Source organism: Roseimaritima sediminicola, assembly GCF_009618275.1.
In the GTDB taxonomy this organism is placed as follows: Bacteria; Planctomycetota; Planctomycetia; order Pirellulales; family Pirellulaceae; genus Roseimaritima; species Roseimaritima sediminicola.
In genome coordinates this window covers 1-54,820 of the sequence record NZ_WIAD01000014.1, presented here as the reverse complement: position 1 = coordinate 54,820, position 54,820 = coordinate 1, and the positions used below count along the sequence as shown (strand labels likewise).

Below are 54,820 nucleotides of genomic sequence, written 5' to 3'. Positions count from 1 at the left end.
CGATTCGGTTTTGCCTCGCCACGGCAGTCCTCGCAGGCCTGTCGGTGTTGGTTCCCGGCGCGGCTGCGGCCGCCGACTGGCTGACCCTGCCCTCTACCTACACGCACGACGCCTACGGCCAGCGAGTCGAACAGTACGCCCAGCCCGCGGCCGCCTACGCGCCTCAGGTGTCGAACTTTCGCACCAGCGGATACACGCACGCTCGCAGCTCGCTGCAGTTCGGCCCCTCGGCAGACAATTACCATCGTGTCGAAAAATGGGGCGACCCAGTGCGTCCCTATGGTGAATGGCGGTTCCCGTATCGGCCCTATTCCCAGCCCTACGCCGCTTGGGGAGCCCCCCTGGCAGGCCTCGGTCCGCTGGGCGGTTACGGCCCCTTTCCCTACCCGGGCGTCGGCTACGGTGGCTATCGGGGAGACGGTGATTCCGGCGGCGAGGTTCCGCCGGGCTATGGAAACCCACCGGGCTATGGAAACCCACCGGGCTATGGAAGCGGGATCCCCAACCCGTATCCCAGCATTCCGGGCAGCGGTTATGAGGTGCCGCCTTACTACGAGGGGCATTATCCATCGACGCCGCACCGGCCGCGTTTGAACGACCGCCAATTCTTCCGCGATCCGCGTCTGCCCCCAGCGGCGGGCGAGCCGCCGGGCGCATCGCCTTGATCAGCAAAGCAGCTCGGCTGTCCCAGCAAAGCAGCTCGGCTGTCCCAGCCGAGATGGCAACAGCGTCCAAAGTCTGGCGACTTCAGCTACGGCTTTGCGGTTTCTACAGATGGACGCGGCAGGCGTCGCCGTCGCAGGTCTTGCCGGCCAGGCGATAGCGCCGCTTGGCGACTTGACCGTACAGCCACCGCCACACGCCGGCCGATCCCGGCAGGTGCAGCACGGGCACGGCCCACCACAGCAACGGCAAGCGGCGAGACAAATAACGCACCGCCACGGCGCCGCCGTAGGCCGTGCCCTCGGCCGAAACGACGTACATCTGCTGCATCAGCGCTTCATGGCTCAGCTGCGGATACCGCTGGGCCACCCGCGGATCGTGCAACGAGAGGTAGGCCAGCGGCTTTGCACCGGCGCTCCAGCGATGCAATCTCCGCACCTGGGACTGACAAAACGCGCAGTGCCCATCGAAGATAACGACATCGACATCGTCGCAAGGAAACGCGTCCGGATCGGGCAGCGACATTGAGTTTTGCACGTGTCCGCTTTCTGAAAGAGCCGTTTGGAAGGTGGCGAGTGTCGTAAAAACCAGCAAAAACCAACGCGGGCGGCGTTTTCCTACCCCCCCGAGCCCTACTCAGGCCTTTATACTAACAGGGCTGGGCGGCCGGAATTAACCGCGCCGGGGTGATTTTCCGATCCCTTTCTTTTGCGAGCGGCAGGAGCATGAACCAAATCGAAACTCAGGTATCTCGAGCGCGACGCCGGTTATTGCTGCAGCACTTCGGCCGAGTGGTTTCGTGGTCGCTGTTCGTCTCGCTGATGGTGGCCATGCTGGCCTTTGCTGTTCCCAAGATCTGGGCCTTGTCGATCGATTCGGTCCACTGGTACTGGGGCTGGACGGCCGCGGCGGTGGCGGCCGGGGTGTTGGCCGCGGCGGTTTGGACCTGGTGGCGGGGGCCTTCGTTGACCGAAGCTGCCACCGAGGTGGATCGTCGATTTCAGCTTCGCGAACGGCTCAGCAGTTCGCTTTCGTTGACCGCCGGCGACCGCGACAGCAAAGCCGGTCAGGCGTTGATCGCCGATGCCCAGCGGCGAGCGGCCCAGTTGGAAATCGGCCAGCGGTTTCGTCTGCAGCCCGCTCGTCTGGGCCTGTTGCCGCTGATCCCCGTGGCCATGCTGGCCATCCTGGTGTTCATTCCCAACGCCACGCGGGAAAACGAAGTCGACGCCAGCGCCGCTCTGGCGGCCAAACAGGAAGCCGAACAGGTGAAACGCTCGGCTAAGATCCTCAAACGCAAGATCCAGAACGCCCGCGATCAAGCCAAGGAAAAGGGCTTGGCTGATGCCGAAGACCTGTTCAATAAACTGGAACGCAAAGTCGACGACGTGATCAAGAAGGAAAACGTCGATCGCAAAGACGCCATGATCGCCCTGAACGACCTGAAGAAGTCGCTGGAAGAACGCCGCGAACGCTTGGGGTCGCCCGACCAGATGCGCAAGAGCCTCTCGGACCTGAGCGGCGACATGCGCAAAGGACCGGCCGAGAAAGTCGCTAAATCGCTGGAAAAAGGCGATTTTTCGACTGCCCAGAAAGCGATCAACGAGCTGGCCGAAAAAATGCGGCGCGGTGAGCTGAGCGAAGCGGAAAAGAAACAGCTGGGCGAACAGGTCCAGCAGATGAAGGAAAAAATGGAAGACATGGTCCGCAAACACGAGCAGGCCAAGCAGGAGCTGCAGCGGCAAATCGAAAAGGCCAAACGCGAAGGACGCAATGGCGACGCCGACGAGCTGCAGAAGAAACTGAACCAGATGCAGGCCAAGCAGGAGCAGATGGATCGCATGAAGCAGATGGCCGAAAGCATGGGACAGGCGGCCGACGCGATGCAGAACGGCGACTCGCAATCCGCCGCCGAAGCCATGGAAAGCCTGGCTGATGAGCTGGGCGAGATGCAGCAGGAACTCGAAGAGCTGGAAGAATTGGACGCGGCCATGGAAGAACTGGGGCAGGCCAAGGACCAGATGCGGTGCCAGCAGTGTCAGGGCGGCGGCTGTCCCAGTTGCCAAGGTGGCGGCATGGGGAACCAGTTCGGCGAGCAACCCGGTAACGGCCTGGGCCGCGGTGCCGGACAGGGCGAACGCCCCGAAGCCGAAGACGACACCAACACCTACGAATCTCAGGTTCGCGGCCAGGCCCAGAAGGGCCGAGCCATCATCGCCGGCGTGGCCGGGGGCCGCAACAAGAAGGGAGTCTCACGCGAGGAGCTGCAAGAGACCGTTCGCGGAGCCTTGTCCGAAGAAAGCGATCCGGTGGAAAACGCTTCGCTGCCGCGGACCGAACGAGAACACGCCCAGCAGTATCTGGATCTGCTGCGCGAAGGCAGCTGAGGCAGTTCCCGCACCATGGACGAATCGCGCCGACGACAAATGCGACGCCAGGAACGGCAGACGTTCCTGCTGATCCTGGCCGCAGTTGCCATCTACCTTGCCTACAAAATGGTCTTCGGAAGCTAGGGCTGCGTCAGCATCAGATTTCAGGGTCTGGCCGTCGCTGAAGTCGCCAGTTGTTTGGGCTTTTTCGCCGCTTTCATCCATTCTCTGGCGAGATCGGCGACAGCCCAGCACCGACGGCAGGTACCGACAACCCGGTACGGTGATCGCAGCCCCCCACATGTGGAAAGTGCCAAAGATTTTGTTGCTGCTCCAGGTAGGCAAGCTCGTTTGCCGAAGTACAATTAAGGGGGAATGACCGGGCGCTAGAGGCGCGTTAACGGCGTGCTATCCATGCAAACGGCCATTTCCGGCGGCACTTTGGCAGTCAGTGATGGCAGAATGAGACAACGCTGTCGCGTTCACGCATCGCTTGTCGTCAAAGCAAAAAAAGCGTGTTTTATTTCTAACCCTTTTCCTGCAAGCGACTTAGGAGCTTTTTCCGGACGTGTCGTCGCGGTGCGGCGCACCGATTGCATTGAACCTGAATCAAGCGAAATGGGTCTTCGGGGTGTGAAGACCAAATCTGGCCGCAATCGGCTTTTGTTTATCAACCTGCAATGGAGTGCTAGCGGAGTCTCTCCCATGACTACATCATCTGATAATCGGACCCCTGCGGTGCCTCGGCCCGATGGCCAGCACTGGGAAGAACTGACTCGTCGTTTGCCTGAGTCGATCCAGCATCTGGACGCTTGGTTTGATGGCCAGTTGGCGGTATTGGAAAAGAAACAGGCTCGCTTTATTACGCAACGCTCATTGAAGAAAAGCCTGCGGCGCTAATGCCTCGCGGTGGGGACGCGGCGCAGCACTGGTGGCAGCAGCAGCACTGGCTGCAGCAGCGGGACCGGTTGCGGCAGGCTGCCTGCCGGCTGCAGCGGGTTGGGCACTGGACGCTTGCGGCGATCCTGCCCATGTCCTGTGTGTTTTGCGGAGCGGAAACGCCTCCGCCGGCTCGAGCGTTGTGTTCTCGCTGTCGCACGCGTCTGGCGGCTTGCCAGCCGGCTCGCACTTGTCCTCGCTGTGCGATGCCGCTGCCGGTGGTCAGCAACGGCATGCAGGCCGATGACGGCTCGCAGCCTCGATGCGTACACTGCCGCAAACAGCCGCTGCGGTTCGCCAGAACCTTTGCTCTCGGGGCTTATCGAGGCGTCTTGAAAGAGGCGGTGATTCTTGCCAAGCAGCCGTCGCGTCGGGTCGTTGCCAAGACGCTGGCCGCCCTGTTGGCCCAGCATCACGGGGCCGCTCTCGGGCAGTTGGGGATCGACTGTGTCTGCCCCGTCCCCTCGCATTGGCGGCGCCGGCTGAAGCGTCGCGGCACGCCTTCTCAGGTGATCGCCGAAACCCTGGGCCGGTCGCTAGCGGTCGCCACTCGCCCCCTGCTTCGCCGCATCCGGCACACCCGCAAGCAGGGCATGCTCAGCCCCGCACAGCGACGCGAGAACGTGGATGGTTCCTTTGCGGTAAATACGGGCTATGTTTTCTCGTTGACGGGCTTTTCACCCCGGGGCAAACACGTATTGTTGGTAGACGATGTCCTGACGACCGGGGCCACGGCCAATGCCGCGGCCGGCGCCTTGCGACAAGCCGGCGCCACCGAAGTGACCATGGTCGTGCTCGCCCGAGCAACCGGCTCCCGCTCCCCCGCATAACCAGAATGATCCAAAAGCGATGACTCCAGTGCATAGCGCCACGCCGCCCGAGCCCAAGCCGGACGCGAGCCCTGTTCGGCGTGCCATCCTGCGCGGTTTGGGTGTCGTCATGCCCCCGTTGCTGACATTGGTGCTGTTCATCTGGGCTTGGAACGCGATCGAAAGCTACATCCTGCGGCCCATGGAGGCCGGGATCCGTTACGCGGTGGTGCTGGCGATGAGCGAGTCGCTGACCGTGCCGCCCGAGGGCTACGAGCCGGTCCAGCCCGGGGATCTGTCGGCCGGGTTTTATGCCGACGGCCAAAAGTACATTCCGGATCCGACCGGCAAGCGTTTCTTGCCCTCGGAGGTCGTTCAGTATGTGAACAGCAATCTCGAACGATTGGGGCCCTACCAGCCGGCGCCGGCGACCGCCAACGCCTACTGGCACCGCTACGTCGAATTGCGTTACCTGCCGCGGTACATGGTGGTGCCGATCTTTCTGATCGTCTTCCTGGTCGTGCTGTACTTCCTCGGGCGGCTATTCACCCACGGCATCGGCCGCTGGCTGGTGAATATGTTCGACGGCTTTATTAGTCGCCTGCCGGTGATCAGCAACGTCTACGGATCGGTCAAACAGGTCACCGATTTTGTGTTCAGCGATCGAGACATCGAATTCAACCGAGTGGTGGCGGTGGAGTATCCGCGCAAGGGCATGTGGTCGGTCGGCTTCGTGACCGGTAATTCCATGGCCGACATCACGGCCGCGGCCAACGAACCGGTCCTGAGCGTGTTGATGCCCACCTCGCCGATGCCGATGACCGGGTTCACGATCACGGTGCGAAAAAGCGAGGCGGTCGATCTGGACCTGACGATCGACCAGGCAATCCAGTTCGTGGTCAGCTGTGGTGTGGTCGTGCCCAGCAACCAGCAGGTCGGCGGGCAGGGACGGCTGCAGCTGAACCTGCCCACGACGCCGCCGGATGAGGGTTAGTGGTTGCGATGGGGCGTAGCTGAATTCGCCAGCGCTTGGAACGCTGAGAGTCGAGATCAGCGGACGCGCCGGTTGCTGTTGCGAAAACTCAGGCGACGCCTGGGGGGTAGCAGGTTCAAGCGGCCGGTCCTAAGTCAGCTCAGGGCAACGCCCTGGGCTGACATAGGGTTACCCCCTTGGGGCGGACCAGTCGTCGCGGTACGCGCCGATGTGTTGACGCGTGGTGAATTTGGTGTTGGACGAGGATGCACACCGCGTACAACGCGGCGACGACGCCCAACGGCCACGACGCCCAACGGTCCCGGCGTCGCCGACGGTCATGGCGTCGCCGACGGTCATGGCGTCGCCGACGGTCGCGGCATCGCCGACGGTCGCGGCATCGCCGACGGTCGCGGTATCCAGGCCCAACGGGCCGGCCGTACGTCAGCCCAGGGCAACGCCCTGGAGGTTGGTATGTCGTTCATCGCAAGCCCCAAGGGGGCGGCCCTAGTTGCGTGTGGGGTCAGGGCCGGGGTTGTTTGGACGTTTTCGTGGTGAATGTTTGGGGGGGGTGGTGCGGTGTGCCGGCGGTCTGATGCTAGGACCTCCCCCCTGGGGCTGGAGATCAATGTTGTGCCGGATTACCCAGGGCGTTGCCCTGGACTGACATAAGGTTGCCCCCTTGGGGCGGACCGGTCGGCGCGGTACGCGTCGATGTGTTGACGTGTGGTGAATTTGGTGTTGGACGAGGGTGCACACCGCGTACAACGCGGCGACGACGCCCAACGGTCCCGGCGTCGCCAACGGCCACGCGGCCCAACGGTTTCGGCGTCGCCGACGGTCGCGGTATCCAGGCCCAACGGGCCGGCCGTACGTCAGCCCAGGGCAACGCCCTGGGTTTTGGTATGTCGTTCACCGCAAGCCCCAAGGGGGCGGCCCTAGTTGCGTGTGGGGTCAGGGCCGGGGTTGTTTGGACGTTTTCGTGGTGAATGTTTGGGGGTGTTTGGTGCGGTGTGCCGGCGGTCTGGTGTTAGGGCCGCCCCCTTGGGGCTGGAGATCGGTGTTGTGCGGGATTACCCAGGGCGTTGCCCTGGGCTGACATAGGGTTGCCCCCTTGGGGCGAAGTCTCTCTCGTCCAAAGTCCACCGCCTTCGGCTACGGAGGCTACTTTCGGCGGAGCGAAAGGCGACACTGTCTACCGCCTTCGGCTACGGAGGGCTACTTTCGGCGGAGCGAAAGGCGACACTGTCTGGCGCCTTCGGTTACGGGGGGCGGTCAGCGGTCGATTTCGTATTCGGCAATCTTGCGATAGGCCGTCGCTCGGCTGATCCCCAGCAGCTTCGCCGCTTCGGGAATGCTGCCCTGCGTCCGCTTGATGGCTTTGCGGATCAGCCGTTTCTCCCAGAGGTCGATCCGCAGGGTGTCCAGTGCGCTGACGCCGGCGTCGCGGAGCCCGAGGTCCTCGAGCTCGATCATCGGATCTTCGGCCATGACGACCGCGCTGTCGATGACGTTGCGCAGCTGCCGGACGTTGCCCGGCCAGGGGTACTGCAGCAGATGCTCGCGGGCGACGCTGTCCAGCTGGAGATTGGGGCGACCGTGCTGGCGGCGAAAATGCTCCAGGAAGTGGTCCAGCAGCATCGCGATATCATCGCCCCGATCGCGCAGTGGCGGCACGATCAACTCAAACACGCTCAGCCGGTAGTACAGGTCTTCGCGGAACTTGCGTTCCCGTACGAACTCGGCCAAGTCGCGGTTGGTGGCCGCGATCACACGGACGTCGACGTTCACTTCCTTGACCCCGCCGACCGGCAGGAACGGGTGGCCTTCCAGAATCCGCAACAGCTTGGCTTGGCCGTCCAGGGTCAGCTCGCCGATCTCGTCAAGAAACAGCGTTCCGGTGTGCGCTTGCTCGAACCAGCCGGTGTGATCGGCGTCCGCGCCGGTGAAGGCTCCTTTGCGATGGCCGAACAATTGGCTCTCCATCAAGTCCCGCGGGATCGCCGCGCAGTTCACGCTCAGCAGCGGGCGTTCGCTGCGGGGACTGGCCCGGTGTAGGGCCCGTGCAACCAGTTCCTTGCCCGAGCCGCTCTCGCCGCGAACCAAAATCGAACCGCTGGCACGGCCGATGCGGGTGATCTTCTCCTTCAGCTTGATCATCGGGCGGCTGTTGCCGATCAGTTCGTCGCTGTGGGCGTTGCGATCGGCCAAACGACGGTGTTCGGTCTGCAGGGCGTGGGTCTTGCGGACGCTGGCCAACGCGGCCGCGATCAGGCGTCCCGAAGCCACGGCGAACTCGAAATCCGCCGTCTGAAAACGACTCTGTTCACGGTACAGGTGCAGCACGCCCATCGACGTGTCCTGGGACATCATGGGGACACAGATCGCATCGGACCATTGATCGCTGGAGGTGGAGCCTTCGAGCGCTTCGGGACGTTCTTTGATCCAGATCGCCTCGCCGTCCTGGACGACGCGCTGCGTGAGGTTGCGGCTGAGCCGTACGCGGCCGACAGCGCCGGGCGGGAAAACACGCTCCGGAGTCAGCCGGCCATTGCCGCTGTCCCACAGGAATCCCACCACGTCCGAACCCGTGCGATCGCGCAGCAGTTCGACCGCCAGGTTGGATACCGCTTCGGGGTCGGCGCTTTGCAGCAGGCTGAGGCTCAACTGGTACAGGTCCATCAGGTGACCGGTCTCGGTCCGCAGCATCGCCGCGGTGGCCGTATGGACGTCGGCTCCCACCAGCGTCAGGTCCGACATCGGACGATCCAACTGGACGGTCTGCGACAGCACCTGCTCGTCACTGGATTCGTCTTCGGGGGCGTGCAGTTGCAGTTCCGTGCCACCGACCTGGACGACCGATTGATCCAGCAGCATGGCGTGATCGGTTTTCTGACCGTTGACCAGCATGCCGTTGCGACTGCGCGTATCGCGGACCTGCCAGCGGTCGTCCTCGAAATAGACCACCGCGTGGAAGCGCGAAGCGATCGGATCCGATAGCACGATTTCGCAATTGCTACCGCGTCCGACGTGCATGGTGCGGCTCGGATCCAGCGGGTACTGCCTGCCGGCTTCGGGACCGCTGCGAACCTTCAAATAAGCTACCATCTCGTCTCACAATGAAACTCAGCCAATGAACCCGTTTATCCTAGCGAATCGCCGAGATTCTGAGGATAGCTGATCGAAGGCCTCGATCGGCCGCTCCCCCCCGGAGCGGCAGCTCGATTGTTTCGGTGGCGGACGCTGCCCATCCCAAGGCCATTGGCCTGTAGTATGGACTGTGTGTCCCGTAATCTCTGTCGCTGCAACTCAAGGAACGACCCTCATGCCGCATGTTGCCCCTCTGCAGACAAACGATGCCCCGGAAAAATCGCAACCCATCCTCAAGGCGATCGAAAAGAAATTCGGGCAGTCGCTGAACATCTTTTCGACCGCTGCCCACCAGCCCGATGTTCTCGGCGGTCTGACCCAGATCAATGATGGCCTGCAGAACGACTTGCCAGCCAAATATCGCGAATTGGCCTATTTCAAAGCCTCGCAGATCAATCGCTGCGATTACTGCTCGCACTACCACCAACAGGCGGCCAAGCAGGCCGGCATCAGCGACGAGCAGCTGGCGGCGATCGACAACTTTGCCGACAGCGACGTTTTCGACGACCAAGAGAAGGCCGTGCTGCGCTATACCGAGCAACTGACGCGCACCGCGCAGGTGGACACGCAGGTGGTCGAGCAACTGAAAGCGTTTCTCGACGAGCCGCAATTGGTCACGCTGGCCGCCGCCGTCGCCCTGGCCAACTTTACCAACCGCTTCAATCACGGGCTGGATATCGAACTGCCGTGAGCGAGAAGGTGGCGGCTCTCGTCCTCAGGGGCAGCAGTCCTCGTACTCGTACTCGTACTCGTACTCGTACTCGTACTCAGCGCAGCGGTACTCGTACTCAGCGCAGCGGTGCTCGTACTCAGCGCAGCGGTGCTCGTACTCGACCTGCTTTGAGCGGGATGGTTACTGGGAAACGCCGAATTTCGAGCACGAGCACGAGCACGAGCACGAGTACGAGCACGAGTAGGAGTAGGAGTAGGAGTAGGAGTAGGAGTAGGAGTAGGAGTAGGAGTAGGAGTAGGAGTACGGTTTACCACAGGCTGGAAGCCTATGCTACTGTTCACAGGCTGGAAGCCTATGCCACTGGGCGGATCGCTACTCGCGGATGCCTTCGATGACGCGGAAGAAATCATCGACGTTGGCGAAGTCGCGGTAGACGCTGGCAAAGCGGACGTAGGCCACTTCGTCGACGGCGTACAGACGCTTCATGACCAGCTCGCCGATCGCCTGACAAGCGATCTCCATCGCACCGTCAACGTACAGTTCGGTTTCGATTTCCTGGACCAGTAACTGGATCCGTTCGGTACTGACCGGACGCTTCCAGCAGGCGCGTTCGATTCCTCTGCGGATCTTTTCGGGATCGAACGGTTGCCGGGACTGGTCGCGTTTGATGACGCGAATATCGAATTCTTCCAGCCGTTCGTAGGTGGTGAACCGGCGGTGGCAGGTTCCGCAGCTGCGGCGACGGCGGATCAGGAAGCCGTCTTCCATGGCCCGGGTGTCGACGACGCGGTCGTTATCGTGTTTGCAAAACGGGCATCTCATCGCCGTCCTCTCAATCAACTGGCCTGGCGTGAGGCCACATGGTCGGCGATCTGCTGGGCGACCTCTTCGGGCGACTGCATGCCATCGACATCGCACAGAACGCCTCGCTCACGATAGTACTCCAGCAGCGGCTCGGTCGAAGTGCGGAAGATGCGCAGCCGCGAGGCGATGGTTTCGGCCGTGTCGTCGGCTCGGAACTCGATCATCGCTCGCCGCAGCATACGCTTGACCAGTTCCTCCTGCGGGCAGTGCAGGTGCAGCACGAGATCCAGTCGGCATCCGAGGTTGCTGAGAAACTCGTCCAGCAACTGAGCCTGCGGGATGGTGCGGGGGAAGCCGTCCAGGAGGCAGCCGCGTTGGCAATCCTGTTCCAGCAACCGTTTTTTGGCGATTCGCATCACCAGGTAATCAGGGGCCAGCATACCCTGATTGATGAACGAGGCGATCTGCCGCCCGAGGGCGGATTGCTGCTGGAGCGTCGCTCGCAGCATATCGCCCGTGGACAGATGAGGGATCCGCAGTCGCTCGGTCAGCCGTTTGCACTGCGTGCCCTTGCCGGCTCCGGGCGGTCCGATAAAGACGATCCGCATGACGCTCTCTTGCAGCCTGAGGGGACAGCGACCGGATCGCCCAAGCCTAGGCTTCCAGCATTCCTCGGTAGTTTCGCATCACCAGGTGGCTGTCGATCTTTTGGATCAAATCAAAGGCCACACTCACGGCAATCAGCAATCCCGTCCCACCGTAGAAACCTGCGATGGAGTAGGGCACGTTCAGCGAAGCATACACGATTGTCGGGACGATTGCGACAATCGCCAGGAAGGCGGCTCCGACGTAGGTGATGCGGACCATGACGCGTTCCAGGTGATCGGTCGTCCGTTTGCCGGGACGGTAACCCGGGATGAACGTGCCGCTCTCCTTCAACTGGTCGGACATCTCTTTGGGATTAAAAGTGATCGCCGTCCAGAAGTAGCAGAAGAAGAAGATCAACAGCACGTACATCATGTTGTAGATGTACGAGGTTCCGTCACCGAGCGTGATACTGGTTGCGTTCAGCACTTCGCTGGTCCGCCCTTCGAACCGTCCGGCCAAGAAACCCAACAGCACACCGGGGATCATCAACAGACTGCTGGCGAAAATGATCGGCATCACGCCGGCCTGGTTGATTCGCAGCGGCAGGAACTGACGCGTGCCGCCGTAGACGCGTCGCCCACGGGTAAATTTGGCACTCTGGGTCGGGATCCGGCGTTGGCCCAGCGTGATGAACACCACGCCAAACACGACGCTGACGAACAACAGCACCAGGATGATCAAGGTCTCCACCCCGATCGTGCCGCTGCCCAGTCCAACCAGGTTGTATTCCATGTTGTTGATCAACTCAAACAGAGCCGAAGGCATCTGGGCCAAAATCCCGGCCATGATCAACAAACTGATCCCGTTACCGATGCCGTACTCGTCGATCTGCTCGCCCAGCCACATCAGGAACACCGTGCCGCAGGTCATCACCAATACGGCAGCGATTTGCCAGCCGATGCCCAACGATCCGTCGATCAAAAAGTCGGGGTCGATACGGTCGCCACCGACCAGCATCAGGCTGAGGTACAGGTAGCTCTGCACCAGGCAGATCAAGACGGTCAGATACCGCGTGTATTCGTTTAATTTCTTGCGGCCTGCCTCGCCCTCCTTCTTCAGTTCTTCCAGCGGCTTCCAGACGCTGCCGAGCAACTGAAAAATAATCGACGCGGAGATGTAGGGCATGATGCCCAGACCGAAGATCGTGGCGTTGCGCAGGTCACTGGCGGCAAAGATGCTGACCTTTTCGAAGAAGTCGGCGGCACCGCCCTGGGGGCCACTCTCGTCGGGGGCCGCGATCATCGGCAACGGAATATGGAAACCGATGCGGTAAATCGCCAACAGACCCAGCGTCAGCAAAATCTTGCGACGCAGTTCCGGGATCGAGAATATGATGCGAATCTTTTCTAACATCGCGGGGTGTCCATTCGTCCGACGGAGGACAAGCGCAGCAAACGGGCGGCGCTGGAAGTAACAACAAAACGGCGGCCGAAGTGGACGGCCGCCGACAATCTAGCGATTCCCGCTGACCGATGCGAGACGGGAATCCGCGATGCCCACATCCTTGCGGTCGTGCTAGCCGTTCTTTTCAGACTTCAGTGCGGCAACGCGTTCTTTGGGCGTTCGCTTGGGAGCAATACGATTGACGGTACCGCCGGCCTTGGTGATCTTCTCTTCGGCTTGCTTGCTGAAGCGATGAGCCGTGACGGTCAGTTTCTTGGTCAGCTCGCCGTCGCCCAGGATTTTGACTTCGTCGAAGGTTCCGGTGGCGACGTGCTTGGCGGCCAACGCCTCGAGGGTGACCTCGTCACCGTCCTCGAAAGCCTTGTCCAGCGCAGCCACGTTAACGGCGAACACCTCGACGCCCCATTTGTTGTTGAAGCCGCGTTTGGGGATGCGGCGAATCATGGGCATCGCACCGCCTTGGAAGACGGGTTTACGCGAGTAACCACTACGGCTCTTGTGACCCTTGTGGCCTCGACCGGACGTCTTGCCAGTACCCGAGCCGGGGCCGCGGCCGATCCGCTTGCGGGCCTTGTGCTTGTGTATTCCGCGATGGACGTCTTCGAGATTCATGGCTTTGTCTTCTGACTTGCAAAATTTGGACGGAGGATTTATTCGGCGCTCTCGGTCGTGGCACTCGCTGCCTGCTCGGCGCTCTCTGCCTTGACCGGGGCCGGGGCGGTGGCGCCCATCAGTTCGGCGGGGTCGAGTCCACGCAGGGCGGCGACCTGTTCGCGGGTCCGCAGCTTGCTGAGGGCATCGATGGTGGCTTTGACCAGCGTGACCGGATTGTTGGTGCCGTAGCTCTTGGTCAGGATATCGTGCAAACCAACTGCTTCACAGACCGCACGCACGGCTTGTCCGGCGATGACACCGGTACCCGCACCGGCGGGGATCAGCAGCACTTTGGCAGCGCCAAAATGGCCCCAGACCTGGTGGGGGATCGTTCCGTCGACAACCGGAACTTCGATCATATTGCGGCTGGCCTGTTTCTGGCCCTTGCTGACGCTGGGCGGAACCTCGTTGGCTTTGCCGTAACCCCAGCCGACTTTACCTTTCCCGTCACCGACGACCACCATGGCTGCGAAGCTGAAGCGGCGACCGCCTTTGACCACGGCAGCACAGCGTTTAATTTTGACGACGCGATCGAGCAATTCGCCGGGTTGAGTTGATTGAGACACGTTCGACTCGAATGTTTAGTTGGTTTCGGGGAACAGGAGCACAGCGACCGGGCACCTAATCGACAACGGCGGTCGCGCTTCGTGGGGTCTTCAGCCAGCCGGCTTAGAACTGCAATCCGCCTTCGCGAGCCGAATCGGCGAAGGCTTTGACGCGACCGTGGTAGCGGTTGTGTCCACGATCCAAACGCACGCGAGTGATGCCCGCGGCGGCAGCCTTTTCGGCGATTCGTTTGCCGACCGCAGCGGCCGCGTCGCAGTTGCCACCGTACTGGATCGAATCGCGGGCGTCCTTGTCGCGGGTGCTGGCGCTGGCCAACGTCTTGCCCGCGGTGTCGTCGATCAGCTGGCAGGCGAAGTGTTTTAAGCTGCGCTGGACCGACAGCCGAGGCGCTTCAGCGGTGCCACGCAGTTTGTTGCGGACGTGCTGGCGACGACGCAGCCGTTTGACATTCAGTTTCTTGTTCTTATCCATCGTCTTACTCTATGCGGACCAACGAGCGTGGTCGGTTGATTGCCAAGTGGGTTTACTTACCGGCCGCTTTACCAGGTTTCAGTTTGACCTGTTCACCCTGATAACGCACGCCCTTGCCCTTGTAGGGTTCGGGTTTACGCAGGGCGCGGACTTCCGCGGCGAACTGGCCAACCTTCTGTTTGTCACAGCCCTTGACCACCACGTGGGTTTGGTCGGGGCAGGTGACGTCCAGCTCGGCCGGGATCTTTTTGTGCAGTTCATTGGCATAACCCACCCGCAACTGCAGGGTGTCGCCGGAGATCGCCGCCAGGTAACCCACGCCCACGACCTCGAGCCGTTTCTCGTAACCTTCGGTCACGCCGACGACCATGTTCTGGATCAGGGTCCGCGTCAGGCCATGGTAGGCGCCGGCATCGCGGGAGTCTTCTTCCCGGGTGACGGTAACCTGGCCGGCATCGCTATCGACGCTGACCGAGACCTCTGGCCGGTGCATGTATTCCAGCTTGCCCTTGGGGCCTTCAACGCTGATTGTACGGCCGTCGACCGCGACGGTTGCACCGCCCGGGATGGTGACCGGTTTCTTGCCTAGACGACTCATGACAACTGCAAAGGTTTAAAAGGTGATCTGATTGGATTGGAACCTGCGGCAGGGCCGCGACGACCCGTGTCGAGGTGTAGCCCCGGTGGTTTAGGCGACTTCGGCCAGCACTTCACCGCCGACCTTGTCGCGGCGTGCTTCGCGGTCGCTCATCACGCCCCGGCTGGTGCTGATGATACGGATGCCCAGTCCACCGAGGACGGGTTTCAGTTCGCGGCTGCCGCTGTACTGGCGGCGTCCCGGTTTGCTGACGCGGCGGATGCTCTGGATCACGCGTTCGCCATTGGGGCCGTACTTGAGTTCGATTCGCAGCACCGCAGCGGGCTGGGCTTCGACCTCTTTCCAGTCCCAGATGAAGCCTTCGCGTTTGAGCACGTCGGCGACGCCGCGTTTGACGCGGCTGGCGGGAATATCCACGAAGCGTCGTTCCACTCGAACGGCGTTGCGGATGCGGGTCAACATATCTGCGATTGGGTCGGTCATCATGGTATCGGTCCCCTACCAGCTGCTCTTACGGACGCCAGGAATCAAGCCTTTATCCGCCAACTGGCGGAAACAAATTCGGCACAGGCCAAACTTGCGGTACACCGAACGCGGGCGTCCACAGATATTGCAACGGTTCTCACGGCGGGTAGAAAATTTGGGTTCTCGATTCGCCTTGGCGACTTTTGATTTGCTGGCCACTGGGCGGCTACCTATCGGTTTTGCGATTCATTGTATGGACGAAGAACGGACTAATTACGCTGCGGAGCCCTTGGGCTTGCTCTCGCGGAAGGGCATGCCCAACAGCCGCAGCAGCTCACGACCCTGATCGTTGTTCTCGGCCGTGGTCACGACCGTGATGTTCATGCCCTGGGGGCGGGTGTATTTGTCCGGGTTCAGTTCCGGAAACACCAACTGTTCGACCAGGCCCATGCTGTAGTTGCCCCGGCCGTCGAAACTCTTGGGACTGATCCCGCGAAAGTCACGAACACGCGGCAACACGACCGAGATCAAGCGGTCCATGAACTCGTACATCCGAGCCCGACGCAGCGTCGCCATGCATCCGATCGGCATCCCTTCCCGCAGGCGGAAGTTCGAGATCGAGGTGCGAGCGAGGGTGTAGACAGGTTTCTGGCCAGCGATTTCCGTCAAGGCATCGAAGGCGATGTCCAGGTGCTTCTTGTCACCGACCGCCGAACCGACGCCCATGTTGATGGTGACTTTTTCCAGACGCGGGATCTGATGCACGTTGGCGAAGTTGAACTTCTCCTGCAGTGCGGAGCGAACCTGCTCTTGATACTTCTGTTGTAACCGTGGTACGGATGCCATGGTCTGGGGTTCTCGTTGTAGCGCTCGGCGAAAGTGGTCGAGCTGGTGTGAAAACGGTTGTGCGAATGGGGGCTACGACTGGGTGGCGTAGCGCGGCTTGGCGGGGCTCATCTTGCCCAGGCTGTTGCCGGACTTTTTGGCGTATCGTTCTTTGCTGCCGTCGTCCAGGTAACGGACGCCGATCCGGGTCGGTTCGCCGGTCTTGGGGTCGACCAACATCACGTTGCTGACGTCGATCGGCATCTCTTTGCTCAAGCGGCCGCCCTGGGGGTTCTTCTGGCTGCGGCGGACGTGTTTATACACCTTCGCCACGCCTTCGACGAGCACCTTGCGGTTCTGACGATCGACCTTCAGGATCTTGCCCTTGACGCCTTTGTCGGCTCCGGTAATCACGACTACTTGGTCATCGACGCGAAACAACATTGCGGTACTGCGATCTATAAGTGTGTAATGGATTGGGTTGCGGAAGATGGTCTGGCATTCGCCCGCGGCTCAAACGACTTCGTTGGCCAGGCTGACGATCTTCATGAAGTTCTGCTCGCGCAGCTCGCGGGCGACCGCACCAAAGATACGGGTACCGCGGGGGGCTTTATCTTTATCGATCAAGACCACGGCGTTGCTGTCAAAACGGATGTAGCTGCCGTCACCGCGCCGCGTGGGCTGCTTGGCCCGCACGATGACCGCTCGCACAATGGCTTTCTTCTTGACTTCGCTGCCCGGGATCGTGCTCTTGACGCTGCAGACGATCACATCGCCAATCGTGGCGAAGCGACGTCGGGAACCACCCAGCACCTTGATGCACATTACTTCCCGAGCACCGGTGTTGTCGGCAACATCCAGTCGTGTTTCTTGCTGAATCATGAAACTAAGCCGATTCCCGGCAGGTTCGTTTTGTGTGGTTGGGCCTTCGCCGCGAAGGGGCCGCGGCGAAGCGGTTAATAGGGGATCAGGGCCGAAAGGACGTTCAGGGTTACTGAGCGTTCTCGGTGTTGTTGTCGGTCGTGTCGCTGTCGGCGGCCGGTTGGGCTTCGTCTTCGTCACCGATGTGCGCCGCTTCGATGGCTTCGGTTTCGGCGGCGTGCTTGCGAGCGGCCCTCAGGGCTGCCAGGTCGACGGCGGTGCTCTTCTCGATCACCCGCGTCAACTCCCAACGCTTCAGCTTGCTCATCGGCCGCGACTCGATCAATTCCACCAAGTCGCCGGCACCGGAGGTGTTTTCCTCGTCGTGGGCGTAACAGATCGTACGCCGCTTGACGTACTTGCCGTACTTGGGGTGCTTGACCCGGCGAGCGATTTCGACGCGCCGCGTCTTGCTCATTTTGTCGCTGGTGACGATCCCGGTTACAACGCGCTTTGGCATGATGGATTGACTGAAACGTAGGCTTTAATCGGTTACAAAATTCAATGGACCACCGGACTCATACAACACGGGTCTCGGCAGTGCTCGGCTGGCCCGAAGGCGGGCCGCGGCGGTGTCCCTAGGACTTGGCCCGCTCGGTCTGGATGGTCTTGATCCGCGCGATCAAACGGCGGTTCTTCTTCAGTTCACTGGGAACGTCCAGCCGTTCCGACTGCGACTGGAACCGCAAGCGGAACAGTTTTTCGGCCGTTTCCTTGCAGGTCAGTTCCAACTGCTCGTCGCTCATTTCGCGAAGTTCAGCGGCTTTGCTCATGGGACATCTCGTAGGCGTTGCCGACCGTTCGTTTCGGCCGAACGGCCCGGTCACGGAATGTATGAATCAGTTAAACCGGTCGTCGGGCGACGAACCGGACCTTGACAGGCATTTTGCTGGCCAGACGTGCAAAGCACACCTTGGCTTGTTGTTCGGTCACACCGCTCAACTCATACAGCACGGTCCCCGGTTTGACCGAGGCCGCCCAAAAGTCGGGCTCACCTTTCCCCTTACCCATCCGGGTTTCCAGCGGCGTGCTGGAGACGGATTTGTCGGGGAAGATGCGGATGTACAGTTTGCCTTCACCACGGACGTATTGCTGGGCAGCGATACGACCCGCTTCAATCGTGGCGGCTTTGATCCAACCAGGCTCCAGGGACTGGATACCGTAGTCACCAAAGACCACGCGATTGCCGCGCGTCGCGTTACCTTTTATACGTCCTCTTTGGCTTTTTCGATGTTTGACCCGTCGCGGCATCAGAGCCATCGGCGTCGTCTCCGTAAGTACCTTGGTTGACCCACACTTGAATACCGATGTGCCCCTGTGGCGTCATCGCTTCGGTGAATCCGTAATCAATTTTTGCGTTTAACGTGCTGAGCGGAATCGAGCCGCTTTGCTGCTTCTCACGGCGAGCCATTTCGGCACCGCCCAGACGCCCGGCCAACTGGATCTTGATCCCTTTGGCACCGGCATCCATGGTCTGTTCCATCGAACGTTTCATGGTTCGGCGGAAACTCGACCGCTTGCTCAGTTGTTGGGCGATGTCCTCGGCCACCAACTGCGCCATCAGTTCCGGACGCCCAACCTCTTCGACTTTCAGGTTGACACGGCGGCCGATCAAATTCTGCAGTTCACCCTGCAGGATCTCCACTTCCTGACCCTTCTTGCCGATGATCAGACCCGGACGAGCCACGTACAGGATGACGCGAACCTCATCCCGGGTACGTTCGATTTCGATGCGGTCGATTCCGGCATTGCGGTACTGCGTTTTCTTGGGATGGTTCTTGATGAATTCGCGAACCTTCTTGTCTTCCAACAGCAGTTCAGGAAAGTCTTTCTTCGACGCATACCAACGACTGGACCATCCACGGGTGACGCCCGTTCGGAATGCGATTGGATTGACTTTTTGTCCCATAACCTTGCTCGTTCGTTCTGGCCACTCGGGGCAGGATCAAATGTTTTCTAACGGGTCTCGGTACGACTACAGTTCATCGATCGGCGTCAGGCCGACGGTGATGTGACTGGTGCGTTTCTTGATCATAAAGGCCATGCCGCGGGCCCGGGGACGGATCCGCTTGAACATCGGCCCGCCGTCGACGCGCACCTCGGTCAACACCAGGTCTTCGACGCGAAAGGCTTGGCCGCCATTCTGTTCCGGGTCCGCCGCGTTACCGACGGCACTCTTGATAACCTTCTCCAGCAGGCGAGCCCCGCGTTGGGGCTGGAACTGCAGGATGTTGAGGGCGTCGTCGGCATACTTGCCACGCACCATATCGGCAACCAAACGCACCTTGCGGGCGCTCATGCGGGCATTCTTGTGACGGGCAGTGATGGTGGTCATAGCAGTGGCCGCTGTCTCGCGGATCGTTCCGTATGTTTAACGCTTAACTATCTGATTAACGCTTGTTGCCTTTGCCGCCGTGACCCCGGAAGGTGCGCGACGGTGCGAACTCGCCCAGCTTGTGTCCGACCATGTCTTCGGTGACCAGCACTTTGACGTGCTTGCGGCCATCGTGAACCATGAAGGTCACATTCACAAACTCGGGAACGATCGTGCAGGACCGAGCCCAAGTCTTGATCGGTTCAGCTTTGCCGCCTTCGGCTTGCTTCTGAACCTTGAAATACAGCTTGGGGTCGACGTGCGGACCTTTTTTCGAGCTGCGACTCATAGCATTCGGGGGTACAGGTGGAAGGATCTAGTGAATTGGTTGTCAAGCTCACGGCCGACCGGCTGGCTAGGGCCAACCGGCGGGCTGAGCTCCGCGGAGGCTGGCTGCCGCGGGCCGTTTAGTTGTGCAGTTTCAACTGGCCGTAACGCCGGCTCTTGCGACGCCGGACGATCGACGTGTTGCTGGGCTTGCGACGCTGACGCGTGGCGCCGCCCTTGGCGCTCTTGCCCTGCGGGCTGACCGGGTGACGACCGCCCTTGGTCCGGCCTTCACCACCACCGTGCGGGTGGTCGATCGGGTTCATGGCCGTTCCGCGAACGTGCGGACGACGTCCCAACCAGCGGGCTCGTCCGGCTTTGCCCAACCGCACTTTGCTGTGATCGGTGTTGCCGACCTGTCCGATCGTGGCTCGGCATACCGCAGGCACGCGGCGGACTTCGCCGCTGGGCAGGGACAACTGGGCCCATTCGGCTTCGCGAGCCATCAACAGGGCTTCGGTACCGGCCGAGCGACACATCGAAGCTCCACCGCCCGGTCGCAGTTCGACGCAGCTGACGGTGGTTCCGACGGGAATGTTCTTCAGGGGCATGCAGTCGCCGACTTTGCCCGGCGCGTCCGGGCCGTTCATCACGCGGTCGCCGGCTTTGAGGCTGGCCGGTGCGATCACGTAACGCTTGTCGCCATCGGCGTAGTGCAGCAGCGCGATCCGTGCCGAGCGGTTCGGGTCGTACTGAACCGAATCGACGCGGGCTTCGACACCGTCCTTGTTGCGGCGGAAGTCGATGATGCGATACTTCTGTTTGTGGCCGCCACCGCGGTGACGCGCGGTGATCTTGCCTTGGTTGTTGCGGCCACCGGTCTTGCGCTTGGGAACCAACAGGTTCCGTTCGGGCTTGGCGCCCGGCGTCAGTTCAGCGAAATCGCTGACCGAGGCGTTGCGCCGTCCGTTGGTGGTAGGTTTGTATACTCGAATGCCCATGGCTTTGCCTGATATGCTCTCGATACGGTTTCGGTTGCGACGAACGCCTAGAAGAAGTCGATGCGATGCTCGGGATCGAGCGTCACGATGGCTTTCTTCCAGTCACCGGTGCGGCCGACACGGAACTTGAACCGCCGGGCCTTGCCCTTGCGAGTCTGCGTCCGCACCTTCGCGACCTTGACGTCGAACAATGTTTCCACGGCCTTTCGCACGTCGATCTTGGTCGCTTGTCGATGGATCTCGAAAGCGTACTGATTGTTTCGACTGGCGCGATGGACGCCTTTTTCGGTGACCAGCGGTCGCAGCAGAACCTGGTGCGGTTCGAGTTGCAGTCCGCCTTCCGACTGGGCTGGGGGTTGAATTCGGCTCATGCTTCCGCTCCTTGAGCTTCGTTGCCGGCGGTGGCGGGCGAAGCGAAGGTACCATCTTTGATTTTGTCCAGGGCTTCGCGAGTGACCAACAAGCGGCGTGGCTTCAGCACCGTCAAGGCGTTCAAGTCGCGTACCGGCGACACGTTGACGCCTTGGATGTTGCGTGCACTGCGGTACACCATGCCGTCGAGGCCGGCGGTGGTGACCAGGGTGGTCTTGTCGTCCAGGCCCAGGGCCTTCAGGACCGACGCCATCTGCTTGGTCTTGGGCTCGCTGAATTCCAATTTGTCGATCACCACGACCTGGCCGTCGGCGATTTTGCTGGCGATGGCCATTCGGGTGGCCAGTCGCACGGCTTTGCGCGGCAGGCGGTAGCTGTAGTCGCGCGGCTTGACGGTCCGTGCGACGCCACCGCCGCGACGAACGTTGGTGCGTTTGCTGCCGGCACGGGCGTTACCGGTGCCTTTTTGGCGGTACAGTTTCTTGGTACTGCCGCTCACTTCGCCGCGAGTCCGCGTGTTGTGCGAACCTTGCCGTTGATTGGCCTGGTACATCACCACGACGTCATGCAACAACTGCTTGCTGATTCGGGGCGCGATCGCCGCGGGATCGATGTCGTAAGTGCCGACACTCTCTCCGCTGGCGTCGTAAACCGTCAGGCTGGCCATGTTAGGAAACTCCAGTATTTCTTTCAAATAGCGGCGGGCAGCATGCCTCACCCAGACCAACTACCGCAACCGATTGGTTTCGCGAACAGAAACAAAGCCACCGTTGGGCCCTGGGACCGCTCCACGCACCAATAACAAATGATTCTCTTCGTCCACCTTGACGACTTGCAGATTGCGCGTGGTCACTCGCTCATTGCCGTAATGACCAGCCATCTTGCGGCCCTTGAACACGCGACTGGGCGAAGCACTGCAGCCGGTGCCGCCGGCGTGGCGGTGCACTTTCTTGACGCCGTGCGTCGCACGCTGGCCGCTGAAGTTGTGACGCTTCATGACGCCGGCGAATCCGCGGCCCTTGCTGGTGGCGGTGACATCGACCGCTTTGACGCCTTCGAATTCGGCGACCGTGACCTGAGCACCGACTTCGCTGTCGGTTTGGCCGCGGAACTCGCGAATGAATCGCTGCGGCTCGCAGTCCGCCTTGGCGACCGCTTCGACACCGGCTCGCGACTTCTGCCGCTTGCTGTCCAGCTTGGCCACATGGCCGCGCTCGCTGCGATTGGCCAACCGGCGAGGTTTGTCCTCAAAGCCGAGCTGAACCGCTTCGTAACCATCTCGCTCCTGCGTACGGACCTGCAAGACATTGCAGGGGCCAGCCTGAATGACCGTTACCGGCACTGCCGTACCGTCTTCCAAATAGACCTGCGTCATCCCGACTTTGCGGCCGAGGATTCCCCGTGGCATATCACGTGCCTTCAGTAAACAAAGTTAAGTGGAGCGAGTCGCCTCCCGAACCTTGTCACGCCGCGGGGCGCCAGGAGGTTATCGGGCCGGCTTCCGTTTCAAATGGAATACCGTTGTCGCGAGCCAACAATCCGTTTTACAGTCAAAACAAACCAACCCCAGGACCTTCACGCAGACCCTGGGCGCTCGCGGAGCCAGATCGGCCGCGGGCGGGGACGAAATCTTATCGTGCATGCCGCAGGGCGAAAGCCCTAACGGCCGATTCAGACGTTTTTTATCTTGCCGAGGCCTTGATTTTGATATCAACGCCGGCCGGAAGACTTAATTTGTTCAGTGCTTCGATCGTCTTGGCCGTGGCCGCCACGATGTCGATCAGCCGCTTGTGCGTGCGGATCTCGAATTGCTGGCGCGCCTTCTTGTCGACGAAGGGGCCGGACAAGACGGTGTACTTCTCGATCCGCGTTGGCAAAGGGATTGGTCCGTGAACCTCGCTATGGGTCCGCTTGACGGTTTCCACAATATCCAGCGCACTCTGATCCAAGATCGAGTGGTCGTACGCTTCCATACGGATACGAATGACTTCGTGCGACCCAGCCGCCACGGCAAACTACCTAAGTTACAAGTATTGAAGCACTCGAGACGTTGGCAACACAAACCCACCGAACCGCCTTGGGCCCGGCCAGGGAAATCCTGGCCGACAAGAAACCGGCACACGTGCCGGTGTTTGCGTAGATTTCGCGCTGACTGTCTCGTCAAGAAGGTGAGAATCTATCGGCACGCCTCAAGACGGTCAACGGCTGTTGGTCGTTTTTTTTGACGGTTGGTCAAGTTTTTTGATTCGGCTGGGGCAGGGTCGCTCGGCTGGGGCAGCCGAGCTACTTTCTTCTCGGCTGGGACAGCCGAACTGCTATTGGGCGGCTACCTGTGCCTTTTCCTGAAAGGCGAAGAGTTTTCCTGGGCCGTGGAGGCTCCGCGAGCCGAATAATCGATACGAGCGTCTTGGTCGCGGAGCCTTGACCCTGCGGTGCCTTTAGCCCCTGATTTGCATGCCACGTCATAACGCCCTGTCGATTTTGGCGCTGGTCAGCTTCGTGTGCCTCGCGTCCCCGGTGGGGCTGCCCACGGCGATGGGCCAGCAGGCATCGCGGCCGGTGGTTTCGGGCGGGGCGGCCGCCGGGGGCACCGACCGCGCGACGCGAGCCGATGCGATCGAGCATCTTCCGCTGGATCGGTTGACCGCCGAAGCCCAGCAGCGAATCCGGCGGATCGTCCACTCGCCGACCCTGTTTCGCCGGCTGCCCACCCAGCAGATCGAGTGCGACCCGGAGATGTTCGTGTTTCTGGTGCGGCATCCCGAGGTGATGGTCGGTATCTGGGACGAGATGGGGATCACGAAGGTCAAAACCCAGCGAATTGCCCCGTTCCAGCTGCAGGCCAACGACCACGCCGGCACGGTGTGCCACATCGATCTGGTCTATGGCGACCAGCAGACGCATTTGTATTACGCCAGCGGCGAGTACAGCGGGCCGCTGGCTGCGGTGCCGGTTTCGGGCAAGGCCGTGTTCGTTTTGCGGAGCGAAACGCAAACCGACCCGAGCGGGCAGGCGGTCGTGGTCGGCACGCTGGACTGCTTTATCCAGCTGGATAATCTGGGCGCGGACCTGATCGCGCGGACGCTCAGCGGGCTGATCGGGCGAACCGCCGACAATAACTTCGCCGAGAGCGCCAAGTTCATCTCGCAGATCTCGCGAGCGGCGGCGTCGAATCCCCGCGGTATGGAGGAGCTGGCCGTTCGCCTGCCGCAGGTGTTGCCGGAGATCCGGCAGCGTTTCGCCGAGAAAAGCCGCGCGGTCTATCTGCGCGAGCGCCGCGCCACTGCGGCCACCGCCACAGCCGCCTCGGCCAAATAGTAGCTCGGCTGGGACAGCCGAGCTGCTTTGGGCCGCTGAGCTAGCCGATACGGTCCTTGCAACAATCCGCCCTCTGGCAAACAATACGTCCGCTTTTTCGGCACCACCTTGCTCGTGCCGCTGCAATGCTCGCTCACTTGGGGCGTTCTGATTTATACGGACAATGCCTCGCGGGGCCGACGCCATGCTTTCTGCTGAATCTGCCCTGCCGATCGCCGTTCTGGTGGCGTACTGCGTGGCCGTGGTGGCCGCTTCCCTGGCTGGTGGTGGTATTACCCAGCGGATGCGGATCACCCATAACGGGATGCAGCACATCATCAGCCTGGTGGGTGGAGTGATGCTGGGCACGGCCGTGTTTCACCTGCTGCCCCACGCCCTGCACGACATCGGCCGCAGCGTCAGGCTGGACAATATCATGTTGGCCGTGATGGCGGGCATTGTCGCAACGTTCGCGATGCTGCGTTTGTTTCACCACCACCACCACGGTGAGGAGCAGGCGTTTAAGGGCGACGCCGCCGGCGACGGCCACGACCAGTGCGGGCATGGCGACGCCGAGCATGCGGCAGCAGCCGGCCACGATCATGCGGGCCACGGTCATGCGGGCCACGGTCCGGGGCAAACGCATGAGGGGGCTCACGCGCATCGGCACAGCTGGCTGGCCGTGCTGGCCGGCTTGACGATCCATACGTTGATCGACGGAGTCACGTTGGCGGCGGCCGTGGCGATGGACGCCAGTCACCCGGGGCACACGGGGATTCTGATGGGGTTTGGCGCCTTCCTGGCGGTCTTTCTACACAAGCCGCTGGATGCGATCTCGGTGACGTCGATGATGGCCGCCGGAGGCAAATCGGTGCGGGCGCGGCGGATCGCGAACCTGGTGTTCGCGTTGGCTTGTCCCCTGGGCGCTGGCCTCTGCTATGCCGGGCTGACGATGGGCGGTTCGTCCGCGGTGGCCTATCTGTTGGCTTTCTCGGCCGGCGTCTTTCTCTGCATCGCGCTCAGCGACCTGCTGCCGGAGATGGAGTTTCACTCGCACGACCGAGTGTCGCTGTCGAGCATGCTGATGCTGGGCCTGTTCGCCGCCTGGATGCTGCGATTTTTGGAAGGCGACCTGCATCAGTGATGCCGCTCTGGCCGGCACCGCGTCGCCGGCGCTCGCGCAGCGGATACAATAGGCTGGCGTCTGGGCGGCCAGTGGATTTTGATGGATGCTGTTTGCGCCGCGCTGTCCGCCCACCCTTCTTCCGAAAAACCGGAGCAGTCACCGATGCTATCCCGTTTCCTGCTGCCCGCCGCCCGCCTTGTCGCGGCCTTCCTGATCGTCCTGGCCGCGGGGCCCGCGGCCCACGCGGCTGACCCCGGCAGCGACACCCTGGTCTATGAGGGCGGCCAGGGTATCGGGGCCGGCAAGCACATCGTCCTGATCGCCAACGACCACGAGTACCGTTCGGAGCAGACCACATCGCTGCTGGCCAAGATCCTGGCTCACCACCACGGCTTTCGCTGCACCGTGCTGTTTGGCGTCAATGATCAGGGCGAAATCCATCCCGGTGCGAAGAGCGTTCCGGGGATGGAGGCACTGGAAGATGCGGATCTGCTGTTCTTCTTCACTCGCTTTATGGACTTGCCGGCTTCGCAGGTCCAGCATTTGGTCGACTACTTCGAGCGGGGCGGACCGGTCGTCGGGGTGCGAACTTCCACCCACGCCTTCAACGGCCAGGGCGAGGGCTGGGAAAAGTTGAACTACAACTACGCCGGCGAAGACTATCGCGGCGGGCTGGGCGAGCAGGTTTTCGGCAATACGTGGCACGGCCAGCGTGGGCAGAGCCACTACGGGCGAAACCACGTCATGGGCAGCCGGATCACGGCCGTGGACTCGGCCGCCGAGCACCCGATCCTGCGCGGCGTGGGCGCGATCCATGCCTACTCGGGCGCCTACAAATCGCAGCTGCCCCAGGACGCGACGCCGCTGCTGGACGTCCAAGTCCTGAACACGTTCCAGCCCAGCGATGACATCAAGCAGGATTCGCCGGCCGTCAACGCCGGCTGGACCCGCGATCATTACGTCGCGCCCTCTGGCGAAACCAAGCAAGCCCGCGTCGTCTACACCTCGCTGGGCGCTTCGGAAGACTTGCTCGATGCCGACGCCCGCCGCCTGCTGGTCAACGCTTGCCTGTGGGCGCTCGGGATGGAGGCGAAGATCGTCGCGGACCTGGACGTCAGCGTCGTGGGTGACTACGCCCCCACGCCTTACACCAACGGGATGTTTTACTACGAGGGTGTCCGGCCCTCGGACCTGCAGGATATCGGCGGACGCATCATGCCGCCCGACGCCCCGGTCGCCGGGATGACGGATGATCGCCGTGCGAAACGGCGGTATGCGATCCTCCGTAACCGCCCCGAGATGCGCCAGCGACTCGAGCAACGCTACCCAGATCTGCTCGGCGACAACAGCAATCCGTAGCTGAAGTCGCCAGACTTTGGATCTCAAATCTGCTGACTCCGGCGGAATCTATGTACGACCAAAGTCGTTTACTCCCCTCTCCCACCACTGCTTCACTCGCTGACGCTCGCGGCGCAGCGGGGGAGAGGGGAGAAAACGTTGCATTCTATCGCTCCGAGCCATACAATAGATTCCGTTTGAGTCAGCAAATCTCAAATCTCAAATCGTCGGCTTCGCGTCTCTGCTGCGGACTGCTTTCAGCTACGCGGCCGCGCCACCGAAACGACTTCGCAGCGCCGTCTTTTTGATGACACGCTTGCGTTCCGACGACGAGGCGTCGGGGCTGTCTCTTGTCGGGCTTGCGGCGTTTAGTTCGCTCGGTCTGGGCTGAATTGCCTTTTAACGGCCTCGCGGCTGCCGTTCGTTGTGGCGCCACAGCTTGCGATGGCACGCCGTATGCACGTGTTTCTCCGTACACCTTTCCTTTGTTACGGAGAATCAACATGAAGCGTATGCTGATGTTATTGATCGCCGGTGCGACGTTGACGTTTGTCATCCCGGCCGCCGAAAGCCAAGCTGCCGACCGGTTCTATCGCGGTCACGGCCACCACGGTCTGCGGCACGGTGGTCATCACGGCCACTTCCGCCACGGCTACCGGCACCGTGGCCATCACCACCGTGGCCACCATTACGGGCGTCACCACTACCGCGGTCACCATCATGGTCACCACCGCAGCTATTACCGCGGATATCGCTCGTATCGTCCGCATCACTACCGCCATCGCGGCTTGCACCTCGACGTCGGTCCGCTGCATTTCGACTTCGGCGGCTATTGAGCCCCGGGGCGGGGACGGGGCCTCCGCTGGCGGCCAGCGACCAACCGGACAGCATCATTGCTGGCCGGTTTTTTTATGCGCCCCCGCGGTGGGTCCAGCCACTACGGCGGGATCGGTCGACGCGGCGGGGCTGGCGAACGCGACAAAGTGCCCGGTGTAGAATTGCTTGCTGGATCTTTGCGACGCCCTATGGCGGTGGTACGGTATGAGACCAGAGCGAGACCGCCAACGAATTGACTTCGTTAGATTCTGAAGCCCACCGAGACAGTCATGACCACCGCATTGGCGCAAGACGCACCACGCCCTTCGGATTCCGATTCGCCGCAGGCCGAGCGGATGGAGTCGTTCAGCTATGACGATCGCATCGTGCGGATGTTCGTGGTGGCGACGATCTTTTGGGGCATCGTCGCGATGGCCGTCGGCTTGGTCGTGGCCACGCTGTTGGTGTTGCCGAGTCTGGGCTTCGGGTTTCCCGAGATTTCGTTTGGTCGGCTTCGTCCTTTGCACACCAACGCCGCGATCTTTGCCTTCGCTGGCAACGGGATCTTCGCGGCCATTTATTACAGCACCCAGCGGCTGTGCAAGGCGCGGATGTGGAGCGACGTGCTGAGCCAGCTGCACTTCTGGGGCTGGCAAGGGATCATTCTGGCGGCGGCCATCACGTTGCCGATGGGCATCACGCAGAGCCGCGAGTACGCGGAGCTGGAGTGGCCGATTGATATCGCCATCGCGGTGGTGTGGTTATTGATCTTCGGCACGAACTTTTTGATGACGTTGGTCCGCCGTCGCGAGCGGCACATGTACGTCGCGTTGTGGTTTTACATCGCCACGATCGTGACCGTGGCGCTGCTGCACGTGTTCAATAATCTGGTCGTCCCGGCCGGTTGGTTCACCGGTTACAGTTTGTACGCGGGCGTTCAGGACGCGTTCATGCAGTGGTGGTATGGTCACAACGCGGTGGCGTTTTTCTTGACCACGCCCTTCCTGGGGCTGATGTATTACTTTCTGCCCAAGGCGGCCGAGCGGCCGGTGTTCAGTTATCGCCTGAGCATCATCCACTTCTGGTCGTTGGTTTTCATCTATATCTGGGCCGGCCCGCACCACCTGCATTACACGGCTCTGCCGCAGTGGGCCAGCACGCTGGGGATGTTGTTCAGCGTCATGTTGTGGATGCCCAGCTGGGGCGGGATGCTGAACGGATTGCTGACCCTCCGCGGGGCCTGGCACAAGGTGGCCACCGACCCGGTGCTGAAGTTCTACGTCGTGGGCATCACCTTCTATGGGATGGCCACGTTCGAAGGGCCGATGCTGTCGGTGCGATCGGTCAACGCCCTCAGCCACTACACCGACTGGACGATCGCCCACGTGCACGCCGGGGCCTTGGGCTGGAACGGGTTCATGATCTTCGGGATGGTGTACTGGCTGTTGCCGCGATTGTTCCAGACCAAGATCTGGAGCGAGCGGCTGATGAGCTGGCACTTCTGGATCGGCACCATCGGGATCCTGCTGTACATCGTGCCGATCTATGCGGCCGGTTTGTACCAGGGATTGATGTGGCGCGAGATCGACGACACCGGTCGCTTGGCACACCCCGAGTTCCTGACCACGCTGGAGTCGATCATTCCGCTGTGGTCGCTGCGGATCGCCGGCGGCGCGGTGTACTTTACCGGCGTCCTGATGCTGGGCATCAACATGCTGATGACCTGGTGGTCGCGGCCTTCGGTTTACGACGAACCGGTCTACACCGCTCCGCGATTGAGCAAGCATTACGTCGAACCCAAAGCGGTACCGGTCCCGAGCCGGCTTGAGGAAGCTCCGGTGCTGGACCTCGCCAAACGCTCGGACGTCTGGGCACGGATGGGCTGGCACCGCCGTTGGGAACGGCTGCCGGTAAAGTTCACCCTGCTGACGACCGCGGCGGTGGTGATCGCGACGTTGTTCGAAGTGGTCCCCACGTTCTTGATCCGCAGCAACGTGCCCACGATCGCCACGGTCAAACCCTATACGCCGCTGGAGTTGGCCGGCCGGCACATCTATATCTCCGAGGGCTGTTACAACTGTCACTCGCAGATGATTCGCCCGATCGTTTCGGAAACCATGCGGTACGGCGAATACAGCAAACCGGGCGAGTTCGTCTACGACCATCCCTTCCAGTGGGGCAGTCGCCGGATCGGGCCCGACCTGGCGCGGGAAGGCGGCCGGCAGAGCAGTTTCTGGCACTGGCGACACTTCGAGAACCCCGAGATCGTTTCGCCCGGATCGGTCATGCCCAGCTACCGACACCTGCTCGAACAGGACTTGAACTTCGAGGCCATCGCGCCGCACGTTCGGGCCGCCGCTCACCTGGGCGTGCCCTACACCGAGACGGAATTAGAGGACACCGCGGCGGTGGCGCTAAAGCAGGCCGAAGTGGTCGCCGCCGACATCGTCCAACAAGGTGGTCCGCCGCTGACGTTCGAGAAACAGGCCATCGCGCTGATCGCCTACCTGCAACGACTGGGCGTCGACGCCACGCGCAGCGAAGAGCCCGAGGAGGAAGCCGCCGGCGATACGCTAAGTGACGGTGCAGCGGATCCGGCGGCAGCCGACAGCGAAGACCTGCAGACGGCGGCCGAAGCCGCGGAGGATGCCTGATGTTGCGAGACCTGGTAAGCCAACTGGATTATTCGCTGTTTGCCGAAGGAGCGCTCGCGCTGTTCTTTCTGGCCTTTGTCGGCGTTTTATTCAGCACTTTTCGATTAAGCCGCGACGCAGCCGAGCGGTTTGCGGCGATTGCGATCAGCGACCGTGTGGAGGACCCACGCCATGAGTGATGCCCCTCTGAATGATGCCCCCGCCAACGATGGCCCCCTGACCGATCACAGCTACGATGGGATCCAGGAGTTCGATAATCCGCTGCCCGGATGGTGGAAGTGGTTGTTCATCGCGACGATCGTTTTTTCGCCGTTTTACTGGGTGTACTACCACAGCGGCGTTGAGGGACGCGACGTGATTGCCCAGCACGATGCGGCCCTGGCCGAAACGATGCGTTTGCAGTTCGCCGAGATCGGTGAATTGCAGCCCGATGCCGCCACGATCGCCAAGTACATGCACGACGAGAAGTGGGTGGGTGTGGGGCGGTCGGTGTTCGAAGCCAACTGTATCCAGTGCCACGGGCGCGAGGGCCAGGGCGAGATCGGCCCGAACCTGACCGACGAACATTTTAAGAACGTTCGCGGGATCGAAGACCTTGCCACGGTGGTGATCAAAGGCGCCGGCAACGGCGCCATGCCCGCTTGGGCAAATCGCCTGCAGACCAACGAAATCGTCCTGGTCGCCGCCTACGTCGCTTCGCTGCGAGGCCAGAACCTGCCCGGCCCCCGGGGTCCCGAGGGCCGAAAGATTCCGCCTTGGCCCGATCCGCCGGCCGAGCCGGATGCGTCCGAAGAGGCGACCGCTGCGGCGGCGCCGCCTGAATCCTAACCGCGTCGCGTTTTCGACGCTTTGTACCGATGACTTCAAAACAACCGTCCTTGCCGATCGCCGATCCGGTTTCATCTGCCGAAACCCCGGTCCTCAGCACCCTCGAACTGGACGGTCGGCGACGATGGCTGTATCCCCGATTGGCCATGGGCACCTGGTGGCGCTGGCGACGAATCGTGGCCTACGCGCTGATGGTGATCTTTGTCCTGATCCCGCACCTGCGGATCGGCGGCAAGCCGGTGTTGTTGCTGGACGTGACGGCCCGCCGTTTCACGATCCTGGGCAAAACCTTTCTGCCCACCGATACGGTGCCCTTTGTTCTGCTCTGGTTGGGCATCTTTCTCAGCATCGTGCTGATCACCGCCGTCGCCGGACGCGTGTGGTGTGGCTGGGGGTGTCCGCAGACGGTTTATATGGAGTACTTGTTCCGGCCGATCGACCGCCTGTTCGAAGGCACCGTGGGCAAGGGCGGGTTACCGCGCCGCGATCGCAGCCCGCTGTGGCAGGTCGCCCGCGTGGCGGTGTACGTGGTGCTGTGTATGTTCCTGGCCCACACCTTTCTCGCGTACTTTGTCGGTACCGAGCGGCTCGCGCAGTGGATGCGCGCTTCACCGCTGGAGCAGCCCGCGGCGTTCCTGGTCATGGCCGGCACCACGGTGGCCATGCTGTTCGATTTTCTGTACTTCCGCGAACAGATGTGCACGCTGGCCTGTCCCTACGGACGCCTGCAGTCGGTGATGCTGGATTCGCAGTCGTTGATCGTGGCCTACGATCCGGTCCGCGGTGAGCCCCGCAAAAAGGGCAAGCATGCGCCGGGCGACAACGCCGGTGACTGCGTCGATTGCAATCGCTGTGTGGTCGTCTGCCCGACGGGGATCGACATCCGCGATGGTCTGCAGATGGAATGCATCAATTGCACCCAGTGCATCGACGCTTGCGACGACGTGATGCGCCGCGTGGGGACGCCCACCGGCCTGATCCGTTACAGCTCGCAAGATGCGATCGCCGGCAAACCTCAGAAGCTGTGGCGGCTGCGCACCGTGCTGTATCCGTTGATCCTGTTGGTCGTGTTCGCCGCCTTTACCTGGGCCCTGCTTTCGATGCGTGGCTTCGACGCCCAAATCGTCCGCGGCCGCGGGGCACCGTTTTCGATGACCACCGTGGGCGTGGTTTCCAACTCCTATCAGGTCCGCCTGCTGAACCGCTCGGAGCAACCGCAGACCTACCGCTTGTCGCTGGCCGATGCCGAAGGGGCGACGTTGTCGGTGATCGATGCAGAGCGTCTGACGCTCGAGCCCGACCAGCGTCAAGCCATCCCGCTGACGGTTTCCTTTCCGATCCATTTGACGCTGGGACAGGGCAGCCACGCCGCGGGACTGGTGGTCAGCGACGAACAGGGAAACCAACGGGAACTCAAACTGCAACTGATCGGACCGCGTTAGCCTATTGCCGCGTGCACAGGCTGGAAGCCAAACGCTACGGACCTACCCTTTATCGAGTAATCGCCAGATGAACCGTACCGCCGAAAATCCTCAAGCTGCCGAACGCCGCGCCAAACGTTTTTGGGTCTCGTTGGTGGTGGGCCTGCTGGGGCTGCAGGTCGTGATCGGCGGTGTCGCCATCACCTTGGCGACCGGCGACCCGAGCGTGGCGATCGTTCCCGACTACCATCAAGCGGCTTTGAACTGGGACCAGCACCGGGCCGCGCTCTCGGCGCCCCGCCGCTGGGGTTGGCAGACCCAGCTGGACGTTTCCTCCACGGCCAATACCTCGGGCCAACGAGCCATCGTCCTGGAGCTGCGTGATGGGCAGGGCCGGCCGCTGTCGAATCTGTCGGTCACCGCCCGCGTGTTTCATCAAGCTCGCGCGTCGCAGGCGCACCACGTCGCCTTGACCGAGACCAGCGAAGGCCGCTTCATCGGTTCGATCGAGATGGCCCGCCGCGGGGTGTGGCGGTTGGAGGTGGACGTCGAGGGGGCCGCCGAGCCGGTGCGGTTGAGCCGGACCGTGACGTTGTGAGCGAAGTTTTTTTGTTTTCATGACCGCCTTTTGCCCGGTTGAAAGATAAATCATGTGGTACTTGCTGATCGCCGTGTTCACGGCCAGCCTCCTGGGCAGCCTGCACTGCGTGGGGATGTGTGGCCCGTTGGCGCTGTTGGCCAGCGGGGCGGGCAGTTCCGTCCCCCGAACCCGGCTGGTGTTGTCGACCACGCTGTATCACCTCGGCCGCCTGTCGACGTACCTGTTGGCCGGTGGGGTGGGCGGATTGTTGGGGTCGTTGGTCGACGTGGGCGGTCAGATGATCGGTTGGCAGGTCACCGCCGCGCGGCTTGCCGGCGCGGCGATGGTGGGGATCGGGGTGTGGAAACTGTGGCGTCGTTGGCCCCTGCGCTCGCCGGGCCGTGGGACCACCGGCACGGCCGCCGAGGCCGCTGCCGGCAACGGCTCTCCGCCCGTCCAAAACGGCGGCGGCATCCCGCCGGCGGCGTCCGTGCCCCCGTCGCGGGTCGCCGCGATCCTGGTGCGTCTGCGCCCTCTGCTGGCCAAACAGTCGCCGGCGGTGCGGGCTTACGGCATCGGTTTTCTGACCACGTTCTTGCCCTGCGGATGGTTGTACCTGTTCGCCTTGGTCGCGGCGGCCACAGGCAGTCCGTTGATGGGCGCCGTGGTGATGGCGGCGTTCTGGGTGGGGACGCTGCCGGCGCTAACAGGACTGATCCTGGGGGCCCGCTGGCTTTCCGGGCGGACCGCCGGATTCGTGCCGGTGGCCACGGCGTTGCTGCTGGTGGCAACCGGTTGCTTTACCGCCAGCGGGCGAGGCTTTGCGGCGATGACGTCGCTGGAAAGTTTGCAAGGAACGCTCGCCGACGCGCCGGCATCGACCACCGAGGCTTCGACCGAGCAATTGCTGGAGCGGGTCCGGCAGGCTCCCGGCACGGACCTACCCTGCTGTGAGGGCGGCTGCGAATCATGAATCCCGTAGCTCAAGCGGAGCAGGCCGCGGCGGCATCGACGTGCCAGACGGCTCGCTTGCCCTGTCGTCACTGTGGGCTCTCGACGCCCTGTCCGCCGCAGTCGGATCCGGAGACGGTGTTCTGCTGTCAGGGATGCCGCGGCGCGTATCAATTGATCTCCGGCTGGGGCCTGGAGTCGTTCTATGACCTGCGAGATCAATCCGGGGCGACGGCCGCCAGCCGTTTCGCCGCGTCGGATCTGACGGCGTTCGACGAGCCGGAGTTTCTCGGACAATCCGAACCGCAGCGGCAAAGCGATGGGTTGTACCAGTGCGAGCTGGCGGTGGTCGGACTGCACTGCGCGGCCTGTGCCTGGTTGATCGAAAACGTGGCCGCGCGAACGGCCGGATGGCACCTGGCTCGGGTCAAATTGAGCGATCACACGGTGCGGATTATTTTCGATCGCGAAACGATCCGGCTGAGCGAAATCGCGAGACTGTTCCAGAGGGTCGGTTACGAACTGACGCCGCTGACGGATCAACGCGACACGGCGTACCAACGCCAGCATCGCAAGCTGTTGATGAATATCGCCATCGCGGGCTTCTGCGCGGCCAACGCGATGTGGATCGCCATCGCGCTGTATGCCGGGGACGCCAGCGACGTCGAAACCGATCACCGCCAGTTCCTGTTGTTGGCCGGGACCGCGCTGGGGATCGCCGCCGTGGCGATCCCGGGGCGGACGTTCTTGCACGGTGCCGTCGCAGCCCTGCGAACCCGGACGCCGCACATGGATCTGCCGGTGGCTCTGGGGCTGGGCGTGGGATCGATCATGGGCGTGATCAATGCACTTCGCGGCAGCGGCGACGTGTACTTTGATTCCCTGGCGGTCCTGGTGTTTTTGTTGTTGATCGGACGTTGGGTCCAGTTCCACCAACAACACCGTTCGGCTCGCGCCGTGGACCTGTTGCTGCGAATCACACCTCGGCACGCTCGCCGCCTCGACGACCAGGGAACGCCGCAAACCGTGTTGGCCGACCGTTTGCGAAGCGAACAGGTTGTTCGCGTCGCCGCCGGCGACAGCTTTCCGGCCGACGGCGAGATCGTCGACGGTGAAAGCCTGGTCGATCGCTCGCTACTGACCGGCGAAAGCCTGCCCGTAGCGGTCGCCGTGGGTGACGAAGTTCAGGCGGGGATTGTGAATTTGCACAGTGAAGTCGACGTCCGGGTAACCGCCAGCGGCGCCGACACACGGGTCGGTCAAGTGATGCAGCGGGTTGCCGAAGCGGCGGCGGAGCGGACGCCGATCGTCCAGTTGGCCGACCGCGTCGGCGGCGTGTTTGTGGTCGTCGTCGCGACGCTGGCGATTCTAACCTGCTTGGCGTGGGCCCGGTACGATTGGCAGATCGGCGTCTCGGCCGCGACGTCGCTGTTGATCGTGGCCTGTCCCTGTGCCCTGGCCCTTGCCACGCCGCTGGCCATCGCCGTCGCGATCGGTCGTTCGGCTCGCCGGAAAGTATTCGTTCGCGACGGTCAGACCTTTTCCCGTTTGGCTTCGCCCGGCCGCGTCTGGTTCGACAAAACCGGCACGCTGACCGAGGGGCGTATCGCGGCGACGCTGGTGGCGGGAAGCAGCGACGGACTGCTGGCCGCCGCGGCCCTGGAGAAAACGTCTCCCCATCCGATCGCCGCCGCCATCGTCCGCGCCGCCGAGGCCTATCGCCCGTCCTCGGCCGGACCTGTTCAAGAAACCGGACCTGCCGCCGACCAGGTCGTTCGGCTCTCCGGTGGATTGAGTGGGCGCGTCGACGGCCGTGAGGTGTTGGTCGGCAACCGCGAACTGATGGCCGAGCACAACGTCGCGATCGACGACGCCCTGCAGCAGGCCGCCCAGCGGTGTTTGCAACAGGGGCTCAGTCCGGTCTGGGTTGCCCTCGATGGGGTTGCCACCACGGTGCTGTCGATGAGCGATGGACTGAAGGATGCGGCCGTCGAAACCGTGGGGCGTTGGCGGCGAGCCGGATGGCAGGTGGGCATCCTGTCGGGCGACCACCAGGAGGTTGTTGACCGCATTGCCCAGCAACTGGGAATCGAAGCGGCCGATGCGCTGGGGGGACTACAGCCGGAAGACAAATTGGCACGCATCCGCCAGGGCGGCGCGGGGACCACGGTGATGGTCGGCGACGGCGCCAACGATGCCGCGGCGCTGGCGGCGGCCGATGTCGGGATCGCGGTGCGTGGCGGAGCGGAGGTCAGCCTGCGGGCGGCGCCGGTTTTCGTCGCGTCCAACGACCTGCGGTCCCTGGGCCAGTTGGCCGGAGCGTCGCGCCGCACCCATCGGCTGATTCACACCGCGTTCGCCGTTTCGCTCAGCTACAATGTGGTGGCGGTCAGCCTGGCCATGGCCGGACAGATCAGTCCCTTGGTGGCCGCCGTGTTGATGCCGATCAGCTCGGTCAGTGTGCTGTCGCTGTGTTTTGCCTGGCCGATTTACTCGACATCCGGAGAGGCGGGATGAGTGTTCTGTTCATCGCCCTGCCGCTGGCGTTGTTGCTCGGTGGCGGCGGGATGATCGCTTGCATTCTGTGCATCCGCAGCGGCCAGTATGAAGACCTGGACACGCCGGCGGTACGGATCCTGGTCGACGACCAGCCGGAGGAAACGTCGCCTCCCAAAGAACCGCGGCCGCAAGCACGCTCATCCGCCGACCAAACCGAAGGGTTTACCTTGTAGCGGCAGGGCGCAAGCCCTCCGGTTTTTCCGGTTTCGCGATACCGAAAGCACCAAAACCCCCGAAAACACCGGGCGGCTTGCGCCGCTCCGCTAAATCGGTTGGAGGCGCGAGCCCTCCGGTGTCGCGATACCTTGTAGCGGCAGGGCGCAAGCCCTCCGGTTTTTCCGGTGTCGCGATACTACAAACCCCGAAAACACCGGGCGGCTTGCGCCGCTCCGCTACATCGGTAACTGGTTTGAGGGCAGGACGTATTATGTTCCGCGGCTGGAAAGGGCTCCCGCGTTTTGTAGCGAAGCTTGAAAATGCGTCCAGAACCGGCGGTCGCGCTGGTACTGCTCGGGCGGCGTTTGATGTTTAAAGTACTCGATCGATTCCAGTTGGCGACGCGTCTGTTCGCCGAATGAGTACTTCGGGTCGGCCATCGGATTGACCCAGTCCGGATCACCGGGTTCGACGCGGTGCGAAAAGCGTCCTTGCGAATCGACATGAAAATTGGCCAGCACCACGTCGATCTTCATCTGCATCTCTCGCAGCGACCGCTCCGCCGGACTCAAGTCCGCGGTGGCCTCGTACCAAGCGTCGGCGACCGCCGCGGGCGTGCGGCTGTCGGGGAAACGAAGCGTATAAGCCGCACCGGATTCGGTCAGCCCATCGTGGTCGACATCGACCTGTGCGACCGGCGGCAGCAGCAGATTCATCGCCCCCTCCGCGGTCAACGGCTCGACTTCGATGGGCTGGGCCAGATGATGCATCTGCTGGACCGTCGCCAGTTGCTGGTCGTTCAGGCCGCGGAGAAAAGCTTGCGGAGCCGCGTAAGCGTTCTGCCGACTCGCCTGCAACATGATGTCGTGAAAGGAGTCGAACAGTTGCTGCGGCGCCTGGACATCGCGGTAACGCATCGCCCCACGTCCTACCGTCAACCAGTCCTGCCAAGCCGCCGTAATGGCCTCGGGCTCGGCGTCTGCATCTGCGTTTGCGACTGTGTTTGCGTCCGGCGACGGCGATACCGGCGCCGTACCCGACAGGTATCCCTGCCGGCCCGCAGCGGCCAAAACCTCGGCAAAGACGCCCTGCAAGGTCCGTTCGGCACGCACCTGCTGTTGCCGCGGGCTCCCCGCGGTGCTGCGGGACGCACCGGTGTCCAGCAACGAATCGATCTGCATAGAAGTCGCTGTCCGCGTCGAAAAAGTCATCCTTACCCGAAGAACCGTTACTATTGTTCGTCCTTCCCTGGGCCCGGACTTGAACCTTGTTGCCCGACCGCCGCGGCTGCAGGACAATCAAACGTCACTCCGCCCTCTTGGCCTACTCCACAGCTCCTCCCCGCCTATCCTTCTCTGTTCGCTATGCATCACCCGCTCCGAAACATCCTCGCTGCGTGGCTCGCCCTCCTCGCGTACGGTCCCGTTGCTTGGACTCAGGCGCCGACCCCTGAGACAGCGGCGAGTCCTGTATCTGGCGCGGCCGTCCTGGCCCCCGACAATTTGGTGGCGTGGTGCATCGTGCCGTTCGACGCGGCCCAGCGCGGTCCAAGGCAGCGCGCCCAGATGCTGGCCGATCTGGGCATCGATCGCTGTGCCTACGATTGGCGAGCCAAGCACGTCGCGGAATTCGAAGAAGAGTTTCTGGCCTACCAACGGCATGGGATCGAATTGTTCGCGTTTTGGGGCGAGCACGACGAAGCCTACCGGTTGTTCGAGAAACTGGACCTGCATCCGCAGATCTGGTTGATGCCGCCCAACCCGGCGGAAGGCGACCAAGCCGAAAAGGTGCGCGCGGCCGCGCAGGCGTTGATCCCCGCCGCGGAGCGTACCAAGCGTTTGGGCTGCAAACTGGCCCTCTACAACCACGGCGGCTGGGGCGGCGAACCCGAAAACCTGGTGGCCGTCTGTCGCGAGCTGCGTAGGCGTGGTTTCGACCACGTCGGCATTACCTACAACTTCCACCATGGCCACGACCACATCGACGATTGGCCGGCGTTGCTTGCGGCGATGCTGCCCTACCTGCACTGCGTGAACCTGAACGGTATGAACCCAGGTGCCCAGCCCAAGATCATGGGGATCAGCAAAGGCGAACACGAACTGGCGATGATCCGCACCCTGGTGCGCAGCGGCTACGACGGTCCGGTCGGGATCCTGGATCACCGCAACAATCTGGACGCTCGCGAATCGCTGCAAGAAAACCTCGCCGGCCTCCGCTGGGTGCGTACCGAGTTGATCGCTCCCGGGACCGCGGGCCCGAAACCGCCGGCGCCGGCGTCCTACCAGCCGCCGAAACCAGCCAAACCACCAGAGACAGCGGATCAAAGCAATGATTCCGCCGAAGACAGAATTCCGTCGTCAGATGACGGAAATCAATCATCGGGTGAGCGAAATCGGTCACTTGGTGACGGTGGCCGAGCAGGAGGTGAAGTAAATCTGTCATCGGCCGCTGGTCGGCCGGCGACGGTTGAGTCCGGCTCGCCGCCCGAGGATCCGCGGTATGTGGCGGCCTTGGTGGATGAGGCACTCGAGCGAGGCGACGCCGCGTCCGGGGCGGCCGTCTTTGCCGGTGCCAAGTCGGCTTGCCTGTCCTGTCATCGCGTCGGCGGCCGCGGCGGGGTGATCGGTCCGGATCTGACCAAACTGGCTCCGCGTCCAAGTGCCGAACACTTGGTTGAATCACTGCTGTGGCCCAATCGACAAGTTCGCCCGGAGTACGTTTCGTGGCAGGTTCTGACCGATGATGGGCACATCGCCACGGGTTACAAAGTCGGCGAAGACGAGGCGAGCGTGACGCTGCGAGACCCCGCCTCGGGGGAGGAAACCGTTGTTGCCAAGGACCACATCGATGCGGAACTGCAGCAGGGCTCGCCCATGCCCGGCGACCTGGCACAAGCGCTTTCGCGAAAGCAGCTGCGAGACCTGGTTCGGTTCTTGATCGAGGTCACCGGCAACGATGCCGAACTCCCCTCGGAACTACAGCACGCACTGCATCACGGTCCGGGACACGGTCCAGCCCGTTTTCCGCTGGACACCGCTCCGCTGGCTCCCCGGCGTTGGTCCCACGCCGCGCACCACGTGAATCGCGACCGAATCTACGATTTCTATACCAAGCAGGCCGAACACTTTCGAACGCAGGACCGGGTGCCCATGGTGTTGGCTCCCTACCCGGGCCTGGATGGTGGCAAGCACAGTCACTGGGGTAATCAGAACGAACAGACGTGGGCGGCGGAGCGTTGGCAACAAGCGGACCTGGGGACGGTTCAGTCCGGCGTGTTTCGCGGTGGTGGCAAGACGATTGCCCGCGGCATTTGCGTGCGGATCGGCCCGAACAAAAATTGGGCCGTGTGCTTCAACCCCGACACGCTGGCCTATGAAGCGGTTTGGCGAGATGGGTTTGTGTCGCTGTCTTCGGTGCGCCACGGATTCATGCATGGTCTGAGACTAGAGGGCACCGTGGTACAGGCTCCGCAGACGTCGGCTCCCGACGAACCGTTCGTCTACCACGGCTACTACCGCGTCGGCGATCGCGTGGTGTTTGCCTATCGCCTGGGCGACACCGAATACCTGGACATGCCCAGCATCGAGGAGGGGCGCTTTGCCCGCGTGCGAAGGCTTCGCGACGAACACCCGATGCGTGATGCGGTGCGCGGCAAGGATGCGTCGGCTCTATCGGCCCGGTGGCCCCAACGTCTGGAGACCGCCATTCGGCCTGGTCGCGGACGCCCATTTGCGATCGACACCATCGAGCTTCCCGAACCGAATCCCTGGAACGTTCCGCTGTACTGCACCGGTCACGACTTCCTGTCCGACGGCAGTGCGATGGTGAGCACGATGACCGGCGACGTGTGGCATGTGTCGGGGCTTGGCGATGCAGACAGCGCGGGCGTCGCTCGCTGGCGGCGGTTTGCGGCCGGGCTGCACCAGCCCTTGGGAGTGGTCGTCGCCGAGGGACGCGTTTACGTGCAGTGCCGCGACCAATTGATGCGTCTGAGCGATTTGAATGGTGACGGCGAAGCGGATTACTACGAATGCTTTTCCAACGCATTCGAAACCTCACCGGCCGGACACGATTTCATTTGCGGTCTGGAGCGGGACGAGGCCGGTAATTTCTACACGGCCTCGGGCAACCAAGGCCTGCTGCGAATCACCGCCGATGGACGCCGCGCGGACGTGTTGGCGACCGGGTTTCGTAATTCCGACGGCCTGGGCCTGACGCCTGAGGGCCTGTTGACCGTGCCGTGTTCCGAAGGAGAGTGGACGCCGGCGTCGATGGTGTGCGCGGTGCCGCTGGAAGCGCAAACACTGGCCGGCGACGGTTCACCGGGGGCGGCGCCGCCGCACTTCGGTTACCGCGGCCCGCGCGACGGCCAGCCGCCGGAGTTGCCCTTGGTATATCTGCCGCGAGGCCTGGACAATAGCAGTGGCGGCCAGACCGTGGTGCCCAAAAACCACTGGGGCGAGATGGGCGGCAAGTTGCTGCATTTCTCATTCGGTGCCGGGACGTGGTTTATGATCCTTCAGGATCGCGTCGGCTCGCAGCGTCAGGGCGCAGTCGTGCCGCTGGCGGGCGACTTCCGTTCCGGCGTTCATCGCGGCCGTTTTTCGCCGCACGACGGACACCTGTACGTAACCGGTATGCAGGGCTGGGGGGCTTACGTGCCGGAGGACGGTTGTTTCCAGCGAATCCGGTACAGGGGCGAAGCGGTTCAGATGCCGATCGGTTTTCACGTTCATCGCAACGGCGTACGTGTTGATTTCGCTCGGCCACTGGACGCGGATACCGCGGCGGATACCGGCAGTCACTTTGCGCAGTGCTGGAACTACCGCTACGGCGGTGCCTACGGTTCGCCCGAGTACTCGCCGATGCATCCCGGCGTGGCTGGCCACGATCCCTTGGCGATCCGTTCGGCGCACGTCTTGCCCGATGGCCGTTCGCTGTTTCTGGAGATCCCCGACCTCCAGCCGGTCAATCAGTTGCACCTGAGGATGCACGTCAATGGATCCGACCGGTTCGTGACGGCCGGACGCACTGCTGAGGGGCATGATCTGCTGTTAACCGTACACGCCCTGGATGACGATTTCGAAAATTTTCCCGGTTACGTTCGGCAGGAAAAGACTCTCGCCGCGCACCCGATCCTGGCGGACATGGCGTTGAGCGCCCTGCGGGTGCCCAATCCCTGGCTGCAGCCCATCGAAGGGGCTCGAGAGTTGACGATCGAAACCGGCACGAACCTCACCTACCGGACGACCGAGGTGCGCGTTCGGGCGGGCGAGCCGCTGGCGTTTACCCTCGCCAATCCGGACGTCGTCCCGCACAACTGGGTGCTGGCTCGGCCGGGTTCCCTGCAGCGTGTGGCAGCGGCGGCCAACGAGCTGATCGCCGATCCGGAAGCCTTTGCGCGGCACTACATCCCGGACTCCGACGACATCCTCTGCCACACCGACATTGTCGAACCCGGCACCGCGCAGACGCTGTACTTCACCGCGCCGAAAGCCCCCGGACGTTATCCATTTGTGTGCACGTTCCCGGGGCATGCGATGGTGATGAACGGCGTGATGATTGTGGAGTGAGCGGCGGAGGCGGCCGGGGCAGTCCCGCCTACAGCGGCGTGCGTCCGCCGGTGCAGCCGAAGATTTCGCCGGTGACGAAGCTGGCTTCGGGGCTGGCCAGCCAGACGTACAACGGCGCCAGTTCCGCGGGCTGTGCCGGGCGTTCGAAGACCGTATTGCCGCCGAACTTTTCCAGTTTGTCTTCGGGCATGGTGCTGGGAATCAGCGGCGTCCACACCGGCCCGGGCGCCACCGCGTTGACCCGCACGCCACGCTTGATGGCCAACTCGCTCATGGCTTTGGTCATTCCCGCGACGGCTCCCTTGCTGGCCGAGTAGGGCAGCAGGTAACCGCTGGGGTCGAAGCTCTGGATCGACGCCGTGTTGATGATGCTGCCGCCGGGCGGCAGATGCGCAAGCGCCGCTCGCGACAACCAGAACGGTGCGTAGACGTTGGTTTTGAAGACGCGGTCGAAGACCTCGGTGGAAAACTCGTCGACCTGTTCACGAGTTTGTTGGTAGGCGGCATTGTTGATCAGGATTTCCAGTTTCCCGAATTGGTCCACGACTTGTTGGATCAGCGATTCACAGGTGGACTGTTCGCGAAGATCGCCTTTGAGGGTCACGCTCTTCACGCCGGCTTCGCGCACCAGTTCGGCGGTGCGTTTGGCGTCCTCGTCTTCGGACAGGTAGCTGATCGCCACGTCGGCGCCTTCGCGAGCGTAGGCCAGGGCCACCGCTCGACCGATGCCGCTATCGCTACCGGTGATCAGGGCCGTCAAACCGCTCAGTTTGCCACTGCCCTTGTAGGTTTGCTCGCCGTGATCGGGCGTCGGCGTCATCTGAGTCGTTTTGCCGGGGACGGCGAACTGCTCCTGCTGTTTGAATGGCGGTTGGCTGTACAGCGTGCGGGGATCGACCAGGGTGACACGGTGCTCGGTCGCGGTGGACATCGATAAAGCCTCGGTTGGGGAAAGGGAGCGGAGTCAATTGCAAACGCCCATTGCCGGTGCAAGTCTCGTTCCCGCCCGGGGCGTGCTGGCCTCGGATTTGCAGCGGTTCGTACCGCAGCAAGCATCCGTGTCGCAGCGAGCATCCGTGTCGCAGCGAGCGGCCGTACCGCAGCAAGCAGCCGTGCCCGAGCGTTCACCGCTCCGGGGGACGCTCTCCGCCCTTGGTCACACGAATGAAAAGGAAACTTCATGCCTGCCCACCGTACCGCTCCTCTCCATCAGCTATTAAACGAGGTGCAGGCCACTGCCGAAGACCATGATCCGCTGACCCTCGGGCAGGTCATGGACCAGATTGGTCACCAGTCCTACGCGTCGCTGTTGTTGGTGATTGGACTGGTGATGGCCGTCCCGGGGCCGGCAGACATTCCCGGCGTCCCGACGTTGCTGGGTATCGTCGTGATCCTCATCGCCGTGCAGATGGTGATGCGCCGCGAGCACCTGTGGATCCCGGGCTGGATGGAACGCCGGAAAGTGCGACGCAAGCACGTCGACAAGATGATTTCGTGGCTTCGCAAGCCGGCCGGTTGGCTGGACCGCGTAACCAAGCCTCGCTACCAAGCGTTGCTCAACCATGGCAGCGTGACGATGATCGCGGTGGCCTGCATCGTGGTGGCCATGACGACACCGGTGTTGGAGTTTATTCCCTTCAGCGCCAACCTGGCCGGAGCCGCGATCGCCGCATTCGGTTTGGCGGTGATGGCCCGCGATGGTTTGGTGGCCGCAATCGCCATCGCCTTATCGGTCGCGATGGTCGGGCTGATCGTCTATCAGTTGGCGGGTTAGGTGGTAGCTGAAGTCGCCAGACGCTGGACGTCGTCCCACCGGGACTGAAACGCGGTTGCGCGGGCGACCGCACCGCGGGGCTCGCCCGCTTTGGGGCTACCACACGCCATCGCTCTGCGATTCCGGCAGGCGTTGTCGCCACCAGCAAGCAACAGCCACGGAGTGGCGATACGCGGTAGCCCTGGGTGCCAACTCAGGATAGGAATCGCCTAAAGGCTAGACTCCAGCGCATAAAAAAACGCGTGCCAGCCCCGGGGCTGATAGGCCACAGCCTTTATCAGCCGCAGTGCGCTAGCACGCGGTTACCATCAGCCGCAGTGCGCTAGCCCGCGGTTACCATCAGCCGCAGGACGCCAGCACGCGGTCACCTTTCGCCGGCAAACCCACCGCCGGCGAGCGTGCCGCGATACGTCGACTCGGGGCGCTCGATCAGGCGTTCGACGCGGCCACATTCACCGACGACTCAGCGATCGAGCTCAGCTTCTTGTCCGCGTTGCCTTCTTCCTGCAGGGTCTGCTGCAGCAGATCGGCAACGTCGCTGCGGCCGCATCGCTGGGCGAAGTTACGAGCCGAACCGTAGCCGGCCATCTCGTAGTGTTCGACACGTTGGGCCGCGGCGATCAAGGCCGCATCGCGCACCATCGGATCACCCTTCGCTTCGATCATCTCTTCGCCTTCTTTGACCAGCCCCTTCATCGCTTCGCAGGACTCGCGTTTGGCCGAGCGATCGAGCAACTTGAAGGCTTGCTCCAGTCGCTGGACGTGCCCCTTGGTCTCTTCCAAGTGCTCGCGGAAGGCTTGCTTTAGTTCGCTCGACGAAGCGGCTTCGGCCATCTTCGGCAGCGCCTCGACCAAGCGATGTTCGGCGTCGTAGAGGTCTTGCAGTTGTTCGACCAACAGGTCTTCCAACGAGTTGAATTCGGTGCTCGTAAACAGTCCCATTTCCATTCTCCTTTTTGCGCGTATCACAAACCGTAATACCGAAAAAAGGCGTGCAAACGTCAAGCCAACCGGCTGTGCATCGGATGAACGATCCTAAACGACCCCAAACGACCCCGATATCGGTCCGCGACCGATCAGGGCTGGATGATCGCCGACCAAGGTTCGCTGCGCTGACGGAGTTTTTTGGATCTTACAGTTTCGTCATTCCGGGCTGCCGAGCCGCCATGATATAGACCGCGTGCAGCATCCCGGGAATGAAGCCCAGTAGGGTCAGCCCACAATTGATCCAAAAATGTTTTCCGACGCCGAACTGGATGTAGACGGCAGCCGGCGGAAGCAGAAAAGCCAGCAGAAGGCGGATGAATTCCATCGTAATAATCCCTCGAAGAAGACGCCTCAGCTTGCGGCCCGTCGACTGATTCGAAAACGCATGGCTTTCGTGAGCCGTTTGGGCGATAGCCTCGGTTTTGCGGTGCCGAAACCGAGGCTAGCACCTAAACGGCTCGATAAATCCACAGGCCGCTTGCCCGGCAGGCGGCGCCGGGCGGCTGCAAGCGAAGGAGAGTTCTAGAGGACCAGATGGTGCAACAACGATGCCAACTTCGGCGACCGTTTCATAGCCTGATAGGGAGAGCTCCGCCCCGCTCAGACGCGTTTCCGCCGATACCGCTGGCAAGCTTCTGCGATGATGCGATGGGCGACTTCCACGGACTGCATGTCGCGAACGTCTACCTCGACACCTTCCAATTGCTTGTAGTCGAGAAAGAAGCGTTGCACGGTCCTCAGCCGATGTGGGGGCAGTTGGTCGATGCAGTCGAATCCGCTGTATTCAGGATCGGCGGTGGCGACGGCGATGATTTTGTGATCGGCCTTGCCCTGGTCGTCCATGGTCAGCATCCCGATCGGCTTGGCTTCCATCAGCGTCAACGGCTGCACGGCGAACTGGCAGAGGATCAGGATGTCCAGCGGGTCGTCGTCTTCGCCCCAGGACTGCGGAATGAATCCGTAATTGGCGGGAAAGTGGACCGCCGAGTACAGCACGCGGTCCATCCGCAACAAGCCGGTCGCTTTGTCCAGTTCGTACTTGATCGTGCCCCCGCGCCCGATCTCGACGATCGTATTGACCACCTCCGGTGCGTGATCGCCTGCGGAGACGTCGTGAAAGGGATGGACAGTCATAGGCATCTTGCCGGGGAAGAAGGAACGTCTGTCGTCGGTGAGTCAGGATGGCGACTGAGTCTGGATGGGGACAGCCACGGGCAACCATTCTACGGCTAGGCCTCGCAAAGGCCAGCGCGAGCCGGGACCGCGTCCCCTGGGCGGGTCAACAAGATCGGCTGGTGTGACCCTTCGTTTGCATCGCCGTTCTGTTCGCAGGGGGCACACGATTTGCGGCATTTTCCTCGCCGAGCCGTGGCTTGGATTCGAAGCCACATGCACCGAACTTGACCGTATCTTCACTTTTTACTCAACAGTAGACGGGAGTCCTCGGATGACCACCGCACAACAAACCCAGCATATAGGTGATACGGCTGCCATCGCCGATCACGATCACGATCTGGTCCACGAACTGAGTAAGCGGATCGATGGCGTTTGGCGGTATGATCAGTACATCGCCAACGCCGAAGGCAACTCGGAACTCCAGAATTTCTGGCGTTCGCTGAAACAGCAGGACCAGGAGAACGTGGCCAAGCTAAAAGAGTTGGTCGCCACGGAAGTCAAGAAAGACTGCTTCTGATTTTGCAGGCCATCGAACAGTCCGCAAGCGGAGAATCCAGCGGAGAGTTGCTGGAGGATCCAGAGGAGCTGTTAAGCGAACATCAGCGGCAAAGTCAAGGCACGAAGGCATCGGAACAAATCGCCGACCAGCTTCAGCAACGCTTCACGCAGGCGGGCTAAGCTGGCAACAACACGCTCGCACGAACAGCGCGGGACTTCGTCACTTGCGGTTCCTGGGCGGCTGCCGGGGCGAGGCCGAGGATCAGCAGGCCCACGATGGCACTGGCCCGCGTGCCAGCCAGAACGCGTGCCAGCCAGAAAGAGGGGATGGAGGTCTTTTCCGCAAGAAGATCCCCGTCCCCTCTTGGAAGAATTGTTGTCATGCCCGACCATCGCAAGCATCGCGGCCCGCACCCCTACGATCGGCGCCTGTTCGGCGACGACGTGTTGGCTCGTCTTTCCCATGCCGTTGAGGACCTGTCCTGGCTGCTGAGCCGTCGCTATGCGGCGGCTTCCGCGCTCAAACTGGTAGGCGACCGTTATGCGCTCCGGACGCGGCAACGGGTGGCCGTGGGGCGGTGCAGCTGCAGCGATGGCGATGCAACGCGGCGAAAGCAGCATCAAGTTTCTGTGCACAACCTGCCGGGCAACGCCCTGTGGATCGATGGGTTCAACGTGCTGACGACGCTGGAAGCCGCCTTGTCGGGTGGGGTGATTCTGCAGGCTCGAGATGGTTGTTTTCGTGACATGGCCAGCATGCACGGCAGCTACCGCCGCGTGGAGGAAACCGCTCGAGCGATCCAGATCCTGGGCGAACGGCTGGCGGCCTGGAAGGTGAGCTCTTGTCGCTGGCTGCTCGACCGGCCGGTCTCCAACAGCGGCCGCTTGAAAACAATGCTCCGCGAAACCGTTCGGCAGCACGGCTGGGACTGGGAGGTCGAGTTGGTGCCGGACCCGGATGCCGTGCTGGTGAAAGCCCCGCAAGTCGTCGCTTCGGCCGATAGCCAGATCCTGGACCGCGCGGCGAAGTGGTTTAACCTCGCTCGCGGTGCCGTCGAATCCAAAGTGCAAGACGCCTGGGTCGTTCGTCCCACATCGCGCGAATGACCGGACAACACAGAGTCACCGCTCGATGTGGCCGAATGAGCGAACCGCAGTCCACCACATCGGCGGAGCGGTCAGCAGCCGGAGCAAGCATCCCGCGAAAGAGAGCGGGATCGGCTGTAAAGAAAGAAAGCGACGCGGACGGGACTCGAACCCGCAACCTCCGGATCGACAGTCCGGGGCTCTAACCAATTGAGCTACCGCGCCAGATGTCCTGGCGTCGCAGACGCTTTAACGTCTGACAGGATGAGGATTATACGTTTGGTCTATCGGCTCGCAAGCCGGGGTGGATGAGTTTTCGAGGACTTTTTTTCTCAAAAACTCGCTCGGCTCCGACCGCCGAAGAATCCCTAACCTAGCCTTCCTTGGAGGATCTCACAATGGCCCCTGTCCGTTTCTTTCCGAGTCGATCATGAACCCGCTCTCGATTGCTTCCAGCTTCAGCTTTCGGTACGCCCTGGACGACCTGGTGCGGTACTGCAACAACCTGAACATGACCCAGTGGGGCATCCTGGCGGCCTGCGCGGTGGCCTTTGGGTTCCTCTGCATGCGCAGTACGGACCTGCGCAAGTCGTAAACCGCAGTCCGCGAGGGGGCGGATGTTTTCAAGCGGCGGTGGCGTTTATTCGGTTTTTCTCGGCTGGGACAACCGAGCTACTTTGTTTGGTTTCTCGGCTGGGACAACCGAGCTACTTTGGCGCCTCACGGCTGGGGCAGCCGAGCTACTTTGGCGCAGGCCGCATCTTCGGAACGATTCTGTTTGCGTTTCATTTGCCCGGCGGTTGGAATTGTTGCAGCCCCGTCAGGGGGCGGTATGATGCACAACTACGCAGGTTGCCGGTTGCTGCATACTTCGCCTCGTTCGTACTGACAGGAGTGGACGCGATGCCTCTGTTCGAGATTGAAACCAACGCACACATTATTATTACCTGGGCCGAAGACGAGTCGGCGGCTCAGAGTGTCGTCGACGAAGCGTATCCCAGTGACGAGGTCATCCGCTTGACCAAACGCCCGCGTGACAGCTGGGTGATCAGCAAGGGGGCGTTGGGGCTGAGCACGCCGGCGATCGACCCTTGCGGCGTGGCTCGTGATTGTTTGTCGAAGTCCGCCGGCGACAAGGTTCACGCGATCCGCCTGTATCGCCAGGAAACGGGCTCCGACCTGGAGACCGCTCGCAAGGTGATCGAATCCAACATGGTCATGGGCTGGTAACGCGGTGGTGGATGCCAGCGGTCGCTCGTCTGATTCCTCTTTGGCTCGCCGGCGGCCGTTCTGGCGTTGGCTCTGTTTGCTGCTGCTCCTTCCCGCACTGGTCGGCTGTGAGGGATGTCGTCACGACGACCCAGAGGACGACGAGGCGTTGCCGGTCAACCAGTTCACCGCCTCGGCCGTGGCCCCGGCGCCCAGCGGTCAGGCACCGTCCGACTACCGCCTCAAACCCGGTCACTGGTTGTCGGCCAGCAAACCGCTGCAAGCCAATCGCGAAGACCAACGCGGCACGCTGGAAGTGTTCACCGGACACGTGCTTCGCGATGAATGGGGCAAAGCCCAACGCGTCGCCCAGCCGGTGCTGGCCCAGCGCCCGGCCGTGCTGCCCAAGGGACAGCGCAAACGATTGGACTTCCGCGCTCTGGCACCGCTGCCCGGGCGGATCGATGCTCGCGAAGGTTTTTTCCGCGACCGCTTGATCAGCCGGCAACAGGGGCTGGCCTACGACAGCGGCGATAAGATCGTCGAGATGTTGCGACCCGAACAGTATTTCTTTGTCATCTTGACGAGTCGTCCCGAGCGCTTTGTCAGTTTGCAGGTCGCCGACTGGGTCAAGCCGCCGCGAGATATCAACCGCGACGAGTCTTCGGCCAACCCGGTCAATTATCGGGTCGTGTTTCCCAAAGAGGACGACCTGCTGCCTCTGCCCGACACGATGCTGGACTGGACCAGCACGGCGTACCTGTTGTGGGACGATGTCCCGATCGATCGCTTGACCCCCGCCCAGCAACAGGCCGTGGTGGACTGGTTGCACTGGGGCGGCCGCATCCTGATCAACGGTCGGTACGCCGACCAAACGCTTGCGGGCAGCCCGCTGGACCCCTGGCTGCCGATGTCGGCGGAACGCTTGGGGGAGTGGGAGCCGGAGGCTTTTGCCGCGATGCTGGAGTCCTGGTCGGTCGAGGACGATGCCACGACCGTCCAGCAGCAGGCCGTGGTTCGTCAGAGCGGCGCCCGCGTGGCTCTTGAGGGCAGTCTTCGCAGCGAGGCCGAAGCGGTGCCCAATACGGGCGACCTGGTGCTTTCACGCCGCGTGGGACTGGGCCGAATCGTGATGACGCGTTTCGATCTGACCACCGACGTGCTGGGCAACTGGGCCTCGCGCGACAGCTTCTTTAACAACGTCCTGCTCACTCGGCCGCCGCGTCGCTACAACGATTCGGGCGATTCGCGGCTGTTGCTCGAGTACGCGGACGATCCCACCAGCAACGACAATCTGCCGGCTTTGAATACTTGGGTTCGGCTGTTGGCTCGCGACGGTCTGGCACCGTTCGATGCCCGCCGCTGGAACCTCGAAGACGACGCGCCGGCTCCCGCGGCTCGGCGGGCCGCCAGCGGCGAGGCGGACGAGGGTCGCGCCGCGCCGCAAGAGCCCTCGTCCCGCGACCGGAGCTCCCAGGCCGTCTCGTCGCAACTGGCCGCCTGGGCTCCGCCGGCCAGCATCGCCGAACCGCTGGGCGGGGTCGGTGCCTGGACCGACCGCAGCCAGGTCGCCACGTTGGTGCTCAATGGTCTGGTCCGCGAATCGGGGATCTCGATCCCGCCGCCATCTTTTGTCGCCAAGTCGCTGGCCTGGTACCTGGTAATTCTGGTGCCGCTGAACTACCTGATTTTTCGCCTCTTCCGGCGGCTGGAGTACGCCTGGATCGCGGTGCCCCTGATCGCCATCGGCGGCGCCGTCTGGGTCGCTCGTGCGGCACGCTTGGACATCGGTTTTGCGCGACTGCAAAACGAGCTCTGTGTGCTGGAGATGCAACCCGGCTACGACCGAGCGCACCTGAGCAGTTTTCTGGCGCTGTACAGCTCGTTGGGCACGGACTACGAACTGGCCTTCGACACGGCCGACGCGGTGGCCTTGCCGGTGGGCATTTGGCACGACAGTTTGGAATCGGATTCGGTGCGCTTGCGATTCGGCTACGGCGCGGGCCCGATCCTGGCGGGCGTGCAGGTCGCCTCGAACCAGACCCGCCTGGTGCACGCCGAACAGATCCTTTCGGTCGGCGGCTCGATCGCGCTGTCCGCCGACGGACAGGCCCTGCAAAACGATTCCGACCTGACGCTAGAACACGCCTTTGTGGTGCGAAGCGCTGGCGACGAGGGAGCCGAATTGGCGGTCGTTCGCGACGTGGCGTCCGGCGGCACGCACGGCTTGCGGTTCAGCCGTTACGATGAAAGCCGACTGGACGAAAGCTGGCAGGACGGCGACGCCGCTCGCGAGTTGACTTTGCCGGTCCGGCAATTGCTCGTCGCGCTCTCCTCGCCGGATGTGCTGCGTGCGGGCGAAGCCCGAGTGGTGGCGTCCGTCTCTTCGGTCCCGAGCAAACTGCGGGTCGAACCGGCGGCCAATCAGATCGACCGACAGAGCGTCTTGGTGGCACACCTGCAACACGCTGCTCCGCCCGCCGCTCGGCCCGACGTGAACCTCGCACCGCCGCCCCAAGAGACGGTCGACGACATGATGTTGGACCAGGAGCTCGACGCTTCGTTTTAAAGCCTTCGGTTTGTAAGGACTCTCGCTGCGGATGATCGAATTACACGGCTTCGGCAAAGACTACGGCGATTTCACCGCGGTAGAAAACCTGGACCTCCAGATCGAGGCCGGGGAGACGTTCGGCTTTATCGGTCCCAATGGGGCCGGCAAGAGCACCACCATCCGCTTCCTGGCCACCCTGCTGAAACCCACTCGCGGCGGCGGTTCGGTCGCCGGCCACAGCGTCACCGGGGACCCGGTCGCGGTGCGCAAAGCCGTGGGGTACATGCCCGATAACTTCGGCGTTTACGACGGCATGAAGGTCTGGGAGTTTCTGGACTTCTTCGCGGTCGCTTACCGCATCGGCCGCACCCAACGCAAGCAGATCATCACCGAAGTCCTCGAACTGCTGGACCTGACCCACAAACGCGACGACTTCGTCAACGGGTTGTCGCGAGGCATGAAACAGCGGCTGTGTCTGGCCAAAACCCTGGTGCACGATCCGCCGGTATTGATTTTGGACGAACCGGCCAGCGGCCTGGATCCGCGGGCTCGCGTCGAGGTCAAAGCCCTGCTGAAAGAACTGCGGCGGATGGGCAAGACGATTTTGATCAGCAGCCACATCCTGACCGAGCTGGCCGATTGCTGTACGTCGATCGGGATCATCGAACGCGGGCAACTGTTGATGCACGGACCGATCAACGAAGTCTATCGCCAGATCCGCCGCAATCGCGTCGTCGAAATCCAGTTCCACGACAGCCGCGATGCGGGCTTGTCGATCCTCCGCAGCCATGAGTCGCTGCAGGGACTGGAAGTCGAACCGACGCGAGTGGTAGCGGAAATGGCGATCGATGATCAGGGTCTGGCGGATCTACTGGAGCACATGATCCGCGAAGGGGTGCGGATCAAATCCTTCAACGACAAAGACCCCACCCTGGAAGACGTGTTCATGACCGTGACCAAGGGCCTGGTAACCTAGCGCAACCAGGTCATGATCGGCGTGCTGGCGACGACCGGCGGCGGCAACACACTCGGCTGCAGCACCGAGGGCTGCATGCCGGTCTGGGTGGTCGAACGGTTGGGCGGATCGCTGGCCAGCGAAGCGATTCCGCCGACGACCGCACTGGCGGGAATCGTCGGTGCCGGGGCCGCCGCGGCAATCTGCGTGCTGGGCTGATAGGGCTGGAGACGCGCGATCACGGTGTTGTCGGCCGTGGGCGCCGCCGACCCCTGCACCAACTCGTACTGCACGACCGATTCCCGAGCCATCCGGGTCACCTGCGTCGGCACCGTGTCGGTCTGTTTCTCAGCCACCCACTGCGTGGACGTGACCGGTTGTTGGATGGTTTCGCTGCGCGCTTGCCAGCGAGTGCGCGGCACGTAGGCGTAGCCCAGCGACGCCGGCACGAAGGGGTTCCAGCGGTTGTACAGCCGCGGCTCCAGCTCGTACTGAACCGTGGGCGAATACACCGTGCGTTGCTGGGATTGCACCTGGGTGACGACCTGCGGTTTGTAGATCGTTCGCTCGCGGACTTGCGTGCGCACCTCGCTGACCGGTTTTTCGATGGTCCGCTGGACGCGGCGATAGACGTTCCCGGTGGCGGGATCGGTGTAGAACCCACTGCCGGCCGGAGCGGGGTTGGGTTGTTGGCCGGCGGCCACGCCACAATGAACCGACAAGGCGACCAGCGAGAGACAAACGATACGAAACGACATGCGCATCGGCAGAGCGTCCTTCATCCTTGGGGGGAATCGCTTAGTTAAGTCGTGTCGATGGCAAACAAAGAGGAGATCGTCGAGCAGCCAAGGGGCCATCTGACTTGCTACTTCGGCCGCCGAGTGCAGGCCGCTGGAGCAAACTGCCCGCGATTTCGCCAGCTCGTCTTTGCTAGCGACCACAGGAACTTCACTGGTTTGTTCAGTCCCGCTATTCAAACTACCCGGCTGGCTCCAACGGGCGGAACGTCGCTGCCAAAAGGCGGAATGCGGCATCAACCTTGACGGCAAAACGCTGGTTTTCGTACCGGCGAAACCAGAACGGCAAGGAAGCCGGATCCGCTGCCGGCAAGCCTGGCGGCGGCGGTCACGATCGAAGGGCGAACAAAAAAGGATGGACCTGATGAACGGATTTATCTGCCTGTCGCTGGTTGCCGCCAGTGTGATGACCGCTTCGACCGGCGACGAACCGGTGGTCCAGCAGCGAGTCGATTTGATCGAAGTCAACCATTTCCTGGACGATAACGGGCGGCATGTGTTCGACCAGATCGTCTTCTACGACTGGTCCAAGGCCGATCGCTGTTACAATGTCCGCGCCTGGCGGTTGGTCAAAACCCCTGATCAGCTGCCCGTGCGGCAATGGAAACCCCACCGCTACCGCTGCATCTGGCACGACGACGGTGTCCTGCGCGAAGTCTGGTCGCCGCTGTACCGGGAGAGCTGGTCGCAGCGGGACCCGGAACGGGAGAACCGCAAACGCTTGGCCGAAGACCAGCGGCCGGAACTGCGTCGGCCGCCCGCCCTCCGCCGCGCCGGGGGCGATCCGCCGTCCGGCAACGACAGCCAGCAGCGGTAGGTCGCAAACCCCGAAGCTCGGAGCATTCCCACATCCGAAGCGACAGCCCGTCTAAAGGAAAGCCGAGGGCCGTAGCGCACAGCGGCCGACCGTTGCCGAGCCGCCCCGGCATCGCAAGTGAACAAAACGCCATAGCTCGAATGGGGTGTTTGTGATATTGCCCAGCTCAGCCAATAAAAACTCCGCAATATCCGCGGCTGAGCCGCCATAAACTCCCTATACTGACGCACTAACCCGCTAATAATTCATCGTTACGCAAAGAATTGGATCAATTTGAAAGACAGCACCAACTCGAAAGGCTTCGTTTTCTGGTCGCTGGTTGGCGCTGTACTTGTTGTCGCAGTGTGGGCCATCGCCGGTTTGCTCACGTGGCGGTCATTTGAATCGCCTGAACTTCGCGGCACGTTCGGGGATATGTTTGGGGCTGTGAACGCGTTGTTTTCGGGTCTAGCGTTTCTTGGAGTAATCGTCGCCATCATCTTGCAGAAGATGGAACTCGAAGAACAGCGGCGCGAGATACGAGATTCACGGTTGGCGCATCAGCAATCAGCCCGTGCACTTGAAGGACAGCTGGAATCGTCTACGTTGCAAGTAGAAATTGACGCACTGAATCATATCGTGGACAGTCTTCAAACTCGTATCGAAGGAATGGTAACCAGAACTTCTCACATTGTGATCGTTGAGGATCAACAAAAACTAGATGCGTTGAAGAAAGAACGGACTT

At 62.3% G+C, this 54,820-nt stretch carries 59 protein-coding genes, 1 tRNA gene and 1 pseudogene (1 of these 61 cut by a window edge); 28 read left to right on the top strand and 33 right to left on the bottom strand.

Annotated features, from left to right (window positions below; genetic code table 11):
• Positions 1-665 carry the 3' portion of a hypothetical protein gene (locus tag GE027_RS09485; RefSeq protein WP_153556953.1) on the top strand. Its footprint begins 10 nt before the window's first position, so 665 of the gene's 675 nt are visible here — the last part of the coding sequence; its start codon lies off the left edge, out of view; it ends in the stop codon at positions 663-665.
• Positions 666-768: 103 nt separating this feature from the next.
• On the opposite strand, the gene GE027_RS09480 is transcribed toward GE027_RS09485, so the two are convergent.
• Complete coding sequence (locus GE027_RS09480) at positions 769-1,200, bottom strand: thiol-disulfide oxidoreductase DCC family protein (RefSeq protein WP_237607422.1); 432 nt, start codon at positions 1,198-1,200, stop codon at positions 769-771.
• A gap of 188 nt (positions 1,201-1,388) precedes the next feature.
• Between GE027_RS09480 and GE027_RS09475 the strand changes: the two genes are divergently transcribed.
• The 4 genes from GE027_RS09475 to GE027_RS09460 all read left to right on the top strand — a co-directional run bounded on the left by GE027_RS09475 (position 1,389) and on the right by GE027_RS09460 (position 5,774).
• Positions 1,389-3,050, top strand: coding sequence for a hypothetical protein (locus tag GE027_RS09475; RefSeq protein ID WP_153556952.1), 1,662 nt, complete (start codon positions 1,389-1,391; stop codon positions 3,048-3,050).
• A 396-nt stretch (positions 3,051-3,446) separates the two neighbouring features.
• Positions 3,447-3,932, top strand: a complete 486-nt coding sequence (locus tag GE027_RS09470) for a hypothetical protein (RefSeq protein ID WP_153556951.1) — start codon at positions 3,447-3,449, stop codon at positions 3,930-3,932.
• The gene (locus GE027_RS09465) at positions 3,932-4,801 is read left to right on the top strand and encodes a ComF family protein (RefSeq protein ID WP_153556950.1); all 870 of its coding nucleotides are present in this window, start codon (positions 3,932-3,934) and stop codon (positions 4,799-4,801) included. The genes GE027_RS09470 and GE027_RS09465 overlap by 1 nt, the downstream gene beginning before the upstream one ends.
• Before the next feature lie 109 nt (positions 4,802-4,910).
• A complete protein-coding gene (locus GE027_RS09460) occupies positions 4,911-5,774 on the top strand; it encodes a DUF502 domain-containing protein (protein WP_237607421.1) in 864 nt (287 codons plus the stop codon).
• Between the two features lie 168 nt (positions 5,775-5,942).
• Here GE027_RS09460 and GE027_RS09455 read toward each other — a convergent pair whose 3' ends face one another.
• A complete protein-coding gene (locus GE027_RS09455) occupies positions 5,943-6,182 on the bottom strand; it encodes a hypothetical protein (RefSeq protein ID WP_153556948.1) in 240 nt (79 codons plus the stop codon).
• 846 nt (positions 6,183-7,028) lie between these two features.
• Positions 7,029-8,861 carry a sigma 54-interacting transcriptional regulator gene (locus GE027_RS09450; protein WP_153556947.1) on the bottom strand — a complete coding sequence of 611 codons (1,833 nt, stop codon included), beginning with the start codon at positions 8,859-8,861 and terminating at the stop codon, positions 7,029-7,031.
• A gap of 217 nt (positions 8,862-9,078) precedes the next feature.
• On the opposite strand from GE027_RS09450, the gene GE027_RS09445 reads away from it, so the two are divergent.
• Complete coding sequence (locus tag GE027_RS09445) at positions 9,079-9,594, top strand: carboxymuconolactone decarboxylase family protein (protein ID WP_153556946.1); 516 nt, start codon at positions 9,079-9,081, stop codon at positions 9,592-9,594.
• Positions 9,595-9,948: 354 nt separating this feature from the next.
• On the opposite strand, the gene nrdR is transcribed toward GE027_RS09445, so the two are convergent.
• The 23 genes and pseudogenes from nrdR to rpsJ form a co-directional block, all read right to left on the bottom strand.
• The gene (gene nrdR, locus GE027_RS09440; RefSeq protein ID WP_153556945.1) at positions 9,949-10,398 is read right to left on the bottom strand and encodes a transcriptional regulator NrdR; all 450 of its coding nucleotides are present in this window, start codon (positions 10,396-10,398) and stop codon (positions 9,949-9,951) included.
• Between the two features lie 14 nt (positions 10,399-10,412).
• Positions 10,413-10,988, bottom strand: coding sequence for an adenylate kinase (locus GE027_RS09435; protein ID WP_153556944.1), 576 nt, complete (start codon positions 10,986-10,988; stop codon positions 10,413-10,415).
• 46 nt (positions 10,989-11,034) lie between these two features.
• Positions 11,035-12,381 carry a preprotein translocase subunit SecY gene (secY, locus tag GE027_RS09430; RefSeq protein ID WP_153556943.1) on the bottom strand — a complete coding sequence of 449 codons (1,347 nt, stop codon included), beginning with the start codon at positions 12,379-12,381 and terminating at the stop codon, positions 11,035-11,037.
• A gap of 162 nt (positions 12,382-12,543) precedes the next feature.
• Positions 12,544-13,044 carry a 50S ribosomal protein L15 gene (rplO, locus tag GE027_RS09425; RefSeq protein WP_153556942.1) on the bottom strand — a complete coding sequence of 167 codons (501 nt, stop codon included), beginning with the start codon at positions 13,042-13,044 and terminating at the stop codon, positions 12,544-12,546.
• A gap of 110 nt (positions 13,045-13,154) precedes the next feature.
• Positions 13,155-13,652 (bottom strand): annotated as a pseudogene (gene rpsE / locus GE027_RS09420) (30S ribosomal protein S5); the annotation flags it as partial.
• Between the two features lie 103 nt (positions 13,653-13,755).
• Positions 13,756-14,124, bottom strand: a complete 369-nt coding sequence (gene rplR, locus GE027_RS09415) for a 50S ribosomal protein L18 (RefSeq protein WP_153556940.1) — start codon at positions 14,122-14,124, stop codon at positions 13,756-13,758.
• A gap of 52 nt (positions 14,125-14,176) precedes the next feature.
• The gene (rplF, locus tag GE027_RS09410) at positions 14,177-14,722 is read right to left on the bottom strand and encodes a 50S ribosomal protein L6 (RefSeq protein WP_153556939.1); all 546 of its coding nucleotides are present in this window, start codon (positions 14,720-14,722) and stop codon (positions 14,177-14,179) included.
• A 90-nt stretch (positions 14,723-14,812) separates the two neighbouring features.
• Positions 14,813-15,208 (bottom strand): 30S ribosomal protein S8, encoded by a 396-nt coding sequence (rpsH, locus tag GE027_RS09405; protein WP_153556938.1) that lies wholly within the window; start codon positions 15,206-15,208, stop codon positions 14,813-14,815.
• Between the two features lie 12 nt (positions 15,209-15,220).
• Positions 15,221-15,406 (bottom strand): type Z 30S ribosomal protein S14, encoded by a 186-nt coding sequence (locus tag GE027_RS09400; RefSeq protein WP_153556937.1) that lies wholly within the window; start codon positions 15,404-15,406, stop codon positions 15,221-15,223.
• Between the two features lie 54 nt (positions 15,407-15,460).
• A complete protein-coding gene (gene rplE, locus GE027_RS09395; RefSeq protein ID WP_153556936.1) occupies positions 15,461-16,033 on the bottom strand; it encodes a 50S ribosomal protein L5 in 573 nt (190 codons plus the stop codon).
• Positions 16,034-16,105: 72 nt separating this feature from the next.
• Entirely contained in the window at positions 16,106-16,456 is a 351-nt protein-coding gene (gene rplX / locus GE027_RS09390; RefSeq protein ID WP_153556935.1) for a 50S ribosomal protein L24, read from the bottom strand.
• Positions 16,457-16,525: 69 nt separating this feature from the next.
• Positions 16,526-16,894: a 50S ribosomal protein L14 gene (gene rplN / locus GE027_RS09385; protein WP_153556934.1), complete on the bottom strand. Its 369-nt coding sequence runs from the start codon at positions 16,892-16,894 to the stop codon at positions 16,526-16,528.
• Positions 16,895-17,003: 109 nt separating this feature from the next.
• The gene (rpsQ, locus tag GE027_RS23895) at positions 17,004-17,393 is read right to left on the bottom strand and encodes a 30S ribosomal protein S17 (RefSeq protein ID WP_153556933.1); all 390 of its coding nucleotides are present in this window, start codon (positions 17,391-17,393) and stop codon (positions 17,004-17,006) included.
• Between the two features lie 118 nt (positions 17,394-17,511).
• Complete coding sequence (rpmC, locus tag GE027_RS09375) at positions 17,512-17,706, bottom strand: 50S ribosomal protein L29 (RefSeq protein WP_153556932.1); 195 nt, start codon at positions 17,704-17,706, stop codon at positions 17,512-17,514.
• A gap of 70 nt (positions 17,707-17,776) precedes the next feature.
• A complete protein-coding gene (rplP, locus tag GE027_RS09370) occupies positions 17,777-18,184 on the bottom strand; it encodes a 50S ribosomal protein L16 (RefSeq protein WP_237607430.1) in 408 nt (135 codons plus the stop codon).
• Entirely contained in the window at positions 18,132-18,842 is a 711-nt protein-coding gene (rpsC, locus tag GE027_RS09365; RefSeq protein ID WP_153556930.1) for a 30S ribosomal protein S3, read from the bottom strand. The genes rplP and rpsC overlap by 53 nt, the downstream gene beginning before the upstream one ends.
• Before the next feature lie 66 nt (positions 18,843-18,908).
• Complete coding sequence (gene rplV, locus GE027_RS09360; RefSeq protein WP_153556929.1) at positions 18,909-19,268, bottom strand: 50S ribosomal protein L22; 360 nt, start codon at positions 19,266-19,268, stop codon at positions 18,909-18,911.
• A gap of 55 nt (positions 19,269-19,323) precedes the next feature.
• Entirely contained in the window at positions 19,324-19,596 is a 273-nt protein-coding gene (rpsS, locus tag GE027_RS09355; RefSeq protein ID WP_153556928.1) for a 30S ribosomal protein S19, read from the bottom strand.
• 118 nt (positions 19,597-19,714) lie between these two features.
• Positions 19,715-20,575 (bottom strand): 50S ribosomal protein L2, encoded by an 861-nt coding sequence (gene rplB, locus GE027_RS09350; RefSeq protein ID WP_153556927.1) that lies wholly within the window; start codon positions 20,573-20,575, stop codon positions 19,715-19,717.
• 47 nt (positions 20,576-20,622) lie between these two features.
• Positions 20,623-20,946: a 50S ribosomal protein L23 gene (gene rplW / locus GE027_RS09345; RefSeq protein WP_153556926.1), complete on the bottom strand. Its 324-nt coding sequence runs from the start codon at positions 20,944-20,946 to the stop codon at positions 20,623-20,625.
• The gene (gene rplD / locus GE027_RS09340; protein ID WP_153556925.1) at positions 20,943-21,614 is read right to left on the bottom strand and encodes a 50S ribosomal protein L4; all 672 of its coding nucleotides are present in this window, start codon (positions 21,612-21,614) and stop codon (positions 20,943-20,945) included. Before rplD ends, rplW begins: the two co-directional genes overlap by 4 nt.
• Before the next feature lie 60 nt (positions 21,615-21,674).
• Entirely contained in the window at positions 21,675-22,322 is a 648-nt protein-coding gene (gene rplC, locus GE027_RS09335) for a 50S ribosomal protein L3 (RefSeq protein WP_237607428.1), read from the bottom strand.
• Positions 22,323-22,629: 307 nt separating this feature from the next.
• Positions 22,630-22,956 carry a 30S ribosomal protein S10 gene (gene rpsJ / locus GE027_RS09330; protein ID WP_153556923.1) on the bottom strand — a complete coding sequence of 109 codons (327 nt, stop codon included), beginning with the start codon at positions 22,954-22,956 and terminating at the stop codon, positions 22,630-22,632.
• Between the two features lie 445 nt (positions 22,957-23,401).
• On the opposite strand from rpsJ, the gene GE027_RS09325 reads away from it, so the two are divergent.
• From GE027_RS09325 to ccoS, 12 genes are all read left to right on the top strand, one after another.
• On the top strand, positions 23,402-24,265 hold the full coding sequence (locus GE027_RS09325; RefSeq protein ID WP_153556922.1) for a hypothetical protein: 864 nt from the start codon (positions 23,402-23,404) through the stop codon (positions 24,263-24,265).
• Positions 24,266-24,449: 184 nt separating this feature from the next.
• Positions 24,450-25,388: a ZIP family metal transporter gene (locus GE027_RS09320; RefSeq protein WP_202617373.1), complete on the top strand. Its 939-nt coding sequence runs from the start codon at positions 24,450-24,452 to the stop codon at positions 25,386-25,388.
• Between the two features lie 144 nt (positions 25,389-25,532).
• Complete coding sequence (locus tag GE027_RS09315; protein WP_153556920.1) at positions 25,533-26,729, top strand: ThuA domain-containing protein; 1,197 nt, start codon at positions 25,533-25,535, stop codon at positions 26,727-26,729.
• A 482-nt stretch (positions 26,730-27,211) separates the two neighbouring features.
• Positions 27,212-27,544 carry a hypothetical protein gene (locus GE027_RS23055; RefSeq protein ID WP_153556919.1) on the top strand — a complete coding sequence of 111 codons (333 nt, stop codon included), beginning with the start codon at positions 27,212-27,214 and terminating at the stop codon, positions 27,542-27,544.
• 270 nt (positions 27,545-27,814) lie between these two features.
• Positions 27,815-30,178: a cytochrome-c oxidase, cbb3-type subunit I gene (ccoN, locus tag GE027_RS09305; protein WP_153556918.1), complete on the top strand. Its 2,364-nt coding sequence runs from the start codon at positions 27,815-27,817 to the stop codon at positions 30,176-30,178.
• A complete protein-coding gene (locus GE027_RS09300; protein WP_153556917.1) occupies positions 30,178-30,357 on the top strand; it encodes a hypothetical protein in 180 nt (59 codons plus the stop codon). The genes ccoN and GE027_RS09300 overlap by 1 nt, the downstream gene beginning before the upstream one ends.
• Complete coding sequence (locus tag GE027_RS09295; protein ID WP_153556916.1) at positions 30,350-31,006, top strand: cbb3-type cytochrome c oxidase N-terminal domain-containing protein; 657 nt, start codon at positions 30,350-30,352, stop codon at positions 31,004-31,006. Before GE027_RS09300 ends, GE027_RS09295 begins: the two co-directional genes overlap by 8 nt.
• 29 nt (positions 31,007-31,035) lie before the next feature.
• Positions 31,036-32,448: a cytochrome c oxidase accessory protein CcoG gene (gene ccoG, locus GE027_RS09290; protein WP_153556915.1), complete on the top strand. Its 1,413-nt coding sequence runs from the start codon at positions 31,036-31,038 to the stop codon at positions 32,446-32,448.
• Positions 32,449-32,515: 67 nt separating this feature from the next.
• Positions 32,516-33,025, top strand: a complete 510-nt coding sequence (locus GE027_RS09285) for a FixH family protein (RefSeq protein ID WP_153556914.1) — start codon at positions 32,516-32,518, stop codon at positions 33,023-33,025.
• Between the two features lie 52 nt (positions 33,026-33,077).
• Entirely contained in the window at positions 33,078-33,980 is a 903-nt protein-coding gene (locus tag GE027_RS09280) for a sulfite exporter TauE/SafE family protein (protein ID WP_153556913.1), read from the top strand.
• Positions 33,977-36,475, top strand: coding sequence for a heavy metal translocating P-type ATPase (locus GE027_RS09275; protein WP_153556912.1), 2,499 nt, complete (start codon positions 33,977-33,979; stop codon positions 36,473-36,475). The genes GE027_RS09280 and GE027_RS09275 overlap by 4 nt, the downstream gene beginning before the upstream one ends.
• The gene (gene ccoS, locus GE027_RS09270) at positions 36,472-36,690 is read left to right on the top strand and encodes a cbb3-type cytochrome oxidase assembly protein CcoS (protein ID WP_153556911.1); all 219 of its coding nucleotides are present in this window, start codon (positions 36,472-36,474) and stop codon (positions 36,688-36,690) included. The genes GE027_RS09275 and ccoS overlap by 4 nt, the downstream gene beginning before the upstream one ends.
• Positions 36,691-36,942: 252 nt before the next feature.
• Here the strand turns inward: ccoS and GE027_RS09265 are convergent, their stop codons facing one another.
• Entirely contained in the window at positions 36,943-37,854 is a 912-nt protein-coding gene (locus tag GE027_RS09265) for a hypothetical protein (RefSeq protein WP_153556910.1), read from the bottom strand.
• A 324-nt stretch (positions 37,855-38,178) separates the two neighbouring features.
• Here GE027_RS09265 and GE027_RS09260 point away from each other — a divergent pair, with 324 nt between their 5' ends.
• Positions 38,179-42,246, top strand: a complete 4,068-nt coding sequence (locus GE027_RS09260; RefSeq protein WP_153556909.1) for a DUF6797 domain-containing protein — start codon at positions 38,179-38,181, stop codon at positions 42,244-42,246.
• A 28-nt stretch (positions 42,247-42,274) separates the two neighbouring features.
• On the opposite strand, the gene GE027_RS09255 is transcribed toward GE027_RS09260, so the two are convergent.
• The gene (locus GE027_RS09255) at positions 42,275-43,177 is read right to left on the bottom strand and encodes an SDR family oxidoreductase (protein WP_153556908.1); all 903 of its coding nucleotides are present in this window, start codon (positions 43,175-43,177) and stop codon (positions 42,275-42,277) included.
• Positions 43,178-43,426: 249 nt separating this feature from the next.
• Here GE027_RS09255 and GE027_RS09250 point away from each other — a divergent pair, with 249 nt between their 5' ends.
• A complete protein-coding gene (locus tag GE027_RS09250) occupies positions 43,427-44,020 on the top strand; it encodes an exopolysaccharide biosynthesis protein (RefSeq protein ID WP_153556907.1) in 594 nt (197 codons plus the stop codon).
• Positions 44,021-44,449: 429 nt separating this feature from the next.
• Here the strand turns inward: GE027_RS09250 and GE027_RS09245 are convergent, their stop codons facing one another.
• From GE027_RS09245 to GE027_RS09235, 3 genes are all read right to left on the bottom strand, one after another.
• Positions 44,450-44,962, bottom strand: coding sequence for a YciE/YciF ferroxidase family protein (locus GE027_RS09245; protein WP_153556906.1), 513 nt, complete (start codon positions 44,960-44,962; stop codon positions 44,450-44,452).
• A gap of 190 nt (positions 44,963-45,152) precedes the next feature.
• On the bottom strand, positions 45,153-45,332 hold the full coding sequence (locus GE027_RS09240; RefSeq protein WP_153556905.1) for a YqaE/Pmp3 family membrane protein: 180 nt from the start codon (positions 45,330-45,332) through the stop codon (positions 45,153-45,155).
• A 275-nt stretch (positions 45,333-45,607) separates the two neighbouring features.
• Positions 45,608-46,141 carry an inorganic diphosphatase gene (locus GE027_RS09235; RefSeq protein WP_153556904.1) on the bottom strand — a complete coding sequence of 178 codons (534 nt, stop codon included), beginning with the start codon at positions 46,139-46,141 and terminating at the stop codon, positions 45,608-45,610.
• Positions 46,142-46,454: 313 nt separating this feature from the next.
• On the opposite strand from GE027_RS09235, the gene GE027_RS09230 reads away from it, so the two are divergent.
• Together GE027_RS09230 and GE027_RS09220 are read left to right on the top strand one after the other, a co-directional pair.
• Positions 46,455-46,700 (top strand): hypothetical protein, encoded by a 246-nt coding sequence (locus GE027_RS09230; protein WP_153556903.1) that lies wholly within the window; start codon positions 46,455-46,457, stop codon positions 46,698-46,700.
• A 362-nt stretch (positions 46,701-47,062) separates the two neighbouring features.
• Positions 47,063-47,788, top strand: coding sequence for a DUF434 domain-containing protein (locus tag GE027_RS09220; RefSeq protein ID WP_162006650.1), 726 nt, complete (start codon positions 47,063-47,065; stop codon positions 47,786-47,788).
• Between the two features lie 130 nt (positions 47,789-47,918).
• Here GE027_RS09220 and GE027_RS09215 read toward each other — a convergent pair.
• Positions 47,919-47,992, bottom strand: a tRNA-Asp gene (locus GE027_RS09215).
• Between the two features lie 205 nt (positions 47,993-48,197).
• Here GE027_RS09215 and GE027_RS09210 point away from each other — a divergent pair.
• From GE027_RS09210 to GE027_RS09195, 4 genes are all read left to right on the top strand, one after another.
• On the top strand, positions 48,198-48,362 hold the full coding sequence (locus GE027_RS09210) for a hypothetical protein (protein ID WP_153556900.1): 165 nt from the start codon (positions 48,198-48,200) through the stop codon (positions 48,360-48,362).
• Between the two features lie 308 nt (positions 48,363-48,670).
• On the top strand, positions 48,671-48,997 hold the full coding sequence (locus GE027_RS09205) for a DUF6793 family protein (protein ID WP_153556899.1): 327 nt from the start codon (positions 48,671-48,673) through the stop codon (positions 48,995-48,997).
• Between the two features lie 4 nt (positions 48,998-49,001).
• Complete coding sequence (locus tag GE027_RS09200) at positions 49,002-51,545, top strand: hypothetical protein (RefSeq protein ID WP_153556898.1); 2,544 nt, start codon at positions 49,002-49,004, stop codon at positions 51,543-51,545.
• A gap of 31 nt (positions 51,546-51,576) precedes the next feature.
• The gene (locus tag GE027_RS09195) at positions 51,577-52,503 is read left to right on the top strand and encodes an ABC transporter ATP-binding protein (RefSeq protein WP_153556897.1); all 927 of its coding nucleotides are present in this window, start codon (positions 51,577-51,579) and stop codon (positions 52,501-52,503) included.
• On the opposite strand, the gene GE027_RS09190 is transcribed toward GE027_RS09195, so the two are convergent.
• Positions 52,500-53,246 (bottom strand): hypothetical protein, encoded by a 747-nt coding sequence (locus GE027_RS09190; protein WP_153556896.1) that lies wholly within the window; start codon positions 53,244-53,246, stop codon positions 52,500-52,502. The two genes, GE027_RS09195 and GE027_RS09190, sit on opposite strands and share 4 nt — an antisense overlap.
• Positions 53,247-53,643: 397 nt before the next feature.
• On the opposite strand from GE027_RS09190, the gene GE027_RS09185 reads away from it, so the two are divergent.
• Both GE027_RS09185 and GE027_RS23050 read left to right on the top strand, forming a co-directional pair.
• The gene (locus tag GE027_RS09185) at positions 53,644-54,096 is read left to right on the top strand and encodes a hypothetical protein (protein ID WP_202617372.1); all 453 of its coding nucleotides are present in this window, start codon (positions 53,644-53,646) and stop codon (positions 54,094-54,096) included.
• A gap of 273 nt (positions 54,097-54,369) precedes the next feature.
• The coding region (locus GE027_RS23050) for a hypothetical protein (protein ID WP_202617371.1) at positions 54,370-54,820 on the top strand (451 nt) is incomplete at its 3' end.

What these genes read in the sequence shown, in the direction of transcription:
- GE027_RS09245 (WP_153556906.1), bottom strand. Translation starts at nt 44,962, where the DNA reads ATGGGACTGTTTACGAGCACCGAATTCAACTCGTTGGAAGACCTGTTG.
- rpsC (WP_153556930.1), bottom strand. Translation starts at nt 18,842, where the DNA reads ATGGGACAAAAAGTCAATCCAATCGCATTCCGAACGGGCGTCACCCGT.
- GE027_RS09275 (WP_153556912.1), top strand. Translation starts at nt 33,977, where the DNA reads ATGAATCCCGTAGCTCAAGCGGAGCAGGCCGCGGCGGCATCGACGTGC.
- GE027_RS09195 (WP_153556897.1), top strand. Translation starts at nt 51,577, where the DNA reads ATGATCGAATTACACGGCTTCGGCAAAGACTACGGCGATTTCACCGCG.
- ccoN (WP_153556918.1), top strand. Translation starts at nt 27,815, where the DNA reads ATGACCACCGCATTGGCGCAAGACGCACCACGCCCTTCGGATTCCGAT.
- rplR (WP_153556940.1), bottom strand. Translation starts at nt 14,124, where the DNA reads ATGGATAAGAACAAGAAACTGAATGTCAAACGGCTGCGTCGTCGCCAG.
- GE027_RS09235 (WP_153556904.1), bottom strand. Translation starts at nt 46,141, where the DNA reads ATGACTGTCCATCCCTTTCACGACGTCTCCGCAGGCGATCACGCACCG.
- GE027_RS09240 (WP_153556905.1), bottom strand. Translation starts at nt 45,332, where the DNA reads ATGGAATTCATCCGCCTTCTGCTGGCTTTTCTGCTTCCGCCGGCTGCC.
- rplN (WP_153556934.1), bottom strand. Translation starts at nt 16,894, where the DNA reads ATGATTCAGCAAGAAACACGACTGGATGTTGCCGACAACACCGGTGCT.
- GE027_RS09325 (WP_153556922.1), top strand. Translation starts at nt 23,402, where the DNA reads ATGCCACGTCATAACGCCCTGTCGATTTTGGCGCTGGTCAGCTTCGTG.
- GE027_RS09255 (WP_153556908.1), bottom strand. Translation starts at nt 43,177, where the DNA reads ATGTCCACCGCGACCGAGCACCGTGTCACCCTGGTCGATCCCCGCACG.
- rplF (WP_153556939.1), bottom strand. Translation starts at nt 14,722, where the DNA reads ATGAGTCGTCTAGGCAAGAAACCGGTCACCATCCCGGGCGGTGCAACC.
- nrdR (WP_153556945.1), bottom strand. Translation starts at nt 10,398, where the DNA reads ATGAGATGCCCGTTTTGCAAACACGATAACGACCGCGTCGTCGACACC.
- GE027_RS09320 (WP_202617373.1), top strand. Translation starts at nt 24,450, where the DNA reads ATGCTTTCTGCTGAATCTGCCCTGCCGATCGCCGTTCTGGTGGCGTAC.
- GE027_RS09475 (WP_153556952.1), top strand. Translation starts at nt 1,389, where the DNA reads ATGAACCAAATCGAAACTCAGGTATCTCGAGCGCGACGCCGGTTATTG.
- rpsQ (WP_153556933.1), bottom strand. Translation starts at nt 17,393, where the DNA reads ATGCCAAAGCGCGTTGTAACCGGGATCGTCACCAGCGACAAAATGAGC.
- GE027_RS09230 (WP_153556903.1), top strand. Translation starts at nt 46,455, where the DNA reads ATGACCACCGCACAACAAACCCAGCATATAGGTGATACGGCTGCCATC.
- GE027_RS09280 (WP_153556913.1), top strand. Translation starts at nt 33,078, where the DNA reads ATGTGGTACTTGCTGATCGCCGTGTTCACGGCCAGCCTCCTGGGCAGC.
- rplV (WP_153556929.1), bottom strand. Translation starts at nt 19,268, where the DNA reads ATGACCACCATCACTGCCCGTCACAAGAATGCCCGCATGAGCGCCCGC.
- rplW (WP_153556926.1), bottom strand. Translation starts at nt 20,946, where the DNA reads ATGAGCCGAATTCAACCCCCAGCCCAGTCGGAAGGCGGACTGCAACTC.
- ccoS (WP_153556911.1), top strand. Translation starts at nt 36,472, where the DNA reads ATGAGTGTTCTGTTCATCGCCCTGCCGCTGGCGTTGTTGCTCGGTGGC.
- rplP (WP_237607430.1), bottom strand. Translation starts at nt 18,184, where the DNA reads ATGCCGCGACGGGTCAAACATCGAAAAAGCCAAAGAGGACGTATAAAA.
- GE027_RS09465 (WP_153556950.1), top strand. Translation starts at nt 3,932, where the DNA reads ATGCCTCGCGGTGGGGACGCGGCGCAGCACTGGTGGCAGCAGCAGCAC.
- GE027_RS09185 (WP_202617372.1), top strand. Translation starts at nt 53,644, where the DNA reads ATGAACGGATTTATCTGCCTGTCGCTGGTTGCCGCCAGTGTGATGACC.
- rpsS (WP_153556928.1), bottom strand. Translation starts at nt 19,596, where the DNA reads ATGAGTCGCAGCTCGAAAAAAGGTCCGCACGTCGACCCCAAGCTGTAT.
- GE027_RS09450 (WP_153556947.1), bottom strand. Translation starts at nt 8,861, where the DNA reads ATGGTAGCTTATTTGAAGGTTCGCAGCGGTCCCGAAGCCGGCAGGCAG.
- GE027_RS09265 (WP_153556910.1), bottom strand. Translation starts at nt 37,854, where the DNA reads ATGCAGATCGATTCGTTGCTGGACACCGGTGCGTCCCGCAGCACCGCG.
- rplC (WP_237607428.1), bottom strand. Translation starts at nt 22,322, where the DNA reads ATGACGCAGGTCTATTTGGAAGACGGTACGGCAGTGCCGGTAACGGTC.
- rplX (WP_153556935.1), bottom strand. Translation starts at nt 16,456, where the DNA reads ATGTTGTTTCGCGTCGATGACCAAGTAGTCGTGATTACCGGAGCCGAC.
- GE027_RS09435 (WP_153556944.1), bottom strand. Translation starts at nt 10,988, where the DNA reads ATGCGGATCGTCTTTATCGGACCGCCCGGAGCCGGCAAGGGCACGCAG.
- GE027_RS09205 (WP_153556899.1), top strand. Translation starts at nt 48,671, where the DNA reads ATGCCTCTGTTCGAGATTGAAACCAACGCACACATTATTATTACCTGG.
- GE027_RS09300 (WP_153556917.1), top strand. Translation starts at nt 30,178, where the DNA reads ATGTTGCGAGACCTGGTAAGCCAACTGGATTATTCGCTGTTTGCCGAA.
- rplO (WP_153556942.1), bottom strand. Translation starts at nt 13,044, where the DNA reads ATGAATCTCGAAGACGTCCATCGCGGAATACACAAGCACAAGGCCCGC.
- GE027_RS09220 (WP_162006650.1), top strand. Translation starts at nt 47,063, where the DNA reads ATGCCCGACCATCGCAAGCATCGCGGCCCGCACCCCTACGATCGGCGC.
- GE027_RS09250 (WP_153556907.1), top strand. Translation starts at nt 43,427, where the DNA reads ATGCCTGCCCACCGTACCGCTCCTCTCCATCAGCTATTAAACGAGGTG.
- secY (WP_153556943.1), bottom strand. Translation starts at nt 12,381, where the DNA reads ATGTTAGAAAAGATTCGCATCATATTCTCGATCCCGGAACTGCGTCGC.
- GE027_RS23055 (WP_153556919.1), top strand. Translation starts at nt 27,212, where the DNA reads ATGAAGCGTATGCTGATGTTATTGATCGCCGGTGCGACGTTGACGTTT.
- GE027_RS09470 (WP_153556951.1), top strand. Translation starts at nt 3,447, where the DNA reads ATGCAAACGGCCATTTCCGGCGGCACTTTGGCAGTCAGTGATGGCAGA.
- rpsH (WP_153556938.1), bottom strand. Translation starts at nt 15,208, where the DNA reads ATGATGACCGACCCAATCGCAGATATGTTGACCCGCATCCGCAACGCC.
- GE027_RS09190 (WP_153556896.1), bottom strand. Translation starts at nt 53,246, where the DNA reads ATGCGCATGTCGTTTCGTATCGTTTGTCTCTCGCTGGTCGCCTTGTCG.
- GE027_RS09210 (WP_153556900.1), top strand. Translation starts at nt 48,198, where the DNA reads ATGAACCCGCTCTCGATTGCTTCCAGCTTCAGCTTTCGGTACGCCCTG.
- ccoG (WP_153556915.1), top strand. Translation starts at nt 31,036, where the DNA reads ATGACTTCAAAACAACCGTCCTTGCCGATCGCCGATCCGGTTTCATCT.
- rpmC (WP_153556932.1), bottom strand. Translation starts at nt 17,706, where the DNA reads ATGAGCAAAGCCGCTGAACTTCGCGAAATGAGCGACGAGCAGTTGGAA.
- GE027_RS09315 (WP_153556920.1), top strand. Translation starts at nt 25,533, where the DNA reads ATGCTATCCCGTTTCCTGCTGCCCGCCGCCCGCCTTGTCGCGGCCTTC.
- rplE (WP_153556936.1), bottom strand. Translation starts at nt 16,033, where the DNA reads ATGGCATCCGTACCACGGTTACAACAGAAGTATCAAGAGCAGGTTCGC.
- GE027_RS09445 (WP_153556946.1), top strand. Translation starts at nt 9,079, where the DNA reads ATGCCGCATGTTGCCCCTCTGCAGACAAACGATGCCCCGGAAAAATCG.
- GE027_RS09285 (WP_153556914.1), top strand. Translation starts at nt 32,516, where the DNA reads ATGAACCGTACCGCCGAAAATCCTCAAGCTGCCGAACGCCGCGCCAAA.
- rplD (WP_153556925.1), bottom strand. Translation starts at nt 21,614, where the DNA reads ATGGCCAGCCTGACGGTTTACGACGCCAGCGGAGAGAGTGTCGGCACT.
- GE027_RS09460 (WP_237607421.1), top strand. Translation starts at nt 4,911, where the DNA reads ATGCCCCCGTTGCTGACATTGGTGCTGTTCATCTGGGCTTGGAACGCG.
- GE027_RS09295 (WP_153556916.1), top strand. Translation starts at nt 30,350, where the DNA reads ATGAGTGATGCCCCTCTGAATGATGCCCCCGCCAACGATGGCCCCCTG.
- rplB (WP_153556927.1), bottom strand. Translation starts at nt 20,575, where the DNA reads ATGGGCATTCGAGTATACAAACCTACCACCAACGGACGGCGCAACGCC.